We start from the raw sequence: 47,855 nt of genomic DNA, 5'->3' as shown, positions 1-47,855 counted from the left end.
TTTTGCTAAATCGATGGCTGTAAGACTATGCTTCTTCATGATGGATGCCCTCCATGTAACCTATGTTCTCATAACTAGTTTGGCGCACCGACGCCGGAATGGTAGGGCGTCCATCTCATCAGTCACCGTTATTTTTGGTAGCTTATCTGAAAAGCAAGCTCAAAGAATAATTAAACGCGTCAATAAAGCCGCAGAAGAGAATCCTGGTTTCTTGAAAATGGAAGAATTAACGATTATCTCTGGTAAAAGTACAAAAACAATTGAAACAATATCAACACCTGAACAGTTCTTCCAAAGGGCAGGTATTAGGGCCGGTGGTGATTTGAAAGCCGGGCAACCATTTGCTGCGTCTGGATCAATTACAGTAAATCCAAATAACAATATTTTAGTTTTGCCACCAGGAAGTTAAAAATGATCTTATGTAGAATTGATGGTTCGAGTATTGAGACTCATGAATTAACTTTCAGCCAGCTTTCTTTCGGCAAAGAAGGTGGCTCTGTCAACTTTAACTACGAAATTATATTTGCTAAAGATTCCTTTATAGAAAAGCTCATACCCTTTTATGATGAAGGTGTCGAGGAGTTGAGGGAGGATGATGGAATAACTGGGGAATTTGAACCTCCATATCCAGGGGCAACAAACTATCCATCCTTGTCTGATTTCTTAGATATTGAAAACCGATTTTTATATGAATATCTTTATGCATACCACAAATTCGATATTCTATCTTTAGTCTTAAGTGAGGATAATAATGAATCTGGATATATTATTAATACACTAGAATCTATTGATAGTGCTGATGAGAATATAGTAATTAAAGGCGTTGCTTTAAAAAGAGAGCGTTATTGATGGGTATTGGGGTCGTCACGATCTTTCAGGGAGGGGTGTCGACAAAAGACATGCCAGAGCAGCCATCACTAGTCACTTTTACTCGTCTCTCAGCTTGATGTTTCAAGAGCGGCAATTGAACCTTCACCGTTTCTGATATTGATATCAAGGAAGTAAATTATAGGACAGTTACGGTATCACTTTTTATGATTCTCATGGAGAAATTGAAATAAGGATTTAAGTAGCGTTGGTGGAATGGTCGGCGGTGTTGTTGGTGGCATGTTTGGTGGGCCCATGGGCGCACAGCTTGGCTCACAGATCGGCGGCGGTATTGGTGGTATGCTTGAAGGCCTGATTTCAAATCATGGCCAGTCTAATGTTCAGGGCGCGATGAACAACAACATGATGGGATCGCTCGTTGGTCAATTAGGCCAGGCGATTCAGTCTGCACCTGGTATCCCTCAGTTTGCCAGAGATGAAATGTGCCAGGCTTTGAATGATGTTCAGCAGAGTTGCCCGGCAGAGCCTACACCTCCAGGTTGTCAGCAGGATACTGACGATTCAATGAGCGGCTTGATCGATAAGATTGTTGATAAAGTTGTCGATCAGATTATGGAGAAGCTTCAGGGCGGCGGTTGTGAGTCTGGTGGTGATCTTCAAGACATGGTACGTCAGGCGATTGAAGATGTTGTACGTGAGCAGATTGGTGGTGGTGCTGAGGATGGTGGTGGAGCTGAGGATGGTGGTAGTGCCTCCTCTGCTAGTGTAAGTTCTGCTTCAAATGGTGGTCAATCTACCTTTGATAGAATGAAAGACATGGCGTTTGATGATGCCAACAATGAAGTAGAAAAAGAACAAAAAAATAGAGATAAAAAATGTAGTAATGGTGGTGGCGGTGGTGATAATTGGTTAGTAGCTTTAGCTAAAGCCATGTCTGACATTCAGAATGAACACCTTAACAAGATGTTAGGTGCCCAAAAAGAAATGCAGGAAAATGTCGGCGAATCTGAAGAGTCTCGAGAAAAGTTCATTGAAGCACAAAGTAAGTTTCAAGCTGAATCTAAGCTATTCGGTATGGCTTCTGAGGCAACAGCAACTGCACTCAAGACAATAGGTGACGCTATGTCTTCAATTGCAAGAAAGCAATAAGGTATCTAAGCATTAGGTGCTTAGCACATACTTTAAGCCAGGTGCTTTGTAACGCACCTGGCTTTTTTTGGCTTGTTTAAAGAGTATTATCATGATTAATGATACTAGGTATATGTCTCGAATCTTCTTACTCCTGCTATTGTTAAATGGATGCGGGAGTGGTGGCGGAGGTGGTGACACAACGACGGATGATAATACAAATAATGATATTAATAGTGGGTTAACTGGCCGCATTTTTATGGGTGCATCTGGTGATGGAAATATACTTGACTTATCCACAGGAAGATATAGCACTATACCTGGTGTTGACTGGTCTGAATATGAAGAAAATGAATATCATGCTTCTGCAAAATATTATGCCCTCCCGAGTCGAGATGGCCAAGAATTTATATTAACCGTAACTAAGTGCTTATTAGACGATGAACCTTTGTCGCCCTATTATGATTGTATTGCAATACATAATAATGATGACGGAGCATTAGTTTCTAGTGGTAGGTTGATTGAAGATATATCACCAACAACACGTTTTTCATTTAACAAAGAATATTTTGCTTTTTTTTACAATGATGAACGAGATTCTAGTACAAACGATGAATTAGTGATTTTCGATAGAAATTTTCAGTTCATATCTAGATCAGTATTGCCAGGTAGGCTGGCAAGATCATTTGATTGGCTTCCGAATGGCCAAATTGTATATATACACGACCAAACTATCTACATTACTGCACCATACGATACTTCAGGCGCTTCGATTTATACATTTGATGAAAGTGAAGGTAGACCCGATTATATTGCATCAAGCCCTGATGGTTCAAAAGTTGCGCTTACTCTAGTTACTTACGCTAATCCACATGTTATTAATGGTACGACTTGGATCATGAACAGCGATGCTACTGATCTACATCAGTTAGCACATATACAAAACAATGAAGATCCAATATTTAATTATCCAATTTGGTCTCCAGATGGTAAATATATTATGAATATAGTTGGCCAAGTTAACCCAGAACCACCAGACACTGGTAATAGTGATCCAAACCCAGGGTTACTTGGTGGGCTTTATGCAATACCTTCAGACTTGAGAAATGTTGCACTTAACGATGATGGCGCGAATGGGATAGTTCATATACAGAGTTATTATCATTCATCCGATCTAAACTACAATTTTTCATCGAACGGCTATATGGTGTGGTTACAATAGAGCTTTGTAAGCATCTCGCCAATACGAGAATATGGACAGGTATTGTTTGATGAGGGATTACTGATAGGGGAATCACTAGTACGCAGAAATAGTTATCGGTGCCACTGCCTTACATAGACATCCATTCTTAAAACTCTTCAATTCTTCATCCCAGGTTCAAAGAAATAGGGCGCCACAAATTAGGGAACATCTGAATAAGTAATGAAAAACAACTCAGCCATTCGCTGATGTTTATGCTTTTCACCAAAAAATCGTTTCTTAAGCGAAATATTGCTCATTCTGGCCGGAACTCAGCCAGTACCCCATGCCCGCCAGATCTATCAGGCGGACTAACCCTACGCCAGGCATCTCAATCTTCGCCGGGCAAGGTACAGATTGGTCAGCGCACTGAGAACAAACAAGGAATAGATTTTCTGGACAGTCACCGTTTTAATATAGAAGTATACCCGAGAGAGAAGCAACCGATATTAGTATATGCAGCTGTATTTAGTCTTGAAGTATAAGATACTGATTCTAAAATTCACGCTCAAACCAGCGATTGACTGCGGGATGGAATTGAAAGGTTGACATCTCGTCATCATATTCCATGAGAACAATAAGCGCTTATCATGTAAGTTCACTCACAAATTTTCAGATTCTAAGTCGATATATGGGTAATCCCTAGTAGCCAGCTATGAGTTCAGTGGGATAAGGTCGGGTATAAACCGAAAGTAGCGGAGGGACCCGTGACCACACCTAATCTATTCACAAGCAGCGCCCCTGCCCAGTCATATACGGCAGTAAATGGTGGTATGGACGGCGCAGATCAGACAGAGGGGCTGTCCCTCTTCCAACAGGCCAGTCAAAGCCACCAGCCGGACGTGCTGGTCAAGCGTCAATTTGAACAACGAAATCAAAATCAGAAGAGCAAACTCGCCAATGAGTTTGTCGCATCAGCAGGTCGAGAGGGTGTCAGTCAGCTGGCGGTAACCCCGAATGGCCAACATGCTCTGGCTATGGTTTACGATCATAGTGGGAGTGATGGCAGAGGCTTGATGCGTCAGGTACATGAGGAGCAGGGGAGTACGGCGGTTGACTATACCCCTGAAAGTGGACTCGTATGTACTGCACAGGCAGCTCAGCAAGGGGAGAAAGCCCCAGAAGAACAATACCTGGATAAACTGATGAAACAGTATACGGATCATACGAGTGGAGAGATGTCTCTTCCACCATCAGAATCCCTCGGGTTACGTAGTGAGATTGAGCGAGTCAGCGAGATTGTTAATCCTGGTCAGCAGAATATGTGGGGCGAGTACACCCCACAAGAGAAGCAATATCTGGAAGAACAAGCATTAAGAGAGCGTCAGGCAGCAAATAATTTGGGAATGTGGGTGGGTGGCCCAGTATTTTCTGCCATGCCGGCAACGGCTAGACTACTGGGTGCCCCTGAACCTGTTGTGGAAGGGTTTTGACAGATAAATGCTGAGATAGCGGGTGGTAAGGCTTTTGGGCGTCAGGGTAGGGGTATAGAGTCGGTACGTACGCCAATTAATGGTGGCCAGGTAAATACGTATGTGCTTGATACGAAAAGTGTTAGAATTGAAAGGCCTGGTTCTATGGTGCTGGGTAATGGTGTTTCAACAGACAAGATAGATCCAAAAGTGCTATCAAAAGATGCGCCTATTTCTATTCCAGAGTCAGCAAAGATTAATGGTCCACAGAATAAAGCGGCAGGTTATAAGCAGGTTTCTTATAAGTGGGATGAAGAAATAGCAGGGCGAAATAATAGGTTTGAAGCAAGATGGCATGAGCCAACTCCTAATTCGCCTGAGGGTACTGTGCCTAACTGGCGAGTAACAAGAACCCTTTCAGGTTCACCTGATGGTAGTTTTAAGAAAGAAGTTTATGAGCTAGTGCGAGGTAACGGTAATTCAAATTTGTGGATTCCTGAAAGACAGTTTCGTGCAGCTACAAGAGCTTGGAGTGATGGAACTGCAACTCAGGAACAAGTAGATTTATTGAAGAGAGCCCACTTCGAATGAACATGCAGAAAGACATAGATGCACTTTTAAGATTTAATGATCTTTTGATAGATATGCAGGGCGTAGTACCTGGTTATCTAGAGCAGGGCTATGCGCGACTTGGAGTAATCGAAACTATCAGAGATTCTGGCGTCGCAACGCCAATAGCAATAGCGGCATTGTTACGTGAGATCGTTGCTGATGATGAGGATGAGGTAAGAGAAGCTGCGTTATCGGTTTTATGTGAAATAAGTGAGGATAGTAATGTGAAGCGAATAGCTTTACTAATGGCCTCAGCTGATCAAAGTGATCGGGTTTTAACGACGGTTCTCGAGCAAGCAAAACTTCTTGATTTGTCTTTTGCAAAAGAGTTGGCAAGCCGATTAGTGTTACATCCTGATCCTGTGGTTTCAAAGTACGCCTCAGGATTAATTGACAGGTAAAAGTGTTGAGGACATAAAATCAACGCCCGGTAGTTGTCAAGCCAAATTCACCCGTTGGGCTACTCAACGCAACTCGCAGCGCCACAGTATTTAGAACCGTTTGTTGGGGGCGAGCATCAAGACAAATCTTCTGGCTTGAACTTTAGCCTATCAGACTACCTGGAACTGACCGATTGGGCAGGGCGAGCCATAAGAGAGGATAAATCCGGTGCTATTCCCTCAGAACTGGCACCAATCCAGGTGCGTTTGAATATCGACTCGGAAGCGTAAATTTTATGGCAAAAACTACAACACAGTGATAGGAACAAGGGAAGGGATTAAGCAGTTTACACAAGCCATAGGTAGAGGAAGAAAGTGGTTCTGCATGAGTGGGTTTTCGTTGAAGATCTATCAGACATCGCCCACTTGATATCTTTCAAGCCCAGCTTGGGTCATTTACGCCAATCAAAGCGTGTTGGTAGTCTGTTTTCTTCAAATGATGCCTGTCCAGATTACTGCTCGAGGGGGGGCTTAGGGTAATAAATCCCCTTGATAGCACCGGAGCTTCCATATACGTCCAGTCAGTAGATAGTAGGAATATTTTTTATGTGCTTGAATCTTCGTCAACTGTATCGGGGTAAAAGTGGTCGAACACTTTCTTGGAATTGAATGATGCTTTCTGTACATCCTAACGATTAGGATTATATTTCCACTCGAGTCGTCTGCGTTTGAACCAAGACTTTTTAGATGCCTTATTGATTCTGAGATGTCTCGCATCCATCATTTCTCGGTGGACCATTCTCCCTGTGTCACGTTCAGTCACCACAAAACCGAAGAACAGGCCACACCCATTAGAATCTGAATGTCTGCGAGAAAGGAGTTTTTTAAACCATGCCAACATATATTCATCATAACCATGAAGTGCTCTAGTTCCAAGCACCCTTGGCTGCAGAGGTAATCGCGTCGCGACTTTCGTAAACAGCCGCGCCGCAATAACATATGGACACCTCTATTAATTGCTTGTGCCCTCTGCGAGAACTAAAGTTAAGTGGTCAATAGTACTTGACCACTACAATAACAGCATTCATGTAAGTTAACGTCGAACATACATGTAATGTATACAAGCCAAGGAGTTGGCCATGACGATATCTCCTTCGCAATAAATATGTAATGCTTTAGGGTGTCTGTCTACTATCACCTAATGCAAATACATAATTAGACCTGGTTCACATATTTAAAGTGTTTTTAGATAATAAGTTCAATTCGTTCATGAATAAGTTAATTATCAGGTGCTGCACTTCTCGCTGTCATCGGCAAAGCTATCATATTCTTGCATTTTTACTCACATGTGGATTACTTCCAAGAAAGGCTAATTAACACTAAAGCTGGAGTTTGAACACTGCAACAATTGGCATTACACACAATTAAATAGATTCACCAGGATTCTAATCTTGACACGCCTGTTTTAGAAAAGACATCAATTATCAGGAAGATTGATGTTATGCAATTGAGAAATACCTAGGCTAGATAGCACGCAATTAGACATTGTTAAACCACTTATCAGTGGATAACTACACTTCATCGTATACCGCAGCTGATTGACTTCAAATTCATCGTGTTTGTTGCGTATCATCCAAAAAAAGCAAAAGGCAATCGCTAAAGTATCGACTTCATCAAATGTGTTTGTTGATTATTGCCTAAAAAGATTATTTCTAGGAATCGTCATCAGCTAAGGAGAAACCTCGCATGGCTAGGTATAGAACAAGCAAATCAATTCTAGCAACTGTATTGCTTATATTAAGTCACAACGCTTTCAGTGCCGTAGCAACGCCCACGCTGGGGACCAATCTTTCGGATATCAATAACTTTGACGCTGTGCGCCCTTTCAAGGACCTCATGAAATCGGCGCATAGATGGCTGCCCCAATGCGACTATGGGTGCGCAAATAGCTGGGACACGGGTGAAGCTATAAGCTTGGATGCAGAAGGTTGGCCTACATCAATTCCGGTGCCGGTGACGGATGTAAATAGTCCGAGGAAAGTTTCAAAAAACTGGGCACTCTCAAGTGACTTCGAAGGAGAGCGCTATGTCGCATTGTATGAGGGAGAGGGCACGCTCAGCATCACGGGTAACAACGTGACAATGATTGAGTCGACCCCTGGACGGTATGTTGTGGACTTGCCCGACGGAAGACAAAACGCCTTGCTCCTAAGCATTAGAGGCACTGACCCTAACAATACTGGCAATTACATTCGCAATATCCGCTTCATTCCTGAGCGTTTCGAGAGTGATTATCAGGACCAACCATTTTACCCCGACTTCCTAAATACGATACGTCCCTATCACCTAATACGTTTTATGGATTGGATGAACACCAATCTAACCACTTTAAGCACTTGGGATAATCGTTCTAAGCTCACCGATGTGAGTTACCGAACTCACGCGGGTGTACCCCTTGAAATAATGATAAAGCTGGTCAATGTGCTCGATCAGCACGCCTGGTTTACGCTGCCCCACATGGCCGACGATAACTTTGTGCGTGAATTCGCAAGGCTCACTTTGCAGAATCTCGATTCCGATCAAAAAGCCTATGTGGAGTATTCCAACGAAGTCTGGAACCGCTCATTTCCTCAATCATCCTGGGCGCTGAATCAGGCTAAGCAGGCGTGGCCTAATGCTCAGTTGTGGGATTGGTCCTTCATTTCGAACTGGGTCGGAAAGAGAACGTCTGAAATTTGCGAGATCTGGAAAAGCGAATGGGGCACCGAGAGTGACCGCGTCGTTTGTGTGATGGGTGCTCAGGCCAATGGTATCGAGGCTGGCAGAGAGTTACTCGCCTGCTCACTCTGGAGTGAAGCACCTTGTGACTCCAGTCACGGTATAGATGCGATTGCAATCGCGCCCTATTTCGCCGGCAACTATGGACATCCTAATACTGTAAGTACCATAGAAACCTGGACCCAACAGCCTGATGGCGGGCTCGACTGGATGTTTGAGGAGATCAATAGTGGCGCTCATCTGGGGTGGGGAGCAACTGGATTTGACCAGGCATTCAGGACGATGGATGAATACGCGGTACTGGGTAGCACCTATGGCCTGCCAATCATCTCCTACGAAGGCGGGCAGCACATGGTCGGCATATTCGGTGCTGAGAACAACACGGCCGTTACCGGGCTTTTTCATGCTACAAATCGAGACCCGCGCATGGGTACGGCCTATACGCACTACTTAGACACCTGGAGGACCAAGACCAATGGTGGTCTATTTGTGCATTTCAATGCCATTGGAACTTACAGCAAATGGGGCAGTTGGGGAGCACTGGAATCCTCAAAACAGACGAATTCGCCAAAACATGATGCGCTGATGGCATACCTGAATAATACGCCAGGAATAGCGGATGTCGATTATGACGGCGTGGCGGATTCAACGGATAATTGCGTTAACGTCTATAACCCAAACCAAGCTGATACAGATGGCGATGGTATCGGTGACGCTTGTGATACACCGACGGATAGCGATGGTGACGGTGTGGCTGACGACGTGGATAACTGCCCGGCAGTCGCTAACTCAGGTCAAGCTGACACGGATGGCGATGGTATCGGTGACGCTTGTGATACACCGACAGATACCGATGGAGACGGTGTGGCTGACGACGTGGATAACTGCCCGGCAGTCGCTAACTCAGGTCAAGCTGACACGGATGGCGATGGTATCGGTGACGCTTGTGACTCACTTACAGATACCGATGGTGATAGCGTAGCAGATGCAACGGATAACTGCCCGGCAGTCGCTAACTCAGGCCAAGCTGACACGGATGGCGATGGTATCGGTGACGCTTGTGATTCACTTACGGATACCGATGGTGATGGCGTAGCAGATGCAACGGATAACTGCCCGGCAGTCGCTAACTCAGGCCAAGCTGACACGGATGGCGATGGTATCGGTGACGCTTGTGACTCACTTACAGATACCGATGGTGATGGCGTAGCAGATGCAACGGATAACTGCCCGGCAGTCGCTAACTCAGGCCAAGCTGACACGGATGGCGATGGTCTGGGTGACGCCTGTGATTCGTCGACGGGTTCCGATGGAGACGAAGAGGAGACCACACCACCACCTGTCGATGAGGAGGATGAAGAGGAGACCACACCTCCACCTGTATATGTTACCCCTTCATTTAAAACTGTGCAGTTATATCAGGACAATATATTAATTACGGAGTCTAATTTCGAACTAAATAAAGAAGTCACTGTAAATATTGAACTCCTTGATGGAATGCCTGGGTTTGATTTCTGGATCAATAACCGTTTTGGCGCTAAAGGCGGTAGATGGGAGAATGTTAAAAGTGATCAACATACTGCTACCTATACGTTTACGCCTACAGCCATAGGAAATTATAAACTATGGATCGAATTTACAGATGAGAATTCTAATAATGAATATTATAAGGCCATTGAATATAGTGTTTCTACTGCACCAGCAGTAGAGGATTCAGGCGGTACAGTGGACCCAGTTGTATACGTTTCCCCCTCATTCAAATCTGTGCGGTTGTATCAAAACAATTCATTAATTACAGATACTGATTTTGAAGTAAATAAAGAGGTCACTGTATATATTGAACTCCTTGATGGAATGCCTGGATTTGATTTCTGGATTAATAACCGATATGGCGCACAAGGCGGTAGATGGGAGAATGTGAAAAGTGATCAACATACTGCCACCTATACGTTTACACCTACAACCATAGGTAATTATAACCTATGGATCGAATTTACAGATGCGAATTCTAATAAAGAATATTATAAGACCGTTGCATATAGTGTCTCAGCTGCACCAGTAGTAGAGGATTCAGGCGGTACAGTGGATCCAGTTGTATACGCAGCCCCTACCTTTAAATCCGTGGAGCTATATCAAGACAACACATTAATTACGGACGCTAATTTTGAAGTAGATAAAGAGGTTTCTGTCAATATTGAACTTCTTGATGGAATGCCTGGCTTTGATTTCTGGATCAATAACCGATATGGCGCTCAAAGTGGTAGATGGGAGAATGTGAAAAGTGATCAACAAACTGCCACCTATACGTTTACGCCTACAAACATAGGAAGTTATAACCTATGGATCGAATTTACAGATGCGAATTCAAGTGATGAATACTATAAGACCATTGCATATAGTGTCTCTGCTGCATCACCAGTAGATAATTCAGGCGACACAGACCCTGTACTCCCAGATCCCCCCACCCCCGACCCTAACCAACCAGCATCCCCAAGTTTTGATTTCACTGCGCTGTTGGGTGGTAATGGAATGGAGCGTGTCCAGGGAACATACATAGACGCCCAGGGATATATTTATCTTGCAGGACAAACAGGCTCAAGGGGTCTTGCAGTTGGCGATGTCTTCCAGGCAACAAAACCAACCTATAACGAAACAAGTTACGCGAATGATTATGAAAGCTCTGAGGGTTTTATCGCCAAACTCAGCCAGGATGGTAAACAGATTATTTGGCTGACTTACTTTGGCGGTTCAAAACGAGATGCACTCTATGCAGTGCGAACCGACAGTGCTGGAAATGTCTACGTCGTAGGTAGCACGGGCTCTCCTGACTTTCCAACCAAGGGGAGTTTTCCGAATAATTACCTGAAGGGACAACCTGCGACAAACGCATTACTAGACGTCTTTGTTGCCAAGCTTGACCCAAATGGTAAAAATCTTATTTGGTCAAATTTAATTGGTGGGACAACAGGCAAAGAAGAGTCACCCAGAGGCTCAATACTCATTGATGAACAACGCAATAGAATTTACGTTTCTGGCGTTACAACATCCCGCGACTTCCCAACCACAGTAGGTGTATATCAACCACAATTTAATGCTAATCAGGAAGCTTTCATATTTGCTTTAGATATGGATGGATCATCACTGGTTGCATCCACATTTGTGGGTGGATCCGGTGGAGACTATGCAGCTTCTGGCATTGTGCAAAATCCTCTTGACGGATCGGTCTATATTTCAGGTGTCACCAACTCATCAGATCTGATTCCAAGCAGCGCCCTTGGGTACCAGGCCAATTTTAGAAGTTCAAATAAAGACCCGAACGCGAACATATGGAGTAATGGTGATGGATTCATCATTCGTCTTGATAAGGATCTCAAGTCTATTATCAGTGGAACCTATATAGGTGGCTCTGGTTCTGATGCAGTTTCGCATAACCAGGGAATTTCCATCAACAGTAAAGGTGAACCTGTTGTTGCCATTAGTTCGAATTCAAGTGACCTTTTCAGTGGTGCTGCTGTACCTGGATTCGATAAGACCTTTAATGGATCTGTTGACGGTGCCTTGGCCATATTCTCACCTGATTTAACAACATTAGTCGCCGGTACTTATATCGGTGGATCAGGTGATGAAGAACTACATGGTGTAGCAGTGGGCCCAAATGATCGGGTTTTTGTAACCGGCGGAACAACGAGTAACGACTTTCCTATCCTGATTCCGGCGGCCGATCAAGCTAACAACAATGTCTCTACCAGCAAAGGTTCCGGCCAGTATGCAACTGTCTCTATTTTCTCCGAAGACTTAAGTAATCAAGTCTACATGGGGCTCCTTGGCGGGCCTGTATACAATGGAGAATCGCAGCGAGGACGTAGTTTTGCTGTTGGTGCCAACAAGGCAGTGGTAGGCGGAACGACGGGTTCTAGTGCGTTTCCAAATGACGGCTATTTCACGAATACTTTTGGCAATGGTAGAAGAAGTGCGTTTGTTGGGATCATGAGTATTGATTAACAGGGCAAATACTTAAAAAGAAAGTAGGGGACGTAGCGATTATTAGTGATCAGCAATCATTTTTCACGAGGCATGCCACGCTCTTGTTTAGAAAGCTTGATCATAAATTTAATGGCTACGTCCCTTTAATCTGCGGGTAAATCCTAGAGAACCTCTGATCAATTCGTGAACTCGCATCTTGACCCTAAAATGTCCGGTTTTAGCGTTATAATCTTTGCACGCGCATCTTGCCCCTTAAAATGTCCTTTTTTGCGTTATAAATCTTCGCAAGCCTGCTATTACATGCGATCTGTGCCTTGAACCTGAATATTTTAGGGCACAATCTGCTTCGTCCAGAATATATCAGAGATTCCCTAAAGTTTTCAGCTAACCGAGCGATAGTAATTCTTAATTATTGGTCTATTAGGTCTTATTGCCTTAGTTACCCGTTACTTTTTTATAGAAAAATAATTCTTAAAGATAGAGATATGCAGTACAGGTCCTTTCTATTTATTGTTGAGCCATGCCAATGGTAAGACGTGGTTAACCAGGCATTTTAAACAATACACCAATACCTCTACAGGTCAGTCGTGCGTTCACGATTATAGTAATTAATCTGTCAAATCATCGTGTTTGATATTACCGATAAGAATTAATAATGTGAATCACAAAAAAGTAAAGAGAGAGTCGCGATGGATGTTCCCCCTCTAAATCAATTCCTGAAAATCACCACCCTTTTACTACTAATTACGCTCTCAGCTTGCAGGAACGATGGCACGAATGGCCAGAATACCCTAGTTAATCAGAGCAACGAACCAGCAGGGGCTACCTGTGCGTATGGCGGAGTCCGGATTGATGCCGGCATCGATGACGATGGCAATGGCATTCTCGAAGAAACCGAAGTCGACACTACTGAAGTGGTGTGTAACGGCAGCTATGGCTCTGATGGTGCCGATGGACTCAGTGCCCTGGTGAACCAGAGCACCGAGGCAGTGGGGCCTACCTGTCCCAATGGCGGCATCCGATTAGATATCGGCATTGATGATAACGGCAATGGTGTTCTCGAAAACAGTGAAATCGACACCACTTCTGTAGTATGTAATGGCAGTGATGGGGTTGATGGTACCAATGGGGTTGATGTTACTAACGGTGTTGATGGTACGGATGGTGCCGATGGACTCAATGCCCTGGTGAACCAAAGCACCGAGGCAGCGGGTGTTAACTGCACCTATGGCGGCATCCGATTTGATGTCGGTATCGACAATAACCCAACCAATGGTAGCCTTGATCCGGCCGAAATCACGTCAACACAATATATCTGTGACGCCCAGAACCCCCTGTCGGAAAATGCACGTCTGGACGACATCCGACTAAGTGTGAGCGAACTTGATCAAGTGTTTCAGTCGAGCCTGTTGGATTACACTGCCACAGTAAATTTTCTCTCTACAGGGTTACGCATTACCGCTTTCACAGAAGATGAGAATGCTAGCATGAGCATTGATGGTGTCACGACTGTTTCGGGTGAAGAGAGTGCCTGGATTGAGCTAGCCGAGGGCGCTAACAGCGTGGTGATCGCGGTGACCGCCGAAGATGGTAGCAGCACACGTAGTTATAATCTCAGCATCTTCAGACAGAGCCTGCAAACCCTTCTTAAGCGTGCCAAAGTGACGACTGCTGATGGCGAGGCTGGCGACTGGTTGGGTTACAGCGTTTCGCTCTCTGGGGATACCCTGGCGGTGGGAGCCTATGGCGTCGACGGCAACGGTTCAAATTCAGGAGCGGTCTATGTCTTTACCCGCATTGGCGGCGTGTGGTATCAGCAAGCTAAACTTTATGGTGCAGACAGCACCACAGATGACAACTTTGGCTGGAGCGTATCCCTGTCAGGAGACAGCCTGGCAGTGGGAGCATTCCTTGATGATGACCTAGGCTCTGCTTCTGGGTCGGTCTATATATTTAATCGCAGTGGCGGGGTGTGGAGCCAGCAGGACAAGATTACGGCCGCGGATGGTGCGGCTGACGATAAGTTCGGCTATCAGGTATCGCTATTCGGGGATAGCCTCGCCGTGGGATCCTCCGGTGATGACGATAACGGCTCTGATTCCGGATCGACCTACGTCTTCACCCGTACTAACGGAGTATGGAGTCAGCAGGCCAAGCTGACCCCTGCGGATGGGGCGGCTGGCGACGAATTTGGATTTAGCGTCTCACTATATGAAGATAGCCTCGCCGCGTCGGCTCATCTTAATGACCATGATGGCAGCACAAGTCCTGGGGCAGTCTATGTGTTTACCCGAAGCGGCACAGTGTGGACTGAACAGGCAAAGCTGACGGCGTTGGATGCAGCGGGCTGGGACCTTTTTGGTTATAGTGTCTCTCTGTTCGAGGACAGCCTTGCGGTAGGGGCCCTTTTTGAAGACGCCAATGGCTTAGTAGACTCAGGGTCGGCCTACGTGTTTACTCGCAGTGGCGGTGTATGGAGTCAGCAGCAAAAACTAACAGCTTCGGACGGCGCGGCCGACGACACCTTTGGGGTCAGTGTCTCAATGTCAAAGGATGGCTTAGCAGTGGGAGCCCGGAGTAATGACGTCATCGGTGCTGATTCAGGGGCTGCTTACTTATTTACACGCAGTAGCGGTGTGTGGACTCAACGGGCCATATGGACCCCAGACGATAGCGCGGCGGGGGACTACTTCGGCAATAGCGTTTCACTCTCTGCGGATAGTCTCGCTGTGGGAGCCTATTTGGATGACGACAATGGTACAGACTCAGGGTCGGTCTATATCGCGCAGTAAATAAGCGCGGCGAAGGTTATGCGCCAAGCCTTGGAATTGGGTAACTTTGTCAAAGCGCTGCGATCTGAGAAGTCCATAGCGGACTTCTCAGGCCTTCTCAAAGATGGATAGGGTATAAGAAGGATAGACACTGCCTTCTTGATTAAGTGCGTAGCAATGGTGCAATAAAGAGTAAACCAGGACAGGCATTATTTGAAGGGAGATAACAAGTCTCCCAGCTTCCATTTTGTTCTATCGAGATGAAATTATGACGATTATCGACTAAATCAGTTGATTTAACCGATTAACATCTAAAGATTGAGAGCGTTGAATGTGGATTATCTGGTTGGGGGCAAGTAGATCTCTGCCAATGCGTATTGATTGGCATAAAGTTTCTTGCGCCTTATTCGGGAAAATAGAATCTAGATCACTCAATTAGAAGATGATAAACGGCTGAGTCTTCTGGATTAGTCGATTGTGGTGATATTTTTTTACCAATAGAAAAAAGTGGAAGTTGGGGCGTCTGTTTTCCTACTTCAAATAATGCCTGTCTTGATTAATTACTTTTGTATTAGTAGGTTACGATCATCCAAGTGCCATTCGTACCTGCCCCTACTGTTTATTCTCTCCTTCGTTTAAAATCCAAATACAATGCTAAACACATAAATATTCCACCTGTGATATATATTTCTGCTTTATCATTTACCACAAGAAACGCGCTTATAAGAAAAATTATAATAGTTAATATTTCAGAAATTATTCTATTATTTTTAAAGTTTAAATGAATTAGTGCTTCAACAAAAATAAACACAATAATACTTATCAATAGCCACAACCAATTCATACATAAGCCTTGAGTTTACTCGTCGTGGTCTATTGATTTAACCCCTTGAGCCACACTGATAGCATCTGCTGCTCTTAGGGTGTTATTGCTATTATAAAATGCTGGAACCGTCTTTGTGTATGTTAAAGCAGAGCTTCCCCATTCAGAGGAGTTGAACGTAGCACTTACAGGTATAGTATTTGCTCTAAAAACAGAGCCTAAACCAACTACGCCTCTGGCTATATTTCCATAAGCTTTATCGCCAAAATAATATTCGCCTGCATTTTTATAGGCTTTACCTAATACATCATAATCATTTGATGTGCCATAAAACAAGTTACTTACATCACTCACACCACCTGCGTATAAAGATGCTCCATCAGCCATAAGATACGCTCCTGTTACTTGGCCTCCAGGTACTTTATTCATTACCCAGCCTGAATATACACTTGCTTCACCCAACAACATCTTCCCTGTGGCAATGCCTAAGTCTTGAACCTTGTTAGCATATATTCCCCAAAATTCTTTATCTTGAATCGCATCTTTAAATGAAGGTTCGTTGTTCCCCGCACCACCTACTGTTATTGCTGCAGTTGCAGTTAAGCTCGGCACTGCTACTTTCTTGCCTTCATCGACCTGTTTATTTGTGTAGTTGACGGCTGTATTTCCTTGTCCCTTATGGACTTCCTGCAATAATTGGCGTGCGTCACCGCCAGAGTGGCTGAAGACTGTCGCAAGGGCGTGTTGTCCGTCTGGGGTTGCTGCTATTTGGTTCAGGCCCTCACGGCCTGCTGCGTTGACGAATTGATTCGCGAGTTTGGTTTTCTCGGGTTGGGGTGTTTGCTCGAATTGCTCTTTTATGAGCGTGTCGGGGTGTTGGCTTTGACTCGCTCGTTGATAGAGGGCTTGTCCGGTTTCTTTTTGAGCGCCATTCGAATGGATGCTTGCCACTGTGTTTGGCTGGGGCGTCATTCGTTGGGTGATTGGGCTAGGGTTGGTCACGACTCCCTCCGTGCTTTATTAGGGTTTATTTCTAATGGTATGTTTTTGGAAGTATGTTGGTAACTGGGGATTACCCTTATAGGATTATTTTGCATTTCTGTATGCTTTCGGTTCTGCTAGGTAGATGTTCTGGACTGAATGGTTAGGTGGTATTAAGCGGTAATAAGCTGTTTTTTTTGGGGGAGCATATGATCTTCAACCGATAGGGTGTTTGCTTCAAAGTGTTAGGGTTCGTCCCATGCTACAGCCAAGTATAGGAGCGGTTTAACCGGACACTGATTGTTAGTTTGAAGATATCAAGGACTCTCACCGTTTGAATGTAGTGGCCAATAATACTTAACCACTACATTGGAGACAGAGCCAGTCAGAATAGATTCAGTTTTCTGCGTACGCTTCCGAGCATGAAGAAGAGCAGTAGCAGACCACTGAGTATTGCCAGGAACTCTATCAGCTCTGGGGGTTCCTGTGATGACAATACCTCAACCGGTATGTTGAATGCGGTGACTGCACTATCCGTTGCCAGTCCAATCAGGATACTGGAAAGGGAGATTCCCAGCAGATAGATCACCAGGGTTCTTACCCCCATCTCCCGCTGTATTACGCCGATGGTGGCCAGGTTGGTGGCAGGTCCTGCCAGCAGGAAGACGAGTACGGTACCGGGTGAGATACCGGCCAGAATCATTGCAGCAGCCAAAGGGGTGGAAGCGGTGGCGCAGATGTACATGGGAATGCCGACCAGCAGCATCATCAACATGGCCGGGAGTCCGCTGCCCCAACTGGACAGGCTCTCTGTTGGAATGTAACTCATCACCAGGGCTGCCAGGATCAGGCCAGCAATCAGCCACAAACCGATATCGTCGAGGATAGCAGTGAACGCATATTTGAGTCCTGCAACGCTGCGCTGCCAGATACCCTCATTTTTCTCTCTGTCTACTGCACAGCAGGCTCCTTCGTTACAACCAGAAGCAGTTGAGTCGATGACTGGTAGGATGTTGGATGGTTGTTTAATCTCCTGCTGCGAGTCGAAGAAGTTGTTGAGCAGTCCGGTGAAGAGTGCGCTGACGACTGCCGCGACCGGTCGCAATAGGGCCATGAAGGGACCCAGAAGGGCGTAGGTGATGGCGATGGAGTCGGGGCCGGTCTCTGGTGTGGAGATCATAAAGGAGAGAGTGGCGCTCTTTGAGGCACCGCTGCGGCGCAGACCCATGGCGGCGGGTAGCACGCCGCAGGAGCAGAGTGGAAGTGGGGCGCCGATAAGCGCCGCTTTGAACACCGGCTGGAAACGTCCCTGGCCAAGTTTCTGTTGCAAAAAGCCTGCTGGTAGCCAGGCCTTGAGCAGACCTGCCATTACGAGCCCCAGCAGAAGCCAGGGTGCGGCTTCGAGATAGAGATCGAGTAGATTCTGGAGCAAGGTTAGAGCCGTTTATGATCAGGAACCATTAATTGTAGTCTGTCTGATCGGTGTCTATTGTTCAATCTGGCACAGCGTGTCAGGAAGTGTGCTCCACTGGCTTGGTTTCAGCTCTCCTGAGCGCCAGGAGAATCAGTATCAGGCCGCCAGCAATGAATGGCAGGCTGAGTAACTGGCCGGTGCTTAACCAGACATCACTGTCATAAGCCGCCTGTTTGGTTTTTACGAATTCGACCATAAATCTGGTACTGAAAACTGCCACCAGAAAGAGACCGAAAATCAGACCATCCTTAACCTTTTGTCCCATGCGTCTGTAGAACATTATCAGGGTAACGAAAATCAAACCATAGGCAATTGCTTCGTAGAGCTGTGCCGGATGGCGGGGTATTTGATCGATACGTTCGAAAATGAATGCCCAGGGCAGGTTGGTTGGTGTGCCGTAGATTTCCGAATTGAATAGATTGCCCAAGCGAATCAGCATACCGACCAAAGCAGTAGGGATGGCAAAATGATCGAGAAGCCAGAGGTAGGTTTCACCAGATTGTCGTTTATGGATGTAGAGGGCGAACAGTACACCGAGACCACCACCATGACTGGCCAATCCACCCTCCCAGAAGGCTAGAATTTTCAGTGGGTGACTCAAATAGTAGCCTGGATCGTAGAAGAGGCAGTGCCCCAATCGTGCGCCAGCAATGGTGGCGATGACCAGATAGACAGATAGACGTTCCAGGTGTTGGGTCTCCCGCCCTTCATTTTGGTAGATCCAATGAATGGTCTGGTAACCCAGTAGATAGGCAAGGGCAAAGAGCGCGCCATACCAGCGGATTTCCAAGCCGGCAAAAGAGATTAACGTAGGGTCTGTATTCCAAACGATAAAATCGACAGCTTGTTGTTCCATTTCGGGATCTTCCTGGCGGGTAACTTCAAGCGGTGAATTCTAATCAATTGACGCCACTATTGGCAGTGGTTTTTTTGTGACCTGGTTGTTATCAAGAGCGCTGCCATTCCCTGGTAGGAGGAGCGGCAATCTGTTTCAATTTTCCCTCAGACAACTGGATTGAAGGCGGTCAAGCTGTCTAGCATTGCTGCATTACCCAGACTGGTGCCGAACAGTGAGCTGAACTGCCCCTGTTCACCATGCAGGGCGAGGTAGTTGAGTGCTACGGTCAGTACCAACTGATTAACGTTATTGGCGGCAGGACTTGAACCATTGTCCACTGCACCATCAGCGGTAAAATAGCCAATCTGCTGATGGATCAGTTGTTCATCTGCGGTGCCACCTGCAAGGGTTGGCTGACCGGCGGGGTTAAAGACCAGGAAGAAGGAGGCGGCTGTGGACTGGTTGTCACCCGTCCAGACACCCTTGCCTCTGCCGTCGGCAGAGTTGTCCACCGAGCCATTGCTGGAGACAGATCCGTCACTGAAGACATACAGCATCAATGGTGTACCGATACGGGCAGCATATTCGATGCAGGCACCCATGCAGCGGCCAGCGCGTAGATCACGGACCTCACCCACAGCACGGTCACCTGTATGGTAGTCATAGCCACCCATGGTGACTGTACCTGCACCTGCATAGCCATTGATGACCAACTTCATTACCGAGGCAGTTTTACGAAACTCTCCATCACTATCGAACTCCTCCTGGGTGAAGATCGGGCCGATGATGTCGGTGTCTGCAGTGACATCCAGCGCTGCTGGATCACCATAACGGTCGACTAAGTCTGCACTCTTAACATAGCCGCAACGAACCAATTCCTTGACGACATCATCTGTGGAGATACCGGTGTTGACGCTGTCGAGTTTCATGTCTGAGATGCGTTGAATCGCTTCCATTACTGCAACAGCATCAGACTGATCCAGCATGCCGACAAGCTTGCCTGTATCGACTAACCCAGTGGTGTCACTGGGGCGGTCAACTTTTGTCGGGCGAACAGAAGGATCAATCTGATCCGCTGGCGCCAGCGAGTTACCGCCAGAGTCGGAACTGCGAGAACCGATCAGAGTCAGCAGCTCTCCATCAGCGCCACAGCGGTTGATGGCATACATCGGATTGTGGGGGTTATTCGCGGTGTCATTTTCCGAACGTGCAGGAATGATCGCGCCATTGATACCGGCCCGGTTACCCACCGAAACCTTTTCCAGAATGCCGCGCAAAAAGGCACTGTCAGAATGGAAGGCAAGCCCCAATTCATTATTAATGAAGTCGCTCAAGCCTGTGTCCGGGTTGGTGATGGATGGCACCATATCACCTGGTAGTCCCAAGCGGTTATACCCAGCAGTGGTGAGGAAATCGAGTTGTCCTCCCTGTCGTCCCGAAAGAACATTGGAACCGGCGATATTAGCCCCGCCAGCCAGATCGAAACAGATAAACGGGATCTTGCCGCCACCCAGTGTGTCTATACCGCAGGAGGTTTTGAGGGTTTCCAGATCAGAAGATAGTGCTGCCTTGGCCTCCCTCGGATTAGCAAACAGCCCGAACAGAGAGGGCGTGGTAACTGCCCCGAGTCCAGCCATAAAGCCTTGACGGATAAAATCCCGCCGTGTCACTGGGCGGGCATGATCGGGATGCAGCAGGGGAGCATCCGGCGAGAGGTTTTTCACTTTTCTACGCATAATCTATCTTTCCGTCTGGTATCTTCAGTCCGCGCGTCACACGCTTTCATCTGGTATCACTGCAGTAGCACCACTGCGCTGCCCAGCAGTGAGGCACAGGCAGCCTTAGTGGCTTTTTCCGTACGGTCTGCTGCACATTGTCCACTACAGCGTGCCAGGCCAACGCTGCCGGTCAATAGTGTCATTAACTCACTCTCAACCATTGCGGGGTCAGGTTGGGTAGCCAGGTTTTCACCCATGAAATTAACGATCAACGGTGTCACCACCTGACTTTGCCAAGTGGCTGTGGCGATATCATTGGCGTTGGTGTTGAAGTCGAACCCTGGGAAGAAGCTGGATCGTAGTGCAGTATCATCGACCATGGCACTGCAATACTCTATCGCCAGTTGCGAGACAGCGACCTGATGGGAGGAGAGGAACCCATTGATGTTCTCTGCCGAGGGCAGCTGCTCTTTGATCGTAGTGTAGGTGGTCTGAACTGCACTGAGGGACTGACTTACACCTGTGAGTGAGGCCATGGTGGCGTTGATTTCATCGAAAGTACGTAATCCCACTGTGGATGCTGGTTCAGCATCAGCGGGGGTACCAGGTGGAACAACTTCGGGCTCGACATAGACATTGGTTTGGTCACCCAGTGTTTCGAAAGTCAGGAAGAACTGATCGCTCTCTGCGCCTTTTTCAGAGGCAATCGTGGTGCCTATATTCGAAAGTAACTGACCATTTACCGTATATTCTGAGTCATTGATTGTCATGTCGAGCGAAGCATAGGCCTGGCCGATTGCCGCTTCCTTGCCATTGATGCCGATGCGCATGCCTTGCAGTGGGATCGATCCCGGTAAAACGCTGTCATCGAGGCTGATGAATTTGGGTTGGCGGAACAGGTAGCTGTAGTTGTCATACTGGCTGACCTCGAACATCACATAGCTTTGAGGCAGATTGACCACGTCGCTGACATTGAAGAGTAGAAAATACTTTTCACCGACACCGGCTTCAAAGTTCTGCTGAATCTGCGCTTCGGTCAAAGCCCTGTTGTGAATGGCAAGCAGGCGAACCTTTCCTGCCCAGGGGCGGTCGCTGGAAGCTTCATTACCCAGTACCAGGGCATAGGTGTCGTCCCAGTCATTGAGGTTGCCTGGTGCAGTCTCGTCCAGATCATCGGTGAATAAGCCGTTGACGTAGAGTCTGCGTCCATTTTCTGGATCGAAAGTGGCAACAACATGTTGTTCAGTGGCCTGTAGATCCTCATCGTCATCTGAAGTGGAGTGGCCGGGTTCGCCGTTACCGTCTGTGGTACTTGAGCGATGCAGGAAGTTGTAGTTATAGAGGGTTTGACCAAGCGTGAAATTGCGGTCGTTGATTCCCGCTGAATAGCTGATGATTCTCGCTGGACCTTCCTGGGTGACATTGGCTGGAACTACCCAGGCTTCTATCGTGTATTCACCGGTCGCCTGAATCAACTGGCTCAGTTTTCGGCTGTCACCGGTACTGCCCTGAGCCTTGCCGGTTTTGAACTCCAGACCCCAGCCTTCCACCCAAGTGGTGTCACCACTGAGGGTGAGATTGGCTGCCGGATCCACGCCACTGGTGTCGTAGGCGGTGCTGCCACTGCCGGTCTTGAACTCATACAGGGCGACGATGTCGTTCTCCTGACGGCTGCCACCACTGGCTACCGTACCTTCAGGCAGGGTCAATGCCCGACTGACGACCAGGTCAGGATCAACCGGTGTCGGAGAGATATTGTTGGCCATATTGGTGATGGCTGTCTCCATCTCCTGGGCATTGCTTGGGCAGTCATCCCAGCAGTTATGCAGCTCTATAAGACGCTGTACCAGGCGGGAGTTGTTGGGGGTGTCGAGGTCGATGGAGTTCTTCACTGCCGCGTAGGCGGTCTCTACATCTGGGGCTGCGAAATAGGGGGATTGTGGTGAGGCGGCATCCTCTACATGACACTCGGAGCAGTAATCAGTCAACAGGGGATGGACATTACTTGAGAACAGGCTTGAATCGTCAGGAAAGGTCTTGCTTTCGCCGACTACGTTTTCTGGTGGTGCTTCGAGTTCTATCTGTCTGCCAGCGCTGGCGCCATCACCAACCCAGGATTCGATATAGTTGGTAATGATCGTGGCGCAGGCGCTGTCACTGGCTTCCCAGCAGTTATGCCCATTGGCAACTTTTGTTACAAGGGATGATTCGTCGGGTTCAGAGCGATTGATGTAGCCACTGACCGATTCGTAGGCCTGATTGACATCATCTTCCCGAACAAACACTGGGGCTTGTCCGCCCGTGTTGTGACAGGCGCCGCAGCGGTTCTGTGCTCGCAAGGGTTCCCATAGGCTGACCCTGAAACCCTGTATATCACTGGTACGTGCGGCGGGGCCGCTGTAAGTGCTCGAATTGACGGTGGTCTCTTGCTGAGACTCGTTCGAGACGCCATCCTGACAAGCCGGCAGTCCACTGAGCAAGAGTACGGGTGAGAGCAGCCAGATATTGCCGCGACTCCATTTTAGAAATTTGTTGTATCCGTTATGTATGTTCACTGATCAGTCTCCCGCACAATAGACGGCCGCTTCCGCGAACACATTTTTCATGTTGTAACCGGATTTAAAGCTGCTGGTAATTTCAGCAATCTTGTTATGGTCGGCTCCATCCACAGGAGAGCGTAGACAGACTGCCTGAAAGGCCTTGGTAACCTGACACTCTGCAAAGGCATGGCTATTGGCCAGCTCCTCCCCCATCGATTTTGCCCCATAGCCCGATCCAGGCAGAGTGGAATCCCAGCCGAGAATGGAGTTGGGTCCTTCACGCCAGTAGTTGTCCCACTCGTCGTCAGGTGTGGCGAACCCATCCTTGAAGACAGAGCTGTTGATCAGATACTTAGGCTGCACATTGCCGGGGGTGTAGGAGAGGCGGCCGGTCTCCATGTCATCTGTATATTCGTAGTTGTAGTAGGCGTAGGCCTGGCCCAATGGCTCCATACCGGCATGGCACCCGACACAGTTGTTGAAATATACCCGGCTGTCACCACCAGGACTGCGTGATGCATCCTGACGGACCCGGTCACTGGGGCGGGTAGGGTCCTTTATCTGCTCCAGATCCCTGCAGAGATGGTTGAGCATGGTGAAGCTGAACATTGCCCGATTGGTGCCATCGATAAAGAAGGCCCGGGCGGCGGCGCGGGTGGTGATCACGCCAGCGGTACCTTCCGGTGGCAGGCCGGTTACGCTGGATTGGGTTTGTCTCTGCAAGGCTTGTTTGAGGTCTATGCCCTGAGTCTCCATCGCCTCGTAGTGGTCGTTGTTATCGTTGGAGTAGGCGGGGCTGCTGCTACCGGTGTAGATGATGTCGGCTGACAGCAGTTGGTTGAAGGGCACTTCGTCGCGCACCATACCAATGACGGTAGCGCTGTAGTCGTTGAGTGGGGCAAAGGGGGTCTGCTCCTCGTTGGTCCAGGGTGTCGCCCAGTTTTTCAGGGTCACGTTGTAGAAATCGGGGTGTTCGATTGCCAGCATGGCTGCCGCCAGAGGGTCGTTGTTCTCAATTTCGGTGACCATCTCTGCCAGGGTCTCAGCACTGGGTGGTACACCGGCAATACGGTCATGCATGCGTTTTGCCTGTTCCCGCGGCCCAGACATGGCGGGTAGTGCAAACAAGAGTGCAAGGCTCAGTGTGAGCACTTTGGTAGCTAAACAGCCATAATTGCACTGGGGAGTGGATGGGTGTTTTCCCGACATGATTTCTCGCCCTCTGAATCCCTATTCACCACATCGCCGGAAATAGATTCCCCGGCAGATTGGAACCTTATCTCCCTCTTCTATATCAGTCGTTATTTTTGTCAATCCAAAGTCATGGATTCGTGACTTTTGTTTGTTCAGGTTGTGAACTTGAGCACTGATTAGTGTTTTCGATAGGGTAGACTCTCAAGTCCATGATTTTATTAGCCGATAGCAGAATTCAACTTTATTCAATAAGAGGCTCTATCTGAGCTGCAGCTATCGGATGTTGAGGGAACAGACTGTTCATGAAACCAGTTAACCGCAAGGCATTTCTGAGCCTTATCTATGCGCTCTCAATAGCCCTTGTGCTAGTGAGTTGTGGTGGTGGAGAGAGCCAAGATCCTGATCCTGTGGTCGTCGATTATCCCATTGCCTATGTCAAGCGACCTGTTACCGAAGAGAGCAATACCGATATTCGGGTCAGTCAGGCCACCGAAATCGGTGGTGATCTCTATCTGAAGGACTATGCTGCCGCAGGTGCGGATGAGGTCAATATCACCGGTTCGGTCACTGGTGGTGAAGGTGATGTGCAGGATGTTTCGGTCTCTTTCGATGGCACCAAACTGCTGTTTTCTCTGAGGCTGCCACTGATCGAGGATGCTGAACCGGAAGATCAGCCTACCTGGAACATCTGGGAGTATGACATTCCCTCAGCAAATCTACGGCGAATCGTGGTATCGGATATCACTGCAGAGGATGGTCACGACCGTTTTCCCCACTATCTGCCCGATGGACGCATCGTCTTCTCCTCCACTCGACAGCGTCAGGCCAAAGCGCGCTTATTGGATGAGGGAAAGCCTCAATATCTGGCCATGGAAAGATCTGTGGATGAGCCCGCCATGGTGCTGCATGTGATGAACGATGATGGCACCAGCATCAATCAGATCTCCTTCAATCGCAGCCATGACTTCTCCCCGAGTGTATTGACCAGTGGTCAGATTGTCTTCAGCCGCTGGGACAATGCGGATGGTAATAACGCGATCCATCTCTATCGAATCAACCCAGATGGCACAGAGCTGGAGTTGCTCTACGGATTGAACAGTCATGACACTGGTACGGATGGCAGCACGATACAGTTTATGCGGCCCCAGGAGATGCCGGACGGTCGTATCATGAGCTTGATCCAACCCTTTGATGGCACCCTGGCAGGTGGGGCGCTGATCTTCATCGATAGCGAAACCTATTTCGACAACGAACTGGCCACCTGGGAGAACCAGGGGATGACCGGCCCGGCTCAGAGCAGTGCAACAAATCACCAGATTACCACTGACGGCAGCCTCACCATGGGCGGTCAGTTGCGTAGTGCTCACCCGCTATTCGACAATACTGACCGTCTGTTGATCAGTTGGAGTCCCTGTCGCTTGATCGAAGATGAGCGAATTGTGCCTTGTAACGATGAGCGTTTGGCAAATCCTGATGCAGAGCCGGCGCCTCCTCTCTACAGTCTGTTCATCTACGATCCCTCAAAACAGACTCAGCTGCCGATCGTTAAACCGAAAGAGGGGGTGGTCTACACCGATGTAGTGGTCGCCGTAGAGCGTACAGAGCCCCTGATCATCCATGATAAGACAGCAGGTATAGATCTGGACCCCACTCTGGTTTCGGAAAAGGCCGGGTTGCTGCGAATTCGCAGTGTCTATGATCTGGATGGTGTCGATATCGCTGAACCGGATATTGCCACCCTCTCAGATCCAACACTGACCTCTGCTGCTAATCGTCCAGCCCGTTTTCTGCGTCTGATCAAGCAGGTTACAATTCCGGATGATGATGTTTTAGAGTTTTCCAACAGCGCCTTTGGCAGCACGGCCCAATTCGGTATGCGAGAGGTTTTGGGATATGCCCCAATTGACCCTGATGGATCGGTACAGGTTAAAGTACCTGCCAATGTGCCGATCAGCTTCAGTGTGCTCGATGCTGATGGCAGACGCACCAACGAGGTACACAGTTTCTGGCTACAGTTCCGTCCCGGTGAGGTTATTGAATGTGGTGGTTGCCATGAGGGTGACAGTCTATTGGCCCATGGCCGACTCACAGCTGCGCCTCCCAGTGTGAACAGCGGTAGCGTCGAAACAGGCCAACCCTTTCCCAATACCAATCCGGAACTCTGGACAGATGTGGGCGAGACCATGGCGCAGACACGTAACCGTCTGCAATGTACCGCAGCTGCCTGTGATCCTGACATGGACCTGGTATTCGTTGATGTCTGGAGCGATCCTGAAGTCAGACAAGTCGATGCGCCATTCTCGTATCGTTATGCCGATCTGGATACCGCCTCTCCCCTGAACGACAGCCTCTGCAGCTCATCCTGGAATGATCTCTGTCGGGCAATGATTCACTATGAGCAGCATATTCATCCTCTGTGGGCGGTATCACGAACTGTATTGGATGGTGATGAGAATGTTGTAGAGGATCATACCTGCACCGTCTGTCATGATACGGATGATGCTGGAGAGACAGTGGTGCCCGACGCACAACTCGATCTCAGCGAGGGGGCATCGGAAGATGAACCCGAACACTTCAACGCCTATCATGAGCTGCTCTATCAAGACAACATGCAGGAGGTTGTGGATGGCATCCTGGTCGATCTGCTGGTGCCTGCAACCGATGAAAATGGCAATCAGCTCTATGAGACGGATGAGAACGGTGAATTAGTTCTTGATGGTGAAGGTAATCCGATCCCCTTGCCTGATGTTACTGTACCTGTGCCAGGTGGGGCCTCCATGGTTGCGGGTTCAGCCAACGAAAGCCGCTTTACCGAGGTCTTCGAGACAGGCGGTGTGCATGCCGGATATCTCACTGATGCTGAACTCAAGCTTATTTATGAATGGCTTGATATCGGTGCACAGTACTACAATGACCCGTTTCTCGCTCCTGTGGATGACTGAAGTTTGCAACTGAATAGGTTTATTTCCCGTCTCTCGGCCTTAAGCTTTCTGCTAGGTCTGTTGCTGCCTGGTTTGAGCTGGGCAGATGATGATTCGCTACGGGTTCAGGTAATGGCGCCCTACATTGAGATGCATACCGGTCCTGGCGCTGTCTACCCTGTACACCAAGTGGCAGAGCGTGACGAGTGGGTGGTTATTTTAAAAAGGCGAACCGACTGGTTTCTAGTTGAGACCCGGCGGGGAAGGCAGGGTTGGGTGGTGATAGAAGAGATGCGCCAGACCCGCATGGAAGATGGTTATCCTTTGCCCCTTGCCGCCTATTCGAAAGATGATTTCAGGGATCGGACCTGGGAGTTCAGCTTCTATGGTGGCGATATGGAGGGAGCAGCGCTACTCGGACTCTATGCCGGTTACGCCTTCAACGAAAACCTCTCCAGCGAAATCAGTTTTTCTCAGGCCCTGGGGGATTTCTCCAGTGAATACCTGTTTGATGTGAATTTGGTGTCACAGCCCTTTCCTGAATGGACATTCAGTCCGTTTTTTACCCTTGGGGGGGGAGTGATTCGTACCAATCCAAGCAGTACCCTGGTGGAGACAGAAGATCGAACTGACACCACTGCGCATGTTGGTGCCGGATTGAAGGTCTATCTGACCAGACGCTTTTTCCTGCGTGGTGAGTTTCGTCACTACGCTGTGTTTACAAGTCGTGATGACAATGAGGATTTTGACCAGTGGAAAATCGGACTCGGTTTCTTTTTCTGAGTACAGCAGCCCTGCTGGGTCTGTTTACGCTGTCAACCGGCCATGCGGAGGAGGGACTCCTTGGTGACAACCTAAGGGAAGAGTTGCTGGTCGAACCGGAGATAGCCCGCAGGGAGATCTCTGAACCCAATTTCGACGAAGAGGATTTCGAAATCGGCGCTTATGTCGGGTTGATGAATATCGAGGACTTTGGAACCAGTGCGGCCTACGGTCTACGCCTTGCATACCATGGTACAGAATCGATCTTTCTCGAGGCGGCAATCGGTACATCCGAAGCAAATGAAACCAGTTATGAACAGCTGAGTGGTGATGTGCAATTGCTCACCGACAGAGAACGAAAATTTACCTATTACAACCTCTCGGCTGGTTACAATATTCTTCCTGGAGAGGTGTTTCTCGGCGGTAAATATGCCTACAACAGCCAGTTCTATCTGATTGGTGGTATCGGCAGTACCCGCTTTGCCGGTGATGATGAATTTACTATCAATGTCGGGGCAGGTTATCGGCTTTTGATCAGCGACTGGCTGACCATCCATCTCGATGCCAGGGATCATATGTTTGACTCGGATCTGTTGGGTGAGAGTAAGACCACTCACAATTTTGAAATGACCGGCAGCCTGACCTTTTTCTTCTGAGGATAGATGACGTGAAGATGACTTTATTTGGTATATCGCGAAGCTTGAGATACACGATTCTGGGTGGTTTGCTGATGGCCTTTTGTGGCACGCTTCTGGCCGCAAGCGACGCAGTACCTGCGCCGAATTTCACCCTTAAAAGCCGCACTGGTGAAAACATCAAACTGAGCGAGCTTCGGGGTAGTGTGGTGATGGTCAATTTTTGGGCCTCCTGGTGTGGTCCCTGTCGTCAGGAGATGCCTATTTTGCAGCAGCTTTACGATCGCTATCACGATATGGGCTTCACATTGCTTGGTGTTAATGTGGATGAAGAACCGGCTCTGGCGGAGAAGATGCTTAAAGATATACCAGTCAATTTTCCTGTCTTATATGACAGTAATAACGCTGTCAGCAAGGAGTATCAGGTGAAAGCAATGCCCAGCACCTTTATGGTGGATCGGGACGGAAAAATCCGCTACCTGCATAAGGGCTATAAGCCAGGCTATGAAGACGATTATCAACAACAGATTCGCGCCCTGCTGAGAGAATGAGTCCTGTAGCCATGTCTAATTCATGTCGACTTCTAATGTTACTGCTGACCCTCTCTTTATCGGGGTGTAGCATCGAGCCCTGGGTGCAGCCTTATGAAAGGGCTCATCTGGCTGATCCAATAATGAGTTTTGAACGGGACGCGATAGCCAATGGTTATCGACACCATGTTTACCAGACACGTGAAGCGGCCCGGGGCGCTGAAGGTGGTGGTGGCGGTGGATGCGGTTGTAACTAATATGAAAAAATTAACTGCTCTTCAAAGTCCAGGACGACAATGGCTGTTGATGATCATGGCCACAATACCAGGCTTTGGTCTGTTTGCCACAGTGCTGCCTGAAGATAGGGCCGATATCATGTACCACCGTTACGATGGCGGTGGGGTCGAAGTTGATGGCCCTTCGATTCTGGTGCGTAAATCTGTTAGTGACTCCCTCTCACTGAATGCCAACTACTATGTGGACTCAATCTCCAGCGCCTCTGTGGATGTGGTCTCTACCGCATCGCCTTATACCGAAGAGCGAACAGAGACCAGTCTGTCGATGGACTATCTGCATAACAAGACCTTGATGAGTCTGGCGTTAACTAAGAGTGACGAGAGTGACTACTTATCAGATACCGGCAGTTTCACTATCAGTCACGACATGTTTGGCGATCTGACAACAGTCTCACTGGGTTATTCGGTGGGTAATGACGACATCAGCCGCAATGGAGACCCTGATTTCGGAGAGAAAGTTAAGCGACAGAACTATCGGGTTGGCCTGAGCCAGATACTAACCAAGAACACCATTCTGGGTGTCGGCTGGGAGACCATCACTGATGAGGGTTATCTCAACAACCCCTATCGCTCCTACCGATACCTTGATCCCCTCGGCAGCAATGGCTTCAGTTATCTGCCGGAGATATACCCAAAAACCCGTACCAGTAACGCATTGGCGCTGAGGCTGAAATACTATCTTCCCTATAGGGCGGCTCTGAGTGGTGAATATCGCTACTTCAACGATACCTGGGGTATTGATGCCAATAATCTGGAGTTTGCCTATACCCATCCCTTCAAGGAGAAGTGGGTATTTGATATACGCTATCGCTACTATACCCAGGAAGGGGCTGATTTTTACAGCGATCTGTTCTCCCGGCGCGCGCCTCAGACCTATCTTGCCAGGGATAAGGAGTTGAGTAGCTTTCAAAGTCACACCATTGGTCTCTCTATGAGTTACGCGATCAAGCCAAATTTCTGGCAATTCATCGACCGTGGCAGTCTCAATCTGGCCTACGACTACATCCGTTTCGACTATGACGATTTCCGGGATCTGACTCGAGGCGGGGTGGTTGGTGAAGAGCCTTACTACTCCTTTTCGGCGAATGTCATCAAGGCTTATGTGTCAATCTGGTACTGAGGCCTTCAAGAAAGACCCAGGCAAGACAATTTGATGGATGCTATTTCGTCACTTTGGTGTGGTAATAGACATTCAAAGCATTGTCCGGCCGTCTGATGCCACCACAGGGGGGCAAGGTTATCCCGGATTCCGCTTCGCTTCATCCAGGCTACATAATTGAGTCATGGAGTGCTTTTTCGTCACTTTGGTGTGGTAATAGATATTCAAAGCAGTTGTCCGGCCATCTGGTGCCACCACAGTAATGAAGACTTGTACGTTTCAATTCAATTACGTTTCAATGAATCACTGTTGAGTTTTTCGGGCAATTTCCTGCTCTGGCGGGATGTTGATCTGAAAACTGCTTCTGGACAGCACAAACCACTGATTATTACTCACATCTATGTCATAATCGGCGGCTGATTTTTTGCCCAGAGCTTGCTTAGGCGGCTTGGGCCAGTTTTTTTAACCCCTATTGAGAGGTTGATAACAATGAGTTTTTTTATTTCCGATGCGATGGCGGAAGCAAGCGCCACAACTGGTCAGGCCGATGCAATTACCGGATTACTGCCTTTGGTCATTTTTGGTGCGGTGCTCTATTTCCTGATGATCCGTCCTCAGATTAAACGTCAGAAAGAGCATAAGAAGTTGACCGATGCTCTGGCCAAAGGGGATGAGGTTGTGACTTCTGGCGGCGTTGCAGGCAGAATCTCTGATGTGGGTGAGAACTTTATCCTGGTTGAGGTTTCTGAAGGGACTGAAGTTAAAATTCGTCGTCAGGCGGTGGACACTGTGCTTCCCAAGGGTTCTCTGAAAGAGCTCTAGTCCAGGTCGTATCGATACGCATGGGCAGCCGGTCAGGCTGTCCCTATTTAATGGCATAACTTAAATTAGAAGACACAATGAACCAATATCCACTTTGGAAGAATCTAATGGTTCTGGTGGTGGTCCTGCTGGGCGCACTATTCGCCCTGCCTAACCTGTTTGGACAGGATCCCTCCATGGAGATCTCGGCAACCCGTAATGGGGTGATCGATGAAGCGGCCCAGAGTCGTGTCGAAGAGGCTCTGGAACAGTTGGGTATCACCGCTAAAGGCATTGAGATGCGTCAGCAGAAATTGCTGGTACGTTTCAACAGTTCAGAAGATCAACTCAAGGCAATGGACCAAATTACTGCCTCGCTGGGAGATAACTATACCCCGGCGTTGACACTTGCTCCCGATCTGCCCGACTGGTTAAGAGGGCTCGGAGCAGAACCTATGTATCTGGGTTTGGATCTGCGCGGTGGTATTCACGTTTTGATTGATGTCGACATGGAGTCTGCAATAGAGCAGGCGGCAGAGCGCTACAGTAGCGACATCCGTACCCTGTTGCGTGAAAAGAAGCTGAGATATGTCCGCATCAGTCGGGAAAACGACCAGGTATTTGTGAAGTTCAATACCGTAGAGAAACGCGCCGAAGCAGTTGAACTGATCGGTAATGAATTCCGCTCACTGAATGTGGAAGAGGTCGATGAAGCCGATGCTTTTCTGGTTATTGTCAGCATGTCTCCTGTTGAGAAACAGGATGTCCAGAAGTTTGCATTACAGCAGAATATAACCACCCTGCGAAATCGTGTTAATGCCTTGGGTGTCTCCGAGCCATCCATAACCCAACAGGGTATTCGACGCATTGTCGTACAACTGCCTGGTGCTCAGGATCCTGCCAAGTTAAAGGAGATTCTCGGTGCTACGGCAACCTTGGAGTATCGTCTGGCAGATACCGAACACAGTGTCGAGGATGCGGTTAACGGACGGGTTCCACCTGGGTCGAGTCTCTATCAAGAGCGTAATGGTCAACCGGTATTACTTAAGAAGCGGGTTATCGTAACCGGTAACCAGATCGTTGATGCCTCATCCGGTCTGGATCAGCAGTCAGGTTCACCAGCGGTGTTTGTCAGCCTGGATGGTGTAGGTGCAAAACGTATGCGCCGTATGACCAATGAGAACGTTGGTAAACCGATGGCTGTTGTGTTTATCGAGAATCGCACTACGACCCGCATGGTCGACGGCGAAGCGGTTAAGGTGAAGCGAAAGGTGGAGGAGGTCATCTCCATCGCGACTATTCGTGAGCCTTTTGGTAGACGTTTCCAAACTACTGGACTCGATAGTACAGAAGAGGCCCATGACCTGGCGCTGTTGCTACGAGCTGGTGCATTGGCTGCGCCAATCGAAATTGTCGAAGAGCGCACAATAGGTCCCAGCCTGGGACAAGACAGTATAGATCAGGGTTTTGCCTCGGTGATGATAGGTCTGGCTCTGGTGATGGTATTCATGGCAATCTACTACAAGGTGTTTGGTCTGGTAGCAGACATGGCCCTGTTAATGAACCTGGTGCTGATAGTCTCCATACTCTCGCTGTTACAGGCTACACTGACCCTGCCAGGTATCGCAGGTATCGTATTGACTGTCGGTATGGCAGTGGATGCGAATGTGTTGATCTTCCAACGTATCCGTGAAGAGATTGCAAACGGCAATTCGCCCCAGGCGAGTATTCAGTCAGGCTATGAAAAGGCCTTCTCCACCATCATCGATGCCAACATCACAACCTTGATAGCCGCGATAGTGCTGTTCAGTTTTGGAACCGGGCCGATTAAAGGTTTCGCAGTGACGCTGGCTATAGGTATTTTAACCTCCATGTTTACAGCCATCATCGGAACTCGAGCGGTGATTAATATGATCTACGGTCGTAAGCGCGTTAAATCCCTGGCGATCTGAAGAGGCGGAACAGATGCAGATATTGAATAAAGGTAGTTATATCGACTTAATGGGGAAACGCAAACTGGCGGTCATCTTCTCCGGTGTGCTGCTGTTGATCGCTCTTGGAGCGATCATTGTGCGTGGACTCAACCTGGGGATCGACTTTACAGGCGGCACCCTGGTCGAGGTTAAATATCCCCAAGCTGTGGAACTTGCCGCAGTGCGCGAGGCCTTGAATAGCGATGGCTTTTCAGATGCTGTTGTTCAACACTTTGGCACATCCCGTGAGGTTCTGGTCAGACTTGCGCCCAGAGAGGATGTGGAGAGTGCTGAATTGAGTGATCGTGCCTTCAAGGCGATGCAGAGCGTCGATTCCAATGCTGATTTACGTCGAGTGGAGTTTGTTGGCCCGCAGGTTGGTGATGAATTGACAGAGGATGGCGGTCTGGCCATGTTATATGCACTGATCGGCATTCTCATCTATGTTGGTCTGAGATTTGAGTACCGATTTGCTGTGGGTTCTGTGATCGCTCTGATTCATGATGTTCTGATCACAATCGGTTTCTTCGCTCTGTTTCAGGTTGATTTCGATCTACCTGTATTGGCAGCTGTGTTGGCGGTGATCGGTTATTCGCTAAATGACACGATTGTCGTATTTGACCGCATTCGTGAGAATTTCCGTAAAATGCGCAAAGGTGAGACGGTTGATATTATTAACACTTCGATCAACCAGACCCTCTCCAGAACTTTGATAACATCGGGAACGACCCTGCTGGTGTTGGTTGCCCTGTTTCTGTTTGGTGGTGAGATCATCCACGGTTTTGCATTGGCGCTTATTGTTGGCGTTGTGATTGGTACCTACTCATCGATCTATGTCGCCAGTACTTCGGTGATTTCAATGGGGGTCAGTCGCGCCGACCTGATGCCGGTGAAAAAGGATGATGAGATCGTTGATGAAACACCTTAAGGCAGGGTGCTTTCACTTGATTTAGTCGGGTGAAAGCTGCGCCGCTGGTTTGTGAGTGGTTAACCCGAAAAAACCAATTGGAAGTTTGACCACCGGGCTCTGTAGATGACAGAGTCTGGGGTTTGAATCAGAGACAGGACTATCAGCTTTTATTCAATTCATCGCTGTTTTCAAGCATCTCCTCCTGGTTGTTGTGAGAGATGAGTGTGACACCGGCTGTTGGTGTTTCCAGGCACTCTTTCCCCAGCTGTAGAGAGACATCCATCATTCCACTCATAACATCTCGCATAACCCGCTCAAGCGCGCGGTCACTGAGTCTCTTCTTCTTTTTAAGCTCTTCTAACATTTCACATAATCCGACTTGGTTAGAGTTTCTCTTTAACCTAAAAAGATCAGTTGGGCAGCGTGATTCACCCAACAGGTGACCATGACCGTCGAAGCTATTTTTCAACAAAATCAGAAACCTGCTATTAGAATGGAGCGGCCAACTGATTTTTTAGGTTCAACCGATCTAACGGTTGCAGCGGACTAATCTTGAGGGTCGGACAGGCAACTGTCCGCAATCTGTGAACTTTATTCTTGAGGGTGGGAATTAAGCGGTAAGTTTGTCATTTAGATGAGGTCGGATCCGTCTCAGCATGGCATTGTGGACTTTTACATTGCCAGCAATCACATTGCCGGTTTCCAGGAAGCGTTCACCACCTCCAATGTCAGTCACCAGGCCACCAGCTTCTCTCACCAGTACAGCACCTGCAGCAAAATCCCATTCACTGAGTCCCAGTTCCCAGAAGCCGTCGGTACGGCCGGCCGCCAAATAGGCAAAATCGAGTGCTGCCGATCCTGGGCGACGAATGCCGGCGCTATCTTTGATCAGATCCCGAAGCATACCCATGTAATTCTCTTCAAACCTGAAGTCACGATAGGGCAGGCCTGTACCTAGTAGAGCGCCGTCAAGACTCTTGCGGTTTGCGACCCGGATCTTATGGTCATTCAGCAAAGCGCCTTCTCCCCGGCTGGCAGTGTACATCTCTTCGCTGATCGGATCGTAGATCACGCCGAGTTCCAGGCGTCCTTTGACCTTTAGCGCAATTGAAATGGCAAATTGGGGGAAACCGTGCAGAAAATTGGTGGTGCCATCAAGTGGATCGATGATCCATTGATACTCATCACCAGAGTGGCTACCACTCTCTTCTGCAAGGATGGCATGGCTGGGAAACTTCTCTCGCAATACGTTGATAATGGCCGCTTCGGCATTGCGGTCCACCTCGGTGACGAAATCGTTACTGCCCTTGTCAGTTATGGTCAGACGGTCGATACGGTTGAAATTCCGAGTGATGACTCGACTGGCCTCGCGGGCCGCACGAACTGCGATGTTTACCATAGGATTCATGGCCGGCGAGGATACAGCATGTCGCAGGCAGGATAAACCATTTATTCAAAATCTCCCTTTACTGATTGGGAATAGCCATTGCTTTGTCTCGCTGCTTTAGATCAACACGATTCTGATTCCCAGCGGTGTCGATTTAAAGTGAGTCCGGCTTGAATCGCAGAGCATTATTTGAGACAGATTCCTCTTACTACAATCCGGATCCCATATCGGGTACCCTTGCGCAGCTATGCTGAACAATATCCGAATCGTACTGGTGGATACCAGTCATCCAGGCAATATAGGCGCTGTGGCCAGAGCAATGAAAAACATGTGCCTGAAACAGCTCTATCTGGTAAATCCACTGCAATTTCCCGATGCTGAAGCCACTTCCCGTGCTTCTGGGGCAGATGATCTGCTAAATGATGCCCGTGTAGTCAACTCTCTCGATGAGGCGTTGCTGGGTTGTCGGCTGGTGGTTGGAACCAGTGCAAGAGCGCGAACAGTTAATTGGCCAGTGGTTTCACCCAGAGAGGCAGCCTCTAAACTGGTAGAGGAGTCTCAGGAGGGAGAAGTGGCATTAGTATTTGGCCGGGAGCGGTCAGGATTAACGAATAGTGAGCTGGATCGCTGTACTTTCCTGGTACATATTCCAACCAACGAGGCCTACAGTTCGCTCAATCTGGGTGCTGCGGTTCAGGTATTGAGTTACGAGGTCTATCTGGCATCCCTGCAAGGAGAGGAGGTTGAGCAACAGCCTCAACGGGATCTGGCGACCGCAGATATGCTTCAAAGCTTCCATAATCACCTTGAGCAATCATTGGATGACATCGGGTTTACCGATACAAGGCAATCGGAAAAACTCCTGAGACGCCTACGCAGTATGTTCCAGCGGGCGCGCCTGGACAAAGATGAGGTGAATATCCTCAGGGGTATTCTGAGCGCTATGCAGGGGCGAAAATCGATGCGCCGCTGATGGCGCTCTCTTTGTGGCGGGCTGTCATGCTGATCAAGAAAACACTATTCTATAAATTACAGTCACTTAGAAAGTCTAATGGCGCTTGCCTGCCGGTTCATTGATTAATACCCTAGTAATTTATGCGGGATTGTGGATAATCTGCTTCCCTCATGCCACCATTATGTTTAATAGAGTCATTTCCAATTCGGGATCGAGTCCATGGTGGGATTGGAAAGACGGGATCAGGGCGAATGCGGTTCTGGTGGTGTTTTGGTGATATGCCATTAATGACTCTATCCAGAGTTTCAGTCATCTCAAGCAAAATCAGTCGTAGGTAAGCAGTTGGATAAATCAGGAGTAAAAGTCTCACGCTGGAAAGAGGATATCCAGAGTGTTTTTGAGCGTGATCCTGCTGCCCGAAACACTTTGGAGGTCATTACTACCTACCCGGGTGTTCATGCGGTGATGTTTCACCGCCTCTCTCATAAGTTGTGGAATCTGGGTCTTAAATGGCTTGCAAGGATAGTCTCCAATCTGGCCAGGCTACTGACCGGTATTGAGATCCATCCAGGCGCAGTGATTGGTAGACGTTTTTTTATCGATCATGGTATGGGCGTGGTGATTGGCGAGACAGCGGTGATTGGCGACGATTGTACCCTCTATCATGGCGTGACGCTGGGGGGAACGAGTTGGGAAAAGGGTAAACGACATCCAACCCTCAACAATAATGTTGTTGTGGGTGCAGGTGCCAAGGTTTTAGGCCCGATCGAAATAGGCGAGGGGGCGAGGATTGGCTCCAATGCAGTGGTCGTCAAAGACGTACCAGAAGGTGCAACAGTAGTGGGTGTCCCCGGTAAACTCATTACACCCAGAAAGCAGGAAGAGAACGGCCACAGGGAAGAGATTGCAAAGAAAATCGGTTTTGATGCTTATGGTGCAACCAAGGACGCAACAGATCCTGTAGCCCATGCGATCAACTGCATGTTGGATCATATTCACGTCATGGACACAAAGATGCAATCGATGTGTGAAGCAATGAAGAAATTGGGAATTGATGAGGATGAGTCAAAATTACCGGATCTCGATTCCTGTGAAATCATCTCCACGGCTGAAGAGCTGAAAAAGCTCGATGATGAGGCTACTGAAGATGGGAAAACCACCGAATGATCAGGGTGGCATAATCTTGACTATTTTGGTTGGGAATGTATATTAGCATTTGAAAATATTCACGGAGCTGATGAAGTGAAGCTTACCACTAAAGGCCGCTACGCGGTGACTGCGATGTTGGATCTCTCTCTGCATTTTGGCGAGGGACCGATAACTCTGGCTGACATCGCCCAACGGCAGGGCATATCTCTCTCTTACTTGGAGCAACTATTCTCAAGGCTGCGCAAAAAGTCACTGGTTGCCAGCGTTCGTGGGCCGGGAGGCGGTTACAGTCTTGGTCGCAGTGCGGATGAGATCTATGTCGGTGAAGTGATTTCAGCTGTCGATGAGAATATAGATACCACCCGCTGCAATGGCGCCCACAATTGTCAGAACAACGAACGTTGCCTGACACATGATCTATGGTCCGATCTGAGTAATCAGATATATGGTTATCTGAATAAAATCAGCCTCCAGGACTTGATGGATCGTCAGGCTGTAAGAGAGGTTGCTCAACGCCAGGAGCAACCGGAGCAAGATCCCGCCGCTTCGGCAATGGATATCGCCATGACAGACATATCCAGTGGCCCAGCCGGGGTCTGATAAGTTCGAATGTCGGAGTTTGAGATGAAGTTACCCATTTACATGGACTATTCAGCGACCACACCGGTTGATCCTCGTGTGGCAGAGATTATGTGCAGCTATCTCACGCAGGATGGTACTTTTGGTAATCCCGCATCCCGTTCTCATGCCTTCGGTTGGGCAGCGGATGAGGCAGTTACCAAATCACGGCGGGATGTAGCCGATCTGGTTCATGCTGATCCGAAAGAGATTGTATGGACCTCTGGTGCCACCGAATCAAATAATCTTGCCATTAAAGGTGTTGCTGAATTCTATGCTAAGAAAGGCCGCCATATCGTAACCTGTAAGACAGAGCATAAAGCTGTCCTTGATACCTGTCGGCAACTGGAACGACATGGTTATGAGATTACCTATCTCGATCCAGAACCAAACGGTTTGATTGATATGAAGAAGCTGGAGTTGTCCCTGAGGGATGACACCATTCTGGTATCTCTAATGCATGTTAACAACGAAATTGGTGTGATTCAGGATATAGAAGCGATCGGTGAACTGACCCGTGAACGGAAGATCCTGTTCCATGTGGATGCCGCGCAGAGCGCTGGAAAGGTACCTATCGACCTGGAAAAGCTGAAAGTCGATCTGATGTCCTTTTCCGCACACAAGATCTATGGACCGAAAGGCATAGGCGCGCTGTATGTCAGGCGCAAACCCAGGGTTCGTCTGGAGGCCCAGACACATGGTGGTGGACATGAGCGAGGCATGCGCTCAGGAACCTTGGCATCTCACCAGATTGTCGGTATGGGTGAGGCATTCCGTATCGCGAAACAAGAGATGGCTGCTGAAAATGAGCGTATAATTGGCCTTCGTCAACGCCTGTGGGATGGTATTCGGGACATGGAAGAGGTCTATCTGAATGGCGATGAGAACAGCCGTGTCGCTGGTAATTTGAACGTCAGTTTTGCGTTTGTCGAGGGTGAATCCCTGATTATGGCACTCAAAGATCTGGCGGTCTCTTCAGGTTCCGCATGTACATCTGCGAGTCTGGAGCCAAGTTATGTACTACGCGCCCTGGGGCGAGAGGATGAACTTGCACACAGTTCTATCCGTTTTACTCTGGGACGATTCTCCACCGTGGAAGAGGTGGACTACGCGATCAATAAGATCCGTACCGAGGTTGAGCGACTACGTGAGTTGTCGCCGTTGTGGGAGATGTTCAAGGATGGAATCGACCTGAAATCTATTCAATGGGCGGCCCATTGACCGCTTCATTCAGAGGTTAGACTATGGCATACAGTGACAAGGTCCTGGACCATTACGAAAATCCACGTAACGTGGGTGCCTTCGACAAAGATGACAACCAAGTCGGCACCGGTATGGTAGGTGCTCCGGCATGTGGTGATGTAATGCGTCTTCAAATCAAAGTCAACGATAGCGGTGTGATCGAAGATGCCCGCTTTAAAACCTACGGTTGTGGTTCTGCCATTGCATCAAGCAGTCTGCTGACTGAGTGGGTCAAGGGTAAAACCCTGGAGCAGGCTCAAGAGATCAAGAATTCAGAAATTGCCGAGGAGTTGGCTCTACCGCCAGTAAAAGTGCACTGCTCAGTGTTGGCTGAAGATGCGATTAAGGCGGCGATCAAAGACTATTCTGACAAGAAAGAGAAATAATCCCGGCACCCCTGAGTACCGATCTGATAGAGTATAGATATGGGCATTACTATCACAGAAGCCGCAGCAAAGCGTGTCAGAACCTTTCTTGATAATCGAGGCAAGGGCATTGGGATTCGTCTAGGTGTGCGTACCTCAGGATGTTCCGGCATGGCCTACGAAATCGAGTTCGTAGATGAACTTCAGGATGAAGACCAGGTATTTGAAGAGCGGGGCGTCAAGGTCATCATCGATCCAAAGAGTCTTGTCTACCTGGACGGAACTGAAGTCGATTATGCCAGGGAAGGTCTTAACGAAGGCTTCAAGTTCAACAACCCTAATGCGAGCGGCGAATGTGGTTGTGGTGAGAGCTTCACAGTTTAATACTTCATAACACAGGATCTGGGACGGCTGCTCTTGGGCGGCCGTTTTTTCGATATGCTGGATTTTTCGAAAAACTATTTTGACCTCTTCGGTTTGCCCGTGGGATACATTGTGGACACCACATCCCTGGCTGATCGCTATCGTGATTTACAACGGGTTGTACATCCCGATCGTTATGCCAATGGTACAGAGCAGGAGAGAAGGCTCTCTGTGCAGGGTGCGTCCTTGATCAATGAGGCCTTTGAAACCCTCAAGGATCCGGTCGCTCGGGCTGCCTATCTGCTTACGCTGCATGGGATCGAGATGGATGTACAGAATGAATCGACCCAGGATATGGCCTTTCTCATGCAACAGATGGAGTTGCGAGAGGAGTTGGAAAGCCTTAGAGATTCCTCTGGTCCCTATGAGTCCCTGCTCGATTTGAGCAGTCGCATAAATAAGCAGATTACCGATCTGGTTGCTCAGATGGCGGTTCAGTTTGAAACGCCGAACGAAGAGCAGTTGGAAGAGGCCCGTGAAACATTGAGAAAAATGCGGTTCCTGCAAAAGCTTCGCACTGAAACTGAGAGTGTGGAGGCAGAATTGGAAGATCAATTGAATTGAGTGGAATGCGATAGATGGCACTTCTTCAGATTGCTGAGCCTGGTCAGGCCGAGGCACCTCATCAGCACCGCCTTTCAGCGGGCATCGATCTCGGCACCACCAACTCATTGGTTGCCAGTGTACGTAGTGGTCAGGCTGAAACTTTGCCGGATGATCAGGGGCGTCATCTGCTGCCCTCAGTTGTGCAATATCAGAAAGCAGCTGTGCTGGTGGGCTATGAAGCGAAGCGCTCAGAGGTGGATGATCCCCTCAATACTATCTCATCAGCTAAACGGCTGATCGGCCGGGGTTTAAGCGATATCAAGACACTGGGTAGCCAGTTACCCTACCGGTTCGTGGATGAGGGGGGCACTGTTCCCCGCATACAGACAGATGCCGGGGATATCTCGCCTGTGGAAGTCTCTTCTGAGGTGCTCAAACAACTCTCCGAACGGGCCGAGCAAACCCTTGGTGGCGAGCTTGAAGGGGTAGTGATCACCGTTCCCGCCTATTTCGATGAGGCGCAGCGCCAGGCGACAAAAGATGCCGCAAAACTTGCAGGTCTGCATGTATTAAGACTGCTCAATGAACCAACAGCAGCTGCAGTCGCCTATGGCTTGGATAAAGGGGCTGAAGGGATACATGCAATTTACGATCTGGGAGGGGGTACATTTGACATCTCAATTCTCAGACTCAACAAGGGCGTATTCGAAGTCCTGGCCACCGGTGGTGACTCTGCCCTGGGCGGGGATGACTTCGACCGCAATCTGGCAGAATGGATTATGCAGCAGGCGGGTATCAATGAGGATTTAGGTCACTCAATGATCAAACGACTGATGCTGGCAGCCTGCAACGCCAAAGAGGCCCTTACAGAGCGTGATGAGACTGAGATCGCTATAACGCTTGAGCAGGGAGACGAGTGGCGGGGCATGTTATCTCGAGCGCAGTTCAACGAGTTGATCGATCCGCTGGTGACAAAGAGCCTGATGGCCTGTCGCCGTACTTTGAGGGATGCAGGCGTAACCGTTGAAGAGGTCAATGAAGTCGTTATGGTCGGTGGCTCCACCAGAGTGCCACGGGTAAGGGAACGGGTAGGTGAACTATTTAAAACCGAGCCACTGGTCGATATTGATCCTGACCGGGTGGTGGCAGTGGGTGCTGCGATTCAGGCGGATATCCTGGTAGGTAACAAGCCTGGCGATGAGATGTTGTTGCTGGATGTGATTCCTCTCTCATTGGGTATCGAAACCATGGGCGGTTTGAGCGAAAAACTGATCAGCCGGAATACAACCATTCCAGTAGCCAGAGCCCAGGAGTTCACCACTTTCAAAGATGGTCAGACGGCAATGGCAATCCATGTGGTTCAGGGTGAGCGTGAGCTGATAGCAGATTGTCGTTCACTGGCCCGGTTTGAGTTACGCGGTATCCCACCGATGGTGGCTGGTGCTGCGCGAATCAGAGTAACATTCGCCGTAGATGCGGATGGATTGCTGAGTGTCAGTGCTGTCGAGCAGAGTAGTGGTGTGCAAGCAAATATCGAGGTGAAACCCTCCTATGGTCTGACAGATCAGGAGATCGAAACCATGTTGCGCGACTCCATCGCGCATGCCAGCGAGGATAAGCAGGCACGAAGCCTTAGAGAGCAGCAGGTCGAAGCTGAACGGGTGATCGAGGCCCTGCAGGCAGCTTTGGCTGAAGATGGGCGCAAGCTGCTCAATGATAGTGAACTTCAACAGGTGAATGAAGCGCTCTCATCCCTGCAGAGTGTGCGACAGGAAGGAAGCCTGGAGCAGATCAAGAAGCAGATTGCAGAGCTCGAAAAAAGCTGTGGTTTCTACGTGGAAAGACGCATGAATCAAAGTATTCAGCAGGCCATGTCAGGGCACAGTGTCGATGAATTCGAATAGAAGTTATAGGAAGCCGTATGCCTCAAGTCATCTTTCTACCCCATGAAGAGATCTGCCCTGAAGGGGCGGCAATCGATGTAGAGCCGGGAGTAACGATCTGCGATGCCGCGTTGAAGAACGGTATAGAGATTGAACATGCCTGTGAAAAGTCCTGTGCCTGTACAACCTGCCATGTCATCGTGCGTGAAGGCTTTGACTCTTTGCAGGAGGCTGAAGAGATGGAAGAGGATATGCTGGATAAAGCCTGGGGGCTTGAACCCGAATCCCGCTTGAGCTGTCAGGCAACAGTAGGCGAAGAAGATCTGGTGATCGAGATACCCAAGTACACCATCAACATGGTATCTGAGCACCACTGATTCACTGATTAGGAGATTGTCATGGGCTTAAAATGGGTTGATAGCATCAATATTGCCATTGAACTCGACGAAACCTATCCGGAAGTTGATCCCCTCACCATCAATTTTGTTGATCTGCGAGCCTGGGTCATTGCATTGGATGAGTTTGATGATGATCCACACCACTCGGGTGAGAAAATTTTGGAAGCCATCCAGGCTGCCTGGATAGAGGAACGGGAATAATCGTGAATTTACTGCTTAGCGTTTGATGGATGTCTCATGGCGAAACAGGAGAAGTCAGCTAAGCAACCGTTGCGTCGTCGATTGACGAGTTGGACATTGCAGTTAGCCGGATTTGTTCTGATCCTGTTTCTGATCCATCTCTGGCAAACCCGTAACCTGGTGGAAGGGGTGGCCCCGACACTGATGGCGAATACCCTGAATGGCTTGCCTGTGGATTTGACCTCCTATACGGATGGACCTGTACTGCTACACTTCTGGGCTACCTGGTGTCCGGTATGCAAGGTGGAGAATTCCACCATTGATCAGTTGTCTGAAGATCACTCGGTGTTGACTGTGGCAATGCAGTCAGGGTCAGATCAGGAGGTCAGTGACTATCTGAAAGAGCACGAGTTGGGTTTTAAAACCATAAACGATCCAAGTGGCAAGCTATCTTCGCTCTGGCGAGTGAAAGGCCTGCCTACCAGCTTCATTATCGATAAAGATCACAATATCAGATTTGTTTCAGTGGGCTATACCCCTGAATTGACACTTAGACTACGTCTCTGGCTTGCTGAGCTTGACTGGTAGAGGAATCACTTGTTGTAGCAGGAATCGCGGTCGGTCTAAGGCAGTGATATGATGCCTTTAGAAAATGCTCAGAGAGGTAAAATGTTTACCTGTATAGCCTCCTTGATGCTTGGAATTCCCTGGAGATGTAAGCTATGACGCTTTTACAGAGATGTGCTTCTCTCATCATTTTGAGTCAGCTCTTTTTTGGTTGTACCACCGCACCAACCCTTTCGGAATATCAGGTTATAGAAACCTATGGTGAGATATCCGCCTTCAAGTCCAGATTAGCTGAAGATAAGCAGAATGGACTATACAATCTTGCGCCACAGGGATTTCAACAAGCAGAGAAAAAACTGCAGCGAGCTATTTCACTTGGTCGCTCAAAGAAAGATACTCAACTCACAAAAACCCTTGCTGAAGGCCGTGAAATTCTCAACAAGGCCGAAGCGGATGCCATTCTGACAAAGGAGCTGATGCGTGAAGTCATCGAAGCGCGACGACTGGCAATAGCAGCTGGCGCAGACAGTATGTTGGAAGATCGCTTTAATGAGCTTGAGAATAAGTTGCGACTGGCCTCTGAACAGGTAGAGCAGGGCGATATCGAGGCCGCTAAGAAGTGGCGCCCTGAAATGTTGGAGGGCTATGCGGAGATCGAACTGGAAGCCCTGAAGCAGGATGCAACAGAAAACGCACGATATGACATCTCTCAAGCAGTACACAGCGAAGCGGATGAATATGCACCCAAGACGTTAAAAATGGCCCGGGAGGAGCTCGCGTTTGCCATCGCAGTACTGGAAACAAATCGGACTCACCGGGAAAAGGCTAAGAGCCACGCACTTGAGGCGAGTAAACAGGCAAGAAGAAGTATTGAAATCACCGAACTGATCAAAGAGTTTGATCGAAGAGAGTACTCATCCGAAGATACTATCTTGTGGTATCAAAAGCAGCTGGCTGAAATCAATGAAGCATCAGATGAGGCCTTACCTTTTGACCTCCCCAATCATGAAGTGGTGAGTGCGCTAAAGGGCAAACTGGCCCATTTAGCCGACTTGAGAGAGGCGGAATTGGCCACCAGGATCGATCTGGAGACCCGTTTGGCCACAGTAGAGCGTCAAAATCAGGAGGCACAAGCACGCTTCGATAAGATTCAGGATCTGTTCTCTGCCGAGGAGGCCAATGTCTATCGTCAGGGACACAACATATTGCTTGAATTGAGAGGCTTTAACTTCCCCAGTGGAGGAAGCGATATCCAATCAGAAAACTTTGCCCTTTTGGATAAGATCGTGACGGCGATAAAGTCCTTCCCCAGCCCTGATGTAGTGGTTTCCGGGCATACCGATTCAACAGGGGGGGATGAAAATAATCGAGATCTATCACAACAGCGTGCTAAGACTGTAGCCTCCTTCCTGGAGAAGGTAGGTGGGATCGAGAGAACCAGCTTAACTGCAATCGGTTATGGTGAGTCTCGCCCGGTGGCAAATAACGAGACCGAGATTGGTCGCAAAAGTAATCGCAGGATAGAGGTGCTCATCATCAATGAATAGCCAACAATCCGCTGCAGAGCCCAAACTCTACTCTGTTGCCATAACCGGTTCTGGTGGCAGTGGTGCTGTTACTGCAGGTCGTATCCTTCTTGAAGCAGCGGCCCAATGTGGATTTCAAGGCTTGATGACCCGTTCGGCAGGACCTCAGATAAGAGGTGGTGAATCGGCGGCTATGGTGCGATATGGTCCTATGCCCGTCGATTCTATGGGGGATCAGTATGACCTGCTGGTAGCACTTGATTGGCTCAATATCGAACGTTTTGCTGATGAAATTCCCCTCTCAGATAAAAGCCTCATACTCTGTGATCCCAAGGCGGGCGAGGTACCAGCTCTGCTACGCAGTAATGGTGCTGAAATTCGAGAGATTCCCTTTAAAACCTTTGCTTCAGGACTGCCGGACGGACGCATCAATATGGTGGCACTGGGGGCTGCTGCTGTTGTGTGCGGGCTACCACTGGAAGCTATGGAAGAGAGTGTGCGGCAGGTATTACATACGAAACAACCGAAAGTTGTTGAGAGTGCACTGCGCGCCCTTGAGTTGGGATTCAATCATGACAAGCGTCCCCAGAAACAAAGCAAAGCACCAGGTAAGCAACCCGATCGATGGAGTATTACCGGTAATCAGGCCTGTGGGCTTGGCGCTCTACGCGGCGGTATAAGGTTTGTCGCCGCTTATCCCATTACTCCGGCGAGTGAAATTCTCGAATGGTTGGCTCCGAGATTGGAAAAAGTAGGTGGTTCACTGCTACAAGCAGAGGATGAACTTGCTTCGATCAATATGATCATAGGCTCTTCCTTTGGTGGCGTGCCCTCGTTGACCGCGACCTCTGGGCCGGGACTTAGCTTGATGGTGGAGGGGCTGGGTTTGGCATTGGTGAGTGAGACGCCAGTTACCGTTATCAATGTTATGCGTGGCGGTCCATCCACGGGGATTCCCACTAAATCAGAACAATCTGACCTGAATATTGCGCTGTATGGGCTGCATGGTGATGCGCCTCACCTGGTGCTCGCGCCACTCTCGATACGGGATGCAGTTTTTACAACCCAGTGGGCGGTGCAGCTCTCTGAACACCTGCAGACAATCTCTCTGGTGCTCTCTGATCAGTCATTGGGGCAATCCCAAGCCATCATTGAAGCACCTGAGAACATTGAGTTGCCCCTGCAGCGATCGATTGCTGATACGCCAGGTGATGACTACCGACGTTACCAGCTTGCTGCTGAAAATGTTTCACCCATGAGCCTGCCGGGAACTGCGGGAGGCATGTATACCGCTGATGGCCTCGAGCATAATGACCGGGGAACCCCTTCGAGCATGGCGAGTGATCATCGCCAGCAGTTGAACAAACGACTGCACAAGTTGATAGATTTCGATTTTGGTGACTACTGGGCTGAAATCTCAGGTGAAGGTGACACCTGCTTGATTACCTGGGGTTCTTCTACTGGCGCAGTAAAAGAGGCTGCTGAGAACCTTCTGCAGCAGGGGGAAAAAGTCAAAGTGATTGCGATACGCCTTCTTGCCCCGCTACAGCGCGAACAGCTACTCCAGGCCCTTCGGGGGGTGAGCAAAGTGATGGTGGTTGAGCAAAACCATGGCGGACAGCTTTTTCACTATCTACAGTCAGAGTCAGTGCTGCCGTCGTCAGCCGAGTCATTGGCCCAGCCTGGGCCGCTTCCCTTGCGCCCTGGCCGGATTATAAGGGGGCTTAGCGAGCTGGCTCAAAAGCAATAAGCTGCTCTGTGTCTCTGAAAAGGTTTATAACCACAATTTATAGTGGGTATGCCGACGTTGGTATATGTAACAGATGAAGTGGGCGATTGAGATAAAAAAGACAGCCCGCACAATCCGTTTTGCGCCAAGAATAGGCGGTGAAAACGCTTGCCGGGCTGGCTTAACGTGCTGAAAAAAAAGCACTTACTGGCATGTTATTTATCTGGCTTCTGACTATATCCTTGCCGCTATGATGTAC

40 protein-coding genes are annotated in these 47,855 nt (G+C 48.7%); 32 read left to right on the top strand and 8 right to left on the bottom strand.

Annotation, left to right across the window (positions count from 1 at the left end):
- The 10 genes from AC4IFB_RS06585 to AC4IFB_RS06540 form a co-directional block, all read left to right on the top strand.
- The coding region (locus tag AC4IFB_RS06585) for a hypothetical protein (RefSeq protein WP_490779728.1) at positions 1–409 on the top strand (409 nt) is incomplete at its 5' end.
- 2 nt (positions 410–411) lie between these two features.
- Positions 412–849, top strand: coding sequence for a hypothetical protein (locus AC4IFB_RS06580; protein WP_490779727.1), 438 nt, complete (start codon positions 412–414; stop codon positions 847–849).
- A 234-nt stretch (positions 850–1,083) separates the two neighbouring features.
- On the top strand, positions 1,084–1,977 hold the full coding sequence (locus AC4IFB_RS06575; protein ID WP_490779726.1) for a hypothetical protein: 894 nt from the start codon (positions 1,084–1,086) through the stop codon (positions 1,975–1,977).
- 91 nt (positions 1,978–2,068) lie between these two features.
- The gene (locus AC4IFB_RS06570; protein WP_490779725.1) at positions 2,069–3,178 is read left to right on the top strand and encodes a hypothetical protein; all 1,110 of its coding nucleotides are present in this window, start codon (positions 2,069–2,071) and stop codon (positions 3,176–3,178) included.
- A gap of 725 nt (positions 3,179–3,903) precedes the next feature.
- Positions 3,904–4,629, top strand: coding sequence for a hypothetical protein (locus tag AC4IFB_RS06565; RefSeq protein WP_490779724.1), 726 nt, complete (start codon positions 3,904–3,906; stop codon positions 4,627–4,629).
- 102 nt (positions 4,630–4,731) lie between these two features.
- Positions 4,732–5,199, top strand: coding sequence for a hypothetical protein (locus AC4IFB_RS06560; protein ID WP_490779723.1), 468 nt, complete (start codon positions 4,732–4,734; stop codon positions 5,197–5,199).
- Positions 5,196–5,621, top strand: a complete 426-nt coding sequence (locus tag AC4IFB_RS06555) for a hypothetical protein (RefSeq protein ID WP_490779722.1) — start codon at positions 5,196–5,198, stop codon at positions 5,619–5,621. The genes AC4IFB_RS06560 and AC4IFB_RS06555 overlap by 4 nt, the downstream gene beginning before the upstream one ends.
- 135 nt (positions 5,622–5,756) lie before the next feature.
- A complete protein-coding gene (locus AC4IFB_RS06550) occupies positions 5,757–5,891 on the top strand; it encodes a hypothetical protein (protein WP_490779721.1) in 135 nt (44 codons plus the stop codon).
- 1,683 nt (positions 5,892–7,574) lie between these two features.
- Positions 7,575–12,380, top strand: a complete 4,806-nt coding sequence (locus tag AC4IFB_RS06545; protein ID WP_490779720.1) for a thrombospondin type 3 repeat-containing protein — start codon at positions 7,575–7,577, stop codon at positions 12,378–12,380.
- Between the two features lie 671 nt (positions 12,381–13,051).
- On the top strand, positions 13,052–15,154 hold the full coding sequence (locus AC4IFB_RS06540) for a DUF7151 family protein (protein WP_490779719.1): 2,103 nt from the start codon (positions 13,052–13,054) through the stop codon (positions 15,152–15,154).
- Between the two features lie 838 nt (positions 15,155–15,992).
- On the opposite strand, the gene AC4IFB_RS06535 is transcribed toward AC4IFB_RS06540, so the two are convergent.
- From AC4IFB_RS06535 to AC4IFB_RS06510, 6 genes are all read right to left on the bottom strand, one after another.
- Entirely contained in the window at positions 15,993–16,958 is a 966-nt protein-coding gene (locus tag AC4IFB_RS06535) for a hypothetical protein (protein WP_490774932.1), read from the bottom strand.
- Between the two features lie 364 nt (positions 16,959–17,322).
- The gene (locus tag AC4IFB_RS06530; protein ID WP_490779718.1) at positions 17,323–18,369 is read right to left on the bottom strand and encodes an SO_0444 family Cu/Zn efflux transporter; all 1,047 of its coding nucleotides are present in this window, start codon (positions 18,367–18,369) and stop codon (positions 17,323–17,325) included.
- A 79-nt stretch (positions 18,370–18,448) separates the two neighbouring features.
- Complete coding sequence (gene lgt / locus AC4IFB_RS06525; RefSeq protein WP_490779717.1) at positions 18,449–19,267, bottom strand: prolipoprotein diacylglyceryl transferase; 819 nt, start codon at positions 19,265–19,267, stop codon at positions 18,449–18,451.
- A gap of 146 nt (positions 19,268–19,413) precedes the next feature.
- On the bottom strand, positions 19,414–20,985 hold the full coding sequence (locus AC4IFB_RS06520) for a hypothetical protein (protein ID WP_490778641.1): 1,572 nt from the start codon (positions 20,983–20,985) through the stop codon (positions 19,414–19,416).
- A 56-nt stretch (positions 20,986–21,041) separates the two neighbouring features.
- Positions 21,042–23,522, bottom strand: coding sequence for a LamG domain-containing protein (locus AC4IFB_RS06515; protein WP_490779716.1), 2,481 nt, complete (start codon positions 23,520–23,522; stop codon positions 21,042–21,044).
- Between the two features lie 3 nt (positions 23,523–23,525).
- The gene (locus AC4IFB_RS06510) at positions 23,526–24,716 is read right to left on the bottom strand and encodes a hypothetical protein (RefSeq protein ID WP_490779715.1); all 1,191 of its coding nucleotides are present in this window, start codon (positions 24,714–24,716) and stop codon (positions 23,526–23,528) included.
- A gap of 287 nt (positions 24,717–25,003) precedes the next feature.
- On the opposite strand from AC4IFB_RS06510, the gene AC4IFB_RS06505 reads away from it, so the two are divergent.
- The 9 genes from AC4IFB_RS06505 to secF all read left to right on the top strand — a co-directional run bounded on the left by AC4IFB_RS06505 (position 25,004) and on the right by secF (position 34,646).
- Positions 25,004–27,643 carry an HzsA-related protein gene (locus tag AC4IFB_RS06505; RefSeq protein ID WP_490779714.1) on the top strand — a complete coding sequence of 880 codons (2,640 nt, stop codon included), beginning with the start codon at positions 25,004–25,006 and terminating at the stop codon, positions 27,641–27,643.
- A gap of 3 nt (positions 27,644–27,646) precedes the next feature.
- Entirely contained in the window at positions 27,647–28,405 is a 759-nt protein-coding gene (locus AC4IFB_RS06500; protein ID WP_490779713.1) for an outer membrane beta-barrel protein, read from the top strand.
- Positions 28,375–29,040 (top strand): outer membrane beta-barrel domain-containing protein, encoded by a 666-nt coding sequence (locus AC4IFB_RS06495; RefSeq protein WP_490778646.1) that lies wholly within the window; start codon positions 28,375–28,377, stop codon positions 29,038–29,040. Before AC4IFB_RS06500 ends, AC4IFB_RS06495 begins: the two co-directional genes overlap by 31 nt.
- 17 nt (positions 29,041–29,057) lie before the next feature.
- The gene (locus AC4IFB_RS06490; protein WP_490779731.1) at positions 29,058–29,570 is read left to right on the top strand and encodes a TlpA family protein disulfide reductase; all 513 of its coding nucleotides are present in this window, start codon (positions 29,058–29,060) and stop codon (positions 29,568–29,570) included.
- An 11-nt stretch (positions 29,571–29,581) separates the two neighbouring features.
- Positions 29,582–29,806, top strand: a complete 225-nt coding sequence (locus AC4IFB_RS06485) for a DUF4266 domain-containing protein (protein ID WP_490778647.1) — start codon at positions 29,582–29,584, stop codon at positions 29,804–29,806.
- A gap of 1 nt (position 29,807) precedes the next feature.
- Positions 29,808–30,965: a DUF3570 domain-containing protein gene (locus AC4IFB_RS06480; protein ID WP_490779712.1), complete on the top strand. Its 1,158-nt coding sequence runs from the start codon at positions 29,808–29,810 to the stop codon at positions 30,963–30,965.
- A gap of 468 nt (positions 30,966–31,433) precedes the next feature.
- Positions 31,434–31,766 (top strand): preprotein translocase subunit YajC, encoded by a 333-nt coding sequence (gene yajC, locus AC4IFB_RS06475; RefSeq protein WP_490778650.1) that lies wholly within the window; start codon positions 31,434–31,436, stop codon positions 31,764–31,766.
- A 77-nt stretch (positions 31,767–31,843) separates the two neighbouring features.
- On the top strand, positions 31,844–33,697 hold the full coding sequence (secD, locus tag AC4IFB_RS06470) for a protein translocase subunit SecD (protein WP_490779711.1): 1,854 nt from the start codon (positions 31,844–31,846) through the stop codon (positions 33,695–33,697).
- A gap of 13 nt (positions 33,698–33,710) precedes the next feature.
- On the top strand, positions 33,711–34,646 hold the full coding sequence (gene secF, locus AC4IFB_RS06465; protein WP_490778652.1) for a protein translocase subunit SecF: 936 nt from the start codon (positions 33,711–33,713) through the stop codon (positions 34,644–34,646).
- Positions 34,647–34,788: 142 nt separating this feature from the next.
- Here the strand turns inward: secF and AC4IFB_RS06460 are convergent, their stop codons facing one another.
- Entirely contained in the window at positions 34,789–34,992 is a 204-nt protein-coding gene (locus AC4IFB_RS06460) for a hypothetical protein (protein ID WP_490779710.1), read from the bottom strand.
- 246 nt (positions 34,993–35,238) lie between these two features.
- Positions 35,239–36,036: an inositol monophosphatase family protein gene (locus AC4IFB_RS06455; RefSeq protein WP_490778654.1), complete on the bottom strand. Its 798-nt coding sequence runs from the start codon at positions 36,034–36,036 to the stop codon at positions 35,239–35,241.
- A 226-nt stretch (positions 36,037–36,262) separates the two neighbouring features.
- Here AC4IFB_RS06455 and trmJ point away from each other — a divergent pair, with 226 nt between their 5' ends.
- From trmJ to AC4IFB_RS06390, 13 genes are all read left to right on the top strand, one after another.
- Positions 36,263–36,988, top strand: coding sequence for a tRNA (cytosine(32)/uridine(32)-2'-O)-methyltransferase TrmJ (gene trmJ / locus AC4IFB_RS06450; protein WP_490778655.1), 726 nt, complete (start codon positions 36,263–36,265; stop codon positions 36,986–36,988).
- Between the two features lie 324 nt (positions 36,989–37,312).
- Positions 37,313–38,137 (top strand): serine O-acetyltransferase, encoded by an 825-nt coding sequence (gene cysE / locus AC4IFB_RS06445; RefSeq protein WP_490779709.1) that lies wholly within the window; start codon positions 37,313–37,315, stop codon positions 38,135–38,137.
- Between the two features lie 75 nt (positions 38,138–38,212).
- A complete protein-coding gene (gene iscR, locus AC4IFB_RS06440; RefSeq protein ID WP_490778657.1) occupies positions 38,213–38,719 on the top strand; it encodes a Fe-S cluster assembly transcriptional regulator IscR in 507 nt (168 codons plus the stop codon).
- A gap of 24 nt (positions 38,720–38,743) precedes the next feature.
- Positions 38,744–39,958 carry an IscS subfamily cysteine desulfurase gene (locus AC4IFB_RS06435; protein ID WP_490778658.1) on the top strand — a complete coding sequence of 405 codons (1,215 nt, stop codon included), beginning with the start codon at positions 38,744–38,746 and terminating at the stop codon, positions 39,956–39,958.
- A gap of 23 nt (positions 39,959–39,981) precedes the next feature.
- Positions 39,982–40,365, top strand: coding sequence for a Fe-S cluster assembly scaffold IscU (iscU, locus tag AC4IFB_RS06430; RefSeq protein ID WP_490778659.1), 384 nt, complete (start codon positions 39,982–39,984; stop codon positions 40,363–40,365).
- 39 nt (positions 40,366–40,404) lie between these two features.
- A complete protein-coding gene (gene iscA, locus AC4IFB_RS06425) occupies positions 40,405–40,728 on the top strand; it encodes an iron-sulfur cluster assembly protein IscA (RefSeq protein ID WP_490778660.1) in 324 nt (107 codons plus the stop codon).
- Between the two features lie 33 nt (positions 40,729–40,761).
- On the top strand, positions 40,762–41,331 hold the full coding sequence (hscB, locus tag AC4IFB_RS06420) for a co-chaperone HscB (protein WP_490778661.1): 570 nt from the start codon (positions 40,762–40,764) through the stop codon (positions 41,329–41,331).
- A gap of 14 nt (positions 41,332–41,345) precedes the next feature.
- On the top strand, positions 41,346–43,217 hold the full coding sequence (gene hscA / locus AC4IFB_RS06415) for a Fe-S protein assembly chaperone HscA (RefSeq protein WP_490779708.1): 1,872 nt from the start codon (positions 41,346–41,348) through the stop codon (positions 43,215–43,217).
- A 17-nt stretch (positions 43,218–43,234) separates the two neighbouring features.
- Positions 43,235–43,573, top strand: coding sequence for an ISC system 2Fe-2S type ferredoxin (fdx, locus tag AC4IFB_RS06410; protein WP_490778663.1), 339 nt, complete (start codon positions 43,235–43,237; stop codon positions 43,571–43,573).
- Positions 43,574–43,594: 21 nt separating this feature from the next.
- Positions 43,595–43,795 carry a Fe-S cluster assembly protein IscX gene (gene iscX / locus AC4IFB_RS06405; RefSeq protein ID WP_490778664.1) on the top strand — a complete coding sequence of 67 codons (201 nt, stop codon included), beginning with the start codon at positions 43,595–43,597 and terminating at the stop codon, positions 43,793–43,795.
- A 36-nt stretch (positions 43,796–43,831) separates the two neighbouring features.
- A complete protein-coding gene (locus AC4IFB_RS06400; protein WP_490779707.1) occupies positions 43,832–44,362 on the top strand; it encodes a protein disulfide oxidoreductase in 531 nt (176 codons plus the stop codon).
- Positions 44,363–44,496: 134 nt separating this feature from the next.
- The gene (locus tag AC4IFB_RS06395) at positions 44,497–45,888 is read left to right on the top strand and encodes an OmpA family protein (protein ID WP_490778666.1); all 1,392 of its coding nucleotides are present in this window, start codon (positions 44,497–44,499) and stop codon (positions 45,886–45,888) included.
- A complete protein-coding gene (locus AC4IFB_RS06390; RefSeq protein ID WP_490779706.1) occupies positions 45,881–47,617 on the top strand; it encodes a 2-oxoacid:acceptor oxidoreductase subunit alpha in 1,737 nt (578 codons plus the stop codon). The genes AC4IFB_RS06395 and AC4IFB_RS06390 overlap by 8 nt, the downstream gene beginning before the upstream one ends.
- Positions 47,618–47,855: the final 238 nt, after the last annotated feature.

The organism is Candidatus Thiodiazotropha sp. AKIB8, assembly GCF_058244675.1.
Note: the sequence above shows the minus strand (reverse complement) of the source record. Positions and strands in the feature narration are given on the sequence as shown.

Bases quoted from the DNA above. Each gene is read 5' to 3' on its own strand.
- trmJ (WP_490778655.1), top strand. From the start codon at position 36,263: ATGCTGAACAATATCCGAATCGTACTGGTGGATACCAGTCATCCAGGC.
- AC4IFB_RS06400 (WP_490779707.1), top strand. From the start codon at position 43,832: ATGGCGAAACAGGAGAAGTCAGCTAAGCAACCGTTGCGTCGTCGATTG.
- secD (WP_490779711.1), top strand. From the start codon at position 31,844: ATGAACCAATATCCACTTTGGAAGAATCTAATGGTTCTGGTGGTGGTC.
- lgt (WP_490779717.1), bottom strand. From the start codon at position 19,267: ATGGAACAACAAGCTGTCGATTTTATCGTTTGGAATACAGACCCTACG.
- AC4IFB_RS06570 (WP_490779725.1), top strand. From the start codon at position 2,069: ATGATTAATGATACTAGGTATATGTCTCGAATCTTCTTACTCCTGCTA.
- AC4IFB_RS06520 (WP_490778641.1), bottom strand. From the start codon at position 20,985: ATGCGTAGAAAAGTGAAAAACCTCTCGCCGGATGCTCCCCTGCTGCAT.
- secF (WP_490778652.1), top strand. From the start codon at position 33,711: ATGCAGATATTGAATAAAGGTAGTTATATCGACTTAATGGGGAAACGC.
- AC4IFB_RS06580 (WP_490779727.1), top strand. From the start codon at position 412: ATGATCTTATGTAGAATTGATGGTTCGAGTATTGAGACTCATGAATTA.
- AC4IFB_RS06490 (WP_490779731.1), top strand. From the start codon at position 29,058: ATGACTTTATTTGGTATATCGCGAAGCTTGAGATACACGATTCTGGGT.
- AC4IFB_RS06395 (WP_490778666.1), top strand. From the start codon at position 44,497: ATGACGCTTTTACAGAGATGTGCTTCTCTCATCATTTTGAGTCAGCTC.
- AC4IFB_RS06575 (WP_490779726.1), top strand. From the start codon at position 1,084: ATGGTCGGCGGTGTTGTTGGTGGCATGTTTGGTGGGCCCATGGGCGCA.
- iscU (WP_490778659.1), top strand. From the start codon at position 39,982: ATGGCATACAGTGACAAGGTCCTGGACCATTACGAAAATCCACGTAAC.
- hscA (WP_490779708.1), top strand. From the start codon at position 41,346: ATGGCACTTCTTCAGATTGCTGAGCCTGGTCAGGCCGAGGCACCTCAT.
- AC4IFB_RS06485 (WP_490778647.1), top strand. From the start codon at position 29,582: ATGTCTAATTCATGTCGACTTCTAATGTTACTGCTGACCCTCTCTTTA.
- yajC (WP_490778650.1), top strand. From the start codon at position 31,434: ATGAGTTTTTTTATTTCCGATGCGATGGCGGAAGCAAGCGCCACAACT.
- AC4IFB_RS06555 (WP_490779722.1), top strand. From the start codon at position 5,196: ATGAACATGCAGAAAGACATAGATGCACTTTTAAGATTTAATGATCTT.
- AC4IFB_RS06435 (WP_490778658.1), top strand. From the start codon at position 38,744: ATGAAGTTACCCATTTACATGGACTATTCAGCGACCACACCGGTTGAT.
- AC4IFB_RS06455 (WP_490778654.1), bottom strand. From the start codon at position 36,036: ATGAATCCTATGGTAAACATCGCAGTTCGTGCGGCCCGCGAGGCCAGT.
- fdx (WP_490778663.1), top strand. From the start codon at position 43,235: ATGCCTCAAGTCATCTTTCTACCCCATGAAGAGATCTGCCCTGAAGGG.
- AC4IFB_RS06480 (WP_490779712.1), top strand. From the start codon at position 29,808: ATGAAAAAATTAACTGCTCTTCAAAGTCCAGGACGACAATGGCTGTTG.
- AC4IFB_RS06390 (WP_490779706.1), top strand. From the start codon at position 45,881: ATGAATAGCCAACAATCCGCTGCAGAGCCCAAACTCTACTCTGTTGCC.
- AC4IFB_RS06505 (WP_490779714.1), top strand. From the start codon at position 25,004: ATGAAACCAGTTAACCGCAAGGCATTTCTGAGCCTTATCTATGCGCTC.
- iscA (WP_490778660.1), top strand. From the start codon at position 40,405: ATGGGCATTACTATCACAGAAGCCGCAGCAAAGCGTGTCAGAACCTTT.
- AC4IFB_RS06460 (WP_490779710.1), bottom strand. From the start codon at position 34,992: ATGTTAGAAGAGCTTAAAAAGAAGAAGAGACTCAGTGACCGCGCGCTT.
- AC4IFB_RS06510 (WP_490779715.1), bottom strand. From the start codon at position 24,716: ATGTCGGGAAAACACCCATCCACTCCCCAGTGCAATTATGGCTGTTTA.
- iscX (WP_490778664.1), top strand. From the start codon at position 43,595: ATGGGCTTAAAATGGGTTGATAGCATCAATATTGCCATTGAACTCGAC.
- AC4IFB_RS06540 (WP_490779719.1), top strand. From the start codon at position 13,052: ATGGATGTTCCCCCTCTAAATCAATTCCTGAAAATCACCACCCTTTTA.